Origin of the sequence: Helicobacter pylori (genome assembly GCF_014498195.1) — a bacterium.
GTDB lineage: Bacteria > Campylobacterota > Campylobacteria > Campylobacterales > Helicobacteraceae > Helicobacter > Helicobacter pylori_DO.
In genome coordinates this window covers 1-57,671 of sequence record NZ_JACTGH010000006.1, presented here as the reverse complement: position 1 = coordinate 57,671, position 57,671 = coordinate 1, and the positions used below count along the sequence as shown (strand labels likewise).

51 protein-coding genes and 1 pseudogene (1 of these 52 running past the window's edge) are annotated in these 57,671 nt (G+C 39.6%); 47 read left to right on the top strand and 5 right to left on the bottom strand.

What is annotated here, in order from left to right; genetic code table 11:
- The 15 genes in view from H7N67_RS03965 to H7N67_RS03895 are tightly spaced (at most 60 nt apart) and all read left to right on the top strand, a layout consistent with a single transcriptional unit that may run on beyond the window.
- Nucleotides 1–543, top strand: the 3' portion of a protein-coding gene (locus tag H7N67_RS03965; RefSeq protein ID WP_187939125.1) for an amidohydrolase family protein. The gene continues 594 nt to the left of window position 1, outside the view; the window shows 543 of its 1,137 coding nt (coding positions 595–1,137); the start codon falls outside the window, past its left edge; its stop codon occupies nucleotides 541–543.
- Entirely contained in the window at nucleotides 528–1,757 is a 1,230-nt protein-coding gene (mqnF, locus tag H7N67_RS03960; protein WP_187939124.1) for an aminofutalosine deaminase family hydrolase, read from the top strand. Before H7N67_RS03965 ends, mqnF begins: the two co-directional genes overlap by 16 nt.
- A gap of 60 nt (nucleotides 1,758–1,817) precedes the next feature.
- The gene (locus tag H7N67_RS03955; RefSeq protein ID WP_000780044.1) at nucleotides 1,818–2,060 is read left to right on the top strand and encodes a nuclease; all 243 of its coding nucleotides are present in this window, start codon (nucleotides 1,818–1,820) and stop codon (nucleotides 2,058–2,060) included.
- Between the two features lie 9 nt (nucleotides 2,061–2,069).
- A complete protein-coding gene (gene miaB, locus H7N67_RS03950; RefSeq protein ID WP_187939123.1) occupies nucleotides 2,070–3,383 on the top strand; it encodes a tRNA (N6-isopentenyl adenosine(37)-C2)-methylthiotransferase MiaB in 1,314 nt (437 codons plus the stop codon).
- Nucleotides 3,384–3,421: 38 nt separating this feature from the next.
- Nucleotides 3,422–4,075 carry a lysophospholipid acyltransferase family protein gene (locus H7N67_RS03945; protein WP_187939122.1) on the top strand — a complete coding sequence of 218 codons (654 nt, stop codon included), beginning with the start codon at nucleotides 3,422–3,424 and terminating at the stop codon, nucleotides 4,073–4,075.
- Nucleotides 4,068–5,051, top strand: coding sequence for a hypothetical protein (locus H7N67_RS03940; RefSeq protein WP_187939121.1), 984 nt, complete (start codon nucleotides 4,068–4,070; stop codon nucleotides 5,049–5,051). Before H7N67_RS03945 ends, H7N67_RS03940 begins: the two co-directional genes overlap by 8 nt.
- Complete coding sequence (locus tag H7N67_RS03935) at nucleotides 5,041–5,574, top strand: hypothetical protein (RefSeq protein ID WP_001212813.1); 534 nt, start codon at nucleotides 5,041–5,043, stop codon at nucleotides 5,572–5,574. Before H7N67_RS03940 ends, H7N67_RS03935 begins: the two co-directional genes overlap by 11 nt.
- Nucleotides 5,571–6,110 (top strand): hypothetical protein, encoded by a 540-nt coding sequence (locus tag H7N67_RS03930; protein ID WP_147806165.1) that lies wholly within the window; start codon nucleotides 5,571–5,573, stop codon nucleotides 6,108–6,110. Before H7N67_RS03935 ends, H7N67_RS03930 begins: the two co-directional genes overlap by 4 nt.
- Nucleotides 6,111–6,125: 15 nt before the next feature.
- Entirely contained in the window at nucleotides 6,126–6,524 is a 399-nt protein-coding gene (locus tag H7N67_RS03925; RefSeq protein ID WP_127984912.1) for a YkgJ family cysteine cluster protein, read from the top strand.
- A 36-nt stretch (nucleotides 6,525–6,560) separates the two neighbouring features.
- A complete protein-coding gene (locus H7N67_RS03920) occupies nucleotides 6,561–7,856 on the top strand; it encodes a tetratricopeptide repeat protein (RefSeq protein WP_187939120.1) in 1,296 nt (431 codons plus the stop codon).
- Nucleotides 7,844–8,401, top strand: coding sequence for a beta/alpha barrel domain-containing protein (locus tag H7N67_RS03915; RefSeq protein WP_187939119.1), 558 nt, complete (start codon nucleotides 7,844–7,846; stop codon nucleotides 8,399–8,401). Before H7N67_RS03920 ends, H7N67_RS03915 begins: the two co-directional genes overlap by 13 nt.
- Nucleotides 8,402–8,457: 56 nt before the next feature.
- Nucleotides 8,458–8,712, top strand: coding sequence for a YfhL family 4Fe-4S dicluster ferredoxin (locus H7N67_RS03910; protein ID WP_000055463.1), 255 nt, complete (start codon nucleotides 8,458–8,460; stop codon nucleotides 8,710–8,712).
- 9 nt (nucleotides 8,713–8,721) lie between these two features.
- The gene (locus tag H7N67_RS03905; RefSeq protein ID WP_187939118.1) at nucleotides 8,722–10,176 is read left to right on the top strand and encodes a Ppx/GppA family phosphatase; all 1,455 of its coding nucleotides are present in this window, start codon (nucleotides 8,722–8,724) and stop codon (nucleotides 10,174–10,176) included.
- Nucleotides 10,173–11,183, top strand: coding sequence for a lipopolysaccharide heptosyltransferase I (waaC, locus tag H7N67_RS03900; RefSeq protein WP_187939117.1), 1,011 nt, complete (start codon nucleotides 10,173–10,175; stop codon nucleotides 11,181–11,183). The genes H7N67_RS03905 and waaC overlap by 4 nt, the downstream gene beginning before the upstream one ends.
- Nucleotides 11,180–12,166, top strand: a complete 987-nt coding sequence (locus tag H7N67_RS03895) for a lipid A biosynthesis lauroyl acyltransferase (protein ID WP_187939116.1) — start codon at nucleotides 11,180–11,182, stop codon at nucleotides 12,164–12,166. Before waaC ends, H7N67_RS03895 begins: the two co-directional genes overlap by 4 nt.
- A 71-nt stretch (nucleotides 12,167–12,237) precedes the next feature.
- On the opposite strand, the gene tgt is transcribed toward H7N67_RS03895, so the two are convergent.
- The gene (gene tgt, locus H7N67_RS03890; RefSeq protein WP_187939115.1) at nucleotides 12,238–13,353 is read right to left on the bottom strand and encodes a tRNA guanosine(34) transglycosylase Tgt; all 1,116 of its coding nucleotides are present in this window, start codon (nucleotides 13,351–13,353) and stop codon (nucleotides 12,238–12,240) included.
- A 56-nt stretch (nucleotides 13,354–13,409) separates the two neighbouring features.
- Here tgt and H7N67_RS03885 point away from each other — a divergent pair, with 56 nt between their 5' ends.
- The 13 genes from H7N67_RS03885 to H7N67_RS03825 all read left to right on the top strand — a co-directional run bounded on the left by H7N67_RS03885 (nucleotide 13,410) and on the right by H7N67_RS03825 (nucleotide 35,438).
- Nucleotides 13,410–14,846 carry a COG3400 family protein gene (locus H7N67_RS03885; RefSeq protein ID WP_187939153.1) on the top strand — a complete coding sequence of 479 codons (1,437 nt, stop codon included), beginning with the start codon at nucleotides 13,410–13,412 and terminating at the stop codon, nucleotides 14,844–14,846.
- A gap of 4 nt (nucleotides 14,847–14,850) precedes the next feature.
- Nucleotides 14,851–15,882: a 3-dehydroquinate synthase gene (aroB, locus tag H7N67_RS03880; protein WP_187939114.1), complete on the top strand. Its 1,032-nt coding sequence runs from the start codon at nucleotides 14,851–14,853 to the stop codon at nucleotides 15,880–15,882.
- Complete coding sequence (locus tag H7N67_RS03875) at nucleotides 15,873–17,444, top strand: mechanosensitive ion channel family protein (RefSeq protein WP_187939113.1); 1,572 nt, start codon at nucleotides 15,873–15,875, stop codon at nucleotides 17,442–17,444. The genes aroB and H7N67_RS03875 overlap by 10 nt, the downstream gene beginning before the upstream one ends.
- On the top strand, nucleotides 17,441–18,697 hold the full coding sequence (gene mtaB / locus H7N67_RS03870) for a tRNA (N(6)-L-threonylcarbamoyladenosine(37)-C(2))-methylthiotransferase MtaB (RefSeq protein ID WP_187939112.1): 1,257 nt from the start codon (nucleotides 17,441–17,443) through the stop codon (nucleotides 18,695–18,697). Before H7N67_RS03875 ends, mtaB begins: the two co-directional genes overlap by 4 nt.
- Nucleotides 18,684–20,336 (top strand): AAA family ATPase, encoded by a 1,653-nt coding sequence (locus tag H7N67_RS03865; protein WP_187939111.1) that lies wholly within the window; start codon nucleotides 18,684–18,686, stop codon nucleotides 20,334–20,336. Before mtaB ends, H7N67_RS03865 begins: the two co-directional genes overlap by 14 nt.
- Before the next feature lie 2 nt (nucleotides 20,337–20,338).
- Nucleotides 20,339–20,857 (top strand): pimelyl-ACP methyl ester esterase BioV, encoded by a 519-nt coding sequence (gene bioV, locus H7N67_RS03860; RefSeq protein ID WP_187939110.1) that lies wholly within the window; start codon nucleotides 20,339–20,341, stop codon nucleotides 20,855–20,857.
- Nucleotides 20,858–20,869: 12 nt separating this feature from the next.
- Nucleotides 20,870–21,343, top strand: coding sequence for a DUF4149 domain-containing protein (locus tag H7N67_RS03855; protein WP_187939109.1), 474 nt, complete (start codon nucleotides 20,870–20,872; stop codon nucleotides 21,341–21,343).
- A 66-nt stretch (nucleotides 21,344–21,409) separates the two neighbouring features.
- Nucleotides 21,410–30,133 (top strand): immunomodulatory autotransporter protein ImaA, encoded by an 8,724-nt coding sequence (imaA, locus tag H7N67_RS03850; RefSeq protein ID WP_187939108.1) that lies wholly within the window; start codon nucleotides 21,410–21,412, stop codon nucleotides 30,131–30,133.
- 47 nt (nucleotides 30,134–30,180) lie between these two features.
- A complete protein-coding gene (gene lysA / locus H7N67_RS03845) occupies nucleotides 30,181–31,398 on the top strand; it encodes a diaminopimelate decarboxylase (RefSeq protein WP_187939107.1) in 1,218 nt (405 codons plus the stop codon).
- Nucleotides 31,399–31,402: 4 nt separating this feature from the next.
- Entirely contained in the window at nucleotides 31,403–31,705 is a 303-nt protein-coding gene (locus H7N67_RS03840) for a chorismate mutase (RefSeq protein ID WP_187939106.1), read from the top strand.
- A 12-nt stretch (nucleotides 31,706–31,717) separates the two neighbouring features.
- Nucleotides 31,718–32,590 (top strand): DUF2156 domain-containing protein, encoded by an 873-nt coding sequence (locus tag H7N67_RS03835; protein ID WP_187939105.1) that lies wholly within the window; start codon nucleotides 31,718–31,720, stop codon nucleotides 32,588–32,590.
- Entirely contained in the window at nucleotides 32,591–34,294 is a 1,704-nt protein-coding gene (locus tag H7N67_RS03830; protein WP_187939104.1) for a bifunctional chorismate-binding protein/class IV aminotransferase, read from the top strand.
- A 124-nt stretch (nucleotides 34,295–34,418) separates the two neighbouring features.
- Entirely contained in the window at nucleotides 34,419–35,438 is a 1,020-nt protein-coding gene (locus H7N67_RS03825) for an aliphatic amidase (protein WP_001215709.1), read from the top strand.
- 84 nt (nucleotides 35,439–35,522) lie between these two features.
- Here H7N67_RS03825 and flgL read toward each other — a convergent pair whose 3' ends face one another.
- Complete coding sequence (gene flgL / locus H7N67_RS03820) at nucleotides 35,523–38,009, bottom strand: flagellar hook-associated protein FlgL (RefSeq protein WP_187939103.1); 2,487 nt, start codon at nucleotides 38,007–38,009, stop codon at nucleotides 35,523–35,525.
- Between the two features lie 241 nt (nucleotides 38,010–38,250).
- On the opposite strand from flgL, the gene rplU reads away from it, so the two are divergent.
- The 15 genes from rplU (at nucleotide 38,251) to H7N67_RS03745 (ending at nucleotide 50,936) form a co-directional block, all read left to right on the top strand.
- On the top strand, nucleotides 38,251–38,565 hold the full coding sequence (gene rplU / locus H7N67_RS03815) for a 50S ribosomal protein L21 (RefSeq protein WP_000119326.1): 315 nt from the start codon (nucleotides 38,251–38,253) through the stop codon (nucleotides 38,563–38,565).
- Between the two features lie 14 nt (nucleotides 38,566–38,579).
- Nucleotides 38,580–38,846: a 50S ribosomal protein L27 gene (gene rpmA, locus H7N67_RS03810; RefSeq protein WP_000940618.1), complete on the top strand. Its 267-nt coding sequence runs from the start codon at nucleotides 38,580–38,582 to the stop codon at nucleotides 38,844–38,846.
- 116 nt (nucleotides 38,847–38,962) lie between these two features.
- Entirely contained in the window at nucleotides 38,963–40,612 is a 1,650-nt protein-coding gene (locus H7N67_RS03805; RefSeq protein WP_187939102.1) for an ABC transporter substrate-binding protein, read from the top strand.
- A 10-nt stretch (nucleotides 40,613–40,622) separates the two neighbouring features.
- Entirely contained in the window at nucleotides 40,623–41,627 is a 1,005-nt protein-coding gene (locus H7N67_RS03800; protein ID WP_187939101.1) for an ABC transporter permease, read from the top strand.
- On the top strand, nucleotides 41,627–42,484 hold the full coding sequence (locus tag H7N67_RS03795; protein WP_000443383.1) for an ABC transporter permease: 858 nt from the start codon (nucleotides 41,627–41,629) through the stop codon (nucleotides 42,482–42,484). The genes H7N67_RS03800 and H7N67_RS03795 overlap by 1 nt, the downstream gene beginning before the upstream one ends.
- Before the next feature lie 11 nt (nucleotides 42,485–42,495).
- Nucleotides 42,496–43,359 carry an ABC transporter ATP-binding protein gene (locus H7N67_RS03790; RefSeq protein ID WP_108328432.1) on the top strand — a complete coding sequence of 288 codons (864 nt, stop codon included), beginning with the start codon at nucleotides 42,496–42,498 and terminating at the stop codon, nucleotides 43,357–43,359.
- A complete protein-coding gene (locus H7N67_RS03785) occupies nucleotides 43,356–44,162 on the top strand; it encodes an ABC transporter ATP-binding protein (RefSeq protein ID WP_000770530.1) in 807 nt (268 codons plus the stop codon). Before H7N67_RS03790 ends, H7N67_RS03785 begins: the two co-directional genes overlap by 4 nt.
- Before the next feature lie 19 nt (nucleotides 44,163–44,181).
- A complete protein-coding gene (gene obgE, locus H7N67_RS03780; protein ID WP_187939100.1) occupies nucleotides 44,182–45,264 on the top strand; it encodes a GTPase ObgE in 1,083 nt (360 codons plus the stop codon).
- 36 nt (nucleotides 45,265–45,300) lie between these two features.
- Nucleotides 45,301–46,296 (top strand): alginate lyase family protein, encoded by a 996-nt coding sequence (locus H7N67_RS03775; protein ID WP_187939099.1) that lies wholly within the window; start codon nucleotides 45,301–45,303, stop codon nucleotides 46,294–46,296.
- A gap of 238 nt (nucleotides 46,297–46,534) precedes the next feature.
- Entirely contained in the window at nucleotides 46,535–47,089 is a 555-nt protein-coding gene (locus H7N67_RS03770) for a YceI family protein (RefSeq protein ID WP_000738965.1), read from the top strand.
- A gap of 9 nt (nucleotides 47,090–47,098) precedes the next feature.
- Entirely contained in the window at nucleotides 47,099–48,391 is a 1,293-nt protein-coding gene (gene hemL, locus H7N67_RS03765) for a glutamate-1-semialdehyde 2,1-aminomutase (protein WP_187849119.1), read from the top strand.
- 5 nt (nucleotides 48,392–48,396) lie between these two features.
- The gene (locus tag H7N67_RS03760; RefSeq protein ID WP_042636549.1) at nucleotides 48,397–48,660 is read left to right on the top strand and encodes an AtpZ/AtpI family protein; all 264 of its coding nucleotides are present in this window, start codon (nucleotides 48,397–48,399) and stop codon (nucleotides 48,658–48,660) included.
- 15 nt (nucleotides 48,661–48,675) lie between these two features.
- On the top strand, nucleotides 48,676–49,080 hold the full coding sequence (locus tag H7N67_RS03755) for a hypothetical protein (protein WP_042636538.1): 405 nt from the start codon (nucleotides 48,676–48,678) through the stop codon (nucleotides 49,078–49,080).
- Between the two features lie 83 nt (nucleotides 49,081–49,163).
- Entirely contained in the window at nucleotides 49,164–50,042 is an 879-nt protein-coding gene (locus tag H7N67_RS03750; RefSeq protein WP_187939098.1) for a carbon-nitrogen hydrolase family protein, read from the top strand.
- 12 nt (nucleotides 50,043–50,054) lie between these two features.
- Entirely contained in the window at nucleotides 50,055–50,936 is an 882-nt protein-coding gene (locus tag H7N67_RS03745; RefSeq protein ID WP_187939097.1) for a polysaccharide deacetylase family protein, read from the top strand.
- Between the two features lie 53 nt (nucleotides 50,937–50,989).
- Here H7N67_RS03745 and H7N67_RS03740 read toward each other — a convergent pair whose 3' ends face one another.
- On the bottom strand, nucleotides 50,990–51,682 hold the full coding sequence (locus H7N67_RS03740; protein ID WP_187939096.1) for a restriction endonuclease: 693 nt from the start codon (nucleotides 51,680–51,682) through the stop codon (nucleotides 50,990–50,992).
- 10 nt (nucleotides 51,683–51,692) lie between these two features.
- On the bottom strand, nucleotides 51,693–52,802 hold the full coding sequence (locus H7N67_RS03735) for a DNA-methyltransferase (protein WP_187939095.1): 1,110 nt from the start codon (nucleotides 52,800–52,802) through the stop codon (nucleotides 51,693–51,695).
- 96 nt (nucleotides 52,803–52,898) lie between these two features.
- Here H7N67_RS03735 and H7N67_RS03730 point away from each other — a divergent pair, with 96 nt between their 5' ends.
- Both H7N67_RS03730 and H7N67_RS03725 read left to right on the top strand, forming a co-directional pair.
- Entirely contained in the window at nucleotides 52,899–53,267 is a 369-nt protein-coding gene (locus H7N67_RS03730) for a hypothetical protein (protein WP_187939094.1), read from the top strand.
- Nucleotides 53,267–54,229 (top strand): CobW family GTP-binding protein, encoded by a 963-nt coding sequence (locus tag H7N67_RS03725; protein WP_187939093.1) that lies wholly within the window; start codon nucleotides 53,267–53,269, stop codon nucleotides 54,227–54,229. The genes H7N67_RS03730 and H7N67_RS03725 overlap by 1 nt, the downstream gene beginning before the upstream one ends.
- Nucleotides 54,230–54,234: 5 nt before the next feature.
- On the opposite strand, the gene H7N67_RS03720 is transcribed toward H7N67_RS03725, so the two are convergent.
- The gene (locus tag H7N67_RS03720) at nucleotides 54,235–55,380 is read right to left on the bottom strand and encodes a YbfB/YjiJ family MFS transporter (RefSeq protein WP_024368944.1); all 1,146 of its coding nucleotides are present in this window, start codon (nucleotides 55,378–55,380) and stop codon (nucleotides 54,235–54,237) included.
- Nucleotides 55,381–55,714: 334 nt separating this feature from the next.
- On the opposite strand from H7N67_RS03720, the pseudogene H7N67_RS03715 reads away from it, so the two are divergent.
- Nucleotides 55,715–56,041: pseudogene (locus H7N67_RS03715) on the top strand (IS607 family transposase); the annotation flags it as partial.
- The gene (locus H7N67_RS03710; protein ID WP_187939092.1) at nucleotides 56,038–57,381 is read left to right on the top strand and encodes a zinc ribbon domain-containing protein; all 1,344 of its coding nucleotides are present in this window, start codon (nucleotides 56,038–56,040) and stop codon (nucleotides 57,379–57,381) included. The pseudogene H7N67_RS03715 and the gene H7N67_RS03710, both read left to right, overlap by 4 nt.
- Nucleotides 57,382–57,671: the final 290 nt, after the last annotated feature.

The window sequence follows — 57,671 nt, the reverse complement described above, 5'->3', positions numbered from 1 at the left end:
AAAGCCTTTAACGATTTAGGAGCGAAATTACAAGCCCAAACGCCCTTAAGCCATTTGATCTTAGATGAGAGCGTGTATGAAGATTATGAGCCACGATTTAAAATCGCCCCTCCTTTAAGGGATAAAGAAGGTCAAAACGCCCTAAAAGAAGCCCTAAAAAATAACGAAATCGCCATGCTCACAAGCCTTCATGTTTTTAAAAACTCTAACGCAGAGCTTTTTGAAGAAAGCGCTTTTGGGTGTGAGAGCATAGAGGACGCTTTTAGCGTGGCTTATACTTTTTTAGTTCAAAAAAAGGTTATCAGCTTCCAACAGCTCATTAAAGTCATGGCAACCAATCAAGCGAGATTTTTAAAACTCAATGCAGGCGAGGTTAAAGAAAACCAATTAGCCAATTTGATGATTGTAGATCTAAACGCTCAAACAAGAGTGAGTAATCAAAATTCGCCCTTTTATGGTTTGGAATTGCATGGCGAAGTGCAAAGAATGATTTTAAAAGGGCAAACCACATTTATTAAGGAGAATGCATGCAAGAAATCGTAGGAGCGTCTTTAGTTTTTTTGTGTAATGAAAAATGCGAAGTGTTAGAAGATTACGGCGTGGTCTTTGATGAAAAGATTGTTGAAATAGGCGATTATCACAATTTAACGCTTAAATACCCCCACTTAAAGGCGCAGTTTTTTGAAAATTCCGTTCTGTTGCCCGCTTTTATCAACGCGCACACCCATTTTGAATTTTCCAACAACAAGGCGAGTTTTGATTACGGGAGTTTTTCTGGCTGGTTAGGGAGCGTGTTGAACAATGGGGGGGCGATTTTAGAAAATTGCCAAGGGGCTATTCAAAACGCTATCAGCGTGCAATTAAAAAGCGGGGTGGGGAGCGTGGGGGCGATTTCTAACCACTTGATAGAAGTTAATCTGTTAAAAGAAAGCCCCTTGAGTGCTGTCGTGTTTTTAGAGTTTTTAGGGAGCAGCTATTCTTTAGAAAAATTAAAAGCGTTTGAGATAAAATTTAAAGAATTAAAAGATTTAGAAGATAAAAAACTTAAAGCGGCTTTGGCTGTGCATGCCCCTTATTCGGTCCAAAAAGACATGGCTTTAAGCGTGATCCAATTGGCCAAAGATTCACAAAGCCTGCTTTCTACGCATTTTTTAGAATCGTTTGAAGAGTTAGAATGGGTGGAAAATTCTAAAGGGTGGTTTGAAAATTTTTACCAGCATTTTTTAAAGGAGTCTCATTTCAAATCGCTCTATAAGGGCGCGAACGATTACATTGACATGTTTGAAGACACGCACACTTTATTCGTGCATAACCAGTTCGCTTCTTTAGAAGCGTTAAAAAGGATTAAATCTCAAGTCAAAAACGCTTTTTTAATCACATGCCCCTTTTCTAACCGCTTGTTGAGCGGGAAAGCGTTGGATTTAGAGAGAGCTAAAGAAGCCGGTTTGAGCGTGAGCGTGGCCACTGATGGCTTGAGTTCTAACATTTCGCTGAGCCTTTTAGACGAATTAAGGGCGTTCTTGCTCACCCATAACATGCCGTTATTAGAATTAGCCAAGATCGCTCTTTTAGGGGCGACTAGGCATGGGGCTAAAGCTTTAGCTTTGAATAATGGCGAGATAGAAGCCAACAAAAGGGCGGATTTGAGCGTGTTTGGTTTTAATGAAAAATTCACTAAAGAGCAAGCGATCTTGCAATTTTTATTGCATGCTAAAGAAGTGGAGCGCTTGTTTTTAGGGGGGAAAAGGGTGATCTAATTTGTTTTAAAGACAGAATGCGTTAAAATGGGAAATTTAAATCAATTAAGGAAAGAGTCAATGAAATTAGTTTTAGCCAAGAATACGAGAAAATCAGACGCTAAGAGCGTGGAATTGGAGGATTTGTACCACAAATTCAGTGAAGACAAGCGTTCTATTTTCTATTTTGCCCCCACAAACGCCCACAAAGACATGCTCAAAGCGGTGGATTTTTTCAAAGAAAAAGGCCATACGGCTTATTTAGATGAGGTGAGGGTCAGCACTGATGAAAAAGATTTTCTTTATGAATTGCACATTATTTAAAGGCTTGTATTGAAAGTTTATATTGAAACCATGGGTTGTGCGATGAATTCTAGGGATAGCGAGCATCTACTAAGCGAACTATCCAAACTGGATTATAAAGAGACTAGCGACCCTAAAATGGCGGATTTGATTTTAATCAACACTTGCAGCGTGCGCGAAAAGCCTGAAAGGAAATTGTTTTCAGAAATCGGGCAATTCGCTAAAATCAAAAAACCCAACGCCAAAATCGGGGTTTGCGGGTGCACTGCAAGCCACATGGGAGCGGATATTTTGAAAAAAGCCCCAAGCGTGAGCTTTGTGTTAGGGGCTAGGAATGTGTCTAAAATCTCTCAAGTGATCCATAAAGAAAAGGCCGTTGAAGTGGCGATTGATTATGATGAAAGCGCGTATGCGTTTGAATTTTTTGAAAAAAAGGCTCAAATCCGATCGCTATTAAACATCTCTATAGGTTGCGATAAGAAATGTGCTTATTGCATTGTCCCGCACACTAGGGGGAAAGAAATTTCTATCCCTATGGATTTGATTTTAAAAGAAGCTGAGAAATTGGCGAATAACGGCACTAAAGAGATCATGCTTTTAGGGCAGAATGTGAATAATTATGGCGTGCGTTTTAGCAGCGAGCATGCGAAAGTTAATTTTAGCGATTTGTTGGATAAATTGAGCGAAATTTCAGGCATTGAAAGGATACGATTCACTTCGCCTCACCCCTTGCACATGAATGATGAATTTTTAGAACGCTTTGCCAAAAACCCTAAAGTGTGCAAGAGTATCCACATGCCCTTACAGAGCGGATCTAGCGCGGTGTTAAAGATGATGCGAAGAGGTTATAGTAAAGAGTGGTTTTTAAATCGGGTGGAGAGGTTAAAAGCTTTAGTGCCTGAAGTGGGCATCAGCACGGATATTATCGTGGGCTTTCCTAATGAGAGCGATAAGGATTTTGAAGACACGATGGAGGTGCTAGAAAAAGTGCGCTTTGACACGCTCTATAGTTTCATTTATTCCCCACGCCCTTTCACTGAAGCGGGAGCTTGGAAAGAAAGAGTGCCGTTAGAAGTTTCATCTTCAAGGTTGGAGAGGTTGCAAAACAGGCACAAAGAAATTTTAGAAGAAAAAGCCAAGTTGGAAGTGGGTAAAACGCATGTGGTGTTGGTGGAAAATAGGCGTGAAATGGATAATCAAATCGTGGGTTTTGAAGGGCGCAGCGATACGGGGAAATTCATTGAAGTAACTTGTAAGGAAAAAAGAAATCCGGGCGAGCTTGTAAAAGTGGAGATTATTTCTCATTCCAAAGGGCGCTTGATAGCGGCCATTAAAGGCAACTAATCAAAATAACCAATGAAGAGCGGGTTTAAAGGCGAGAATTGAGCTTAAAATTTTTCAGGAAAAATATCGTTTTAAAGATTGTCCCTCGTTTGGCGTTTGGAGTCCTTTGGTTGTTGCATAAAACTTGTAAAAACCGCTATTTTTTAGCTCAAAATTTAAAAGAAAAACCCTTTATTGTAAGCTGTTGGCATGGGGAGCTTGGCATGATCGGATTTGCGTATTTAAGGCTTGAAAAACCTTCTGTTTATGTGATCGCAAGCCAGCATTTTGACGGATCTATTGCGGCTGGTTTGTTTGAAAGCTTTGGTTTTAAAAACATTAGAGGCTCTAGCAAAAAAGGGGGGGTTAAGGTTTTGATAGAGGGGCTTAAACGATTGAAAGAAGGTTGCGATGTCGCTATCACTCCTGATGGCCCTAAAGGCCCACGACACAGCATAGCGGATGGGGTGATCGCTTTAGCTCAAAAATCAGGCGTGGGGATTAGCGCTTGTCGGGTGGTTTGTAAAAACGCATGGCGGTTGAACACTTGGGATCAATTTGAAATCCCTAAGCCTTTTAGCGAAGTACGCTATTACATGCTAGAACCTGTGATCATCCCTAAGGAATGGGAGCTTTCAAAGGCTAAAGAATATTTAAAGACGCGCATGGATTCTGTTGGGTTTGAAGAACCTCAAAGGGGTTTGGGTGCTTAAGGGGTTAAAAAAAGCGTTTAAAGAGAGGTTTTGCTCTCAAGTGTATATCTCTTTTAATGTGGATCACAATCTTTTATCCGCTCAAATTTTAAGGGTTAAAAACCACCGCATTAAAGAGAAATTTTTTAAAACTTTTGAGACTAAAGTGGAGACTAAAAATGGTGAAGTCCCCATTCAAGCCTTAAAAATCGCCAGAACTTATAGCCAAAAATACCCCTACACTTATTTTAGCGCGATGAGTAAGGCTAAAGAGGTTTTATGCGAAAAGCAGGCGTTTGAACAAATCAAACAAGAAAATCAAGATTATCATGCTTGCGAAGTCAATCAAAAGTATTGCGTTTATGTGGAATCTAAGGATTTTTTAAAGGATTTCAAGCGTTTTAAAATCCAGGATGTGGATTTTTTGTTTTCGCCTTTTAGCCTTATTTATGATTTTGTGCGCGATAATTTAGAAAATAAGCCGTTGTTGTATTTGCTTTTGGAGCGTTCAAGATTTTATTTTTTGATTGCGGATAAAAAAGAGATTTTTTTAGCCAAATCCGTGTTTTTAGAAGAACAACCTGAACAGTTTGTAGAGAGCAAAGAAGAAGATTCTATGGGAATGGATAATGAGACTGTGAATTTGTTTTTGAGTGAAATCCAAGAAGATATTGACAGCCTTGAAGAAGCGATAGGCCTAGACAGCAGTGAGGATAATAGCGAAAAAATAACAGAGGACGCTTATAGTTTGATTGAAGGCATGACGAATATCCCCTTAATTGCAGATGTTTTGCAAGAGGGATTGCGCAGCGTCTATCATTCTAGAGAGATAGACTTTGTAGAAAAGGTGGTTGTTTTAGACAGCTGTCAAATCCACCACAAAGCGTTAATGCATTTGCAAGAAACTTTGATGATAGAAGTGGATAGGCTTGATTTTTCTTTAGTGGAGCGCTTGAACATTTTAGCGTGCATGGAGAATGAAAAGCATGCGTTTTAGCTATATTGAGCCAAGAGCGAAATACCTTATCAGCAAGCTTTCTAAAATTTGGGTTTTTTACATTTTTTTATCTTTTGTGGTAATAGGGGGGTTAGTGTGGTTTATGCATAACGCTATTAAAAGCACTCAAGACAATGCGTCCAGTTTGACGATCCAAGAAAGGCTCTACCGCCATGAAATCAGCCGCTTACAGGTTAAGACTGATGAAACCTTAAAACTCATTAAAGAAGCCAAAAAGCGTTTGAATTATAACGATGATATACGAGATGTTTTGCAAGGGCTTTTGAATATTGTGCCGGATTCCATCACTATTAATAGCATTGAAATAGACCAGCAAAGCGTGGTGGTTAGTGGTAAAACCCCTTCTAAAGAAGCCTTTTATTTTTTGTTTCAAAACAAACTAAACCCCATGTTTGATTATTCTAGGGCGGAATTTTTCCCTTTAAGCGATGGGTGGTTTAATTTTGTTTCCACCAACTTTTCTAATTCCTTACTGATAAAAAACCCGGAGTCTATTAAATGAAGCCATTGCATTTTTCACACTTAGACAGAGAACAATCAGGCGATGTAGGGTTTATCATTAAAAACCTCATTTTTTTAGGGGTTTTTTCCTTATTGGGTTGGCTCAATACCGAGTATTTTCTATGGCCTAGCATGCTGGAATTAAAAAAAATCCTTTTAGAAGAAAATCGTAAAAAAAGCGTTTTAGAATACGCGCAAAGGCATTTTGAAACAGCCCTAGCGAACTATCGCAATCAAAAAGAAACCAGCGAATCCTTATTAAAGATTTTTAATGATGAAGAGTCCAGGCGGATTTTAGAAAAGATTTTAAAAAAATGTTTTGATGCCTATAAAATCAAACCCTTGCTCTCTCAAAACCCTCTTCAAAAAACCCAGTTTTTTATCATGGCCAGAGCGAGCGAATTGGAAAAAACCTATCTTTTTTTCACCTTGCTTAACAAGTATTTACCGAGCGCTCAAAGCCAATTGCCCTTAAAAATTTCTAAAGATGATGAAGGGCTGTTGGTGCAATTTAGCGTGAGTATTGATCTCCAATAGGATAGGGGTAGTTTAATGCAAGATTTTGATTTTAGTTTTAATCCTAAGGCATGCGAGGGTTGTGGGGCAAAGTGTTGCGTGGGGGAAAGCGGGTATATTTTTTTGAATATCCAAGAAATGCAACAAATTAGTGCTTTTTTAAAATTAGAACTAAAAGAATTCAGTCAAAAATACGTTAAAAAGGTGGGGTATAAGTTTTCTTTATTAGAAAAAGACGCTAAAGAGTTGGGTTTGGCGTGCGTGTTTTTGGATTTAGAAACCAAAAAATGCCAGATTTATAGCGTGCGCCCTAAACAATGCCAAACTTTTCCTTTTTGGGAGAGCGTGAAAACTTTCTCTAAAGAGCAAAAAGAAGCTTTTTGTCAAAGCTGTCCGGGCATCACACAAAAAACCAAAGAAACTAAAGTGCGCTAAAATTCATTATAGTGACACAAAAAAGGAAATAAAATAATGGATATTCCAATAAAGAAAAGATTTTTAGCAAATTTATTGTTTTTGAGCTTGTTTTCTTGCCTTAAGGCTGAAACCCTTTCAGAAGACCATCAAATTTTATTGAGTTCAGACGCTTTCCATAGAGGGGATTTTGCAGCCGCTCAAAAAGGGTATATGAATCTTTACAAGCAAACCAATAAGGTGGTGTATGCTAAAGAAGCAGCCATTTCAGCGGCGAGTTTAGGAGATATTAAAACCGCTATGCATTTAGCCATGCTCTATCAAAAAATCACCAATAATCGTAATGATGTTTCTATCAATAAGATTTTAGTGGATGGCTATGCGCAAATGGGGCAGATTGATAAGGCGATTGAATTGCTGCACAAAATCCGTAAAGAAGAAAAGACCATAGCCACAGACAATGTGTTAGGGACTTTGTATTTGACTCAAAAGCGTTTGGATAAGGCTTTCCCGCTGTTGAATAAGTTTTATAACCAAGTGCATGATGAAGACAGCCTGGAAAAACTCATTACGATCTATTTTTTGCAAAATCGTAAAAAAGAGGGCTTGGATTTGTTGCAATCTCATATAGACAGGTATGGTTGTTCAGAGCAATTGTGCCAAAAAGCGCTCAACACTTTCACGCAATTTAATGAGTTGAATCTGGCTAAAACGACTTTCGCTCGTTTGTATGAAAAAAACCCTATTGTTCAAAACGCCCAATTTTACATAGGGGTATTAATCTTGTTAAAGGAGTTTGATAAGGCCCAGCAAATCGCAGAATTATTCCCTTTTGACAGGCGTTTGTTGTTAGACTTATACACCGCGCAAAAAAAATTCGCTCAAGCTTCCAAACAGGCTTCTTTGATCTATCAAGAAAAAAAAGACCCTAAATTCTTAGGATTAGAGGCCATTTATCATTATGAAAGCTTGAGCGCGAAAGATAAAAAACTCACCAAAGAAGAGATGCTGCCTATCATTCAAAAATTAGAAAAAGCCACCAAAGAGCGCCAGCAAATTCTCGCTAAAACTAAAGATAAAGAAGACGCACAAGACGCTTTCTTTTATAATTTTTTAGGGTATTCCTTAATAGATTATGACTTAGATATTAAAAGGGGCATGGATTTTGTGAGGAAAGCCTTAGCGTTGGATTCTGGCTCGGTGCTTTATTTGGATTCTTTAGCATGGGGTTATTACAAATTAGGGAATTGTTTGGAGGCTAAAAAAATCTTTTCTAGCATCGCTAAAGAGTTTATTCAAGCCGAACCCGAATTAAAAGAGCACAATAAAATCATTCAAGAATGCAAGAAATAGGGATTTTAGAAAATTTACAAAAAAGCTTAGCCTTAAAAGAGGGCATGCTTTCTTATGAAATGCTGGGTAAAAGCCTATCATATAACCCTTACTTGCCTAGAATTATTTCTAAAACCAAAGATTGTGTTTTTGTAACCCCTGATGAGGTTTTAGGAAAGCTTTTGGAAGAAAACGCCCGCACCGATTGCATCGTTGTCAATTTCAAAGGATTATACGAAATAGGCGCGCCAAGCGTGTTTGATTTAGAAGTTTTAGGGTTGTTGCGCCGCCATGCGAGCTCTTTGATTGTCCATCAAGATCTTTTCATCAGCCATTACCAGCTTTTAGAATCGCTTGTTCAAGGCTCTGATGGGGTCATTTTAGACGAAGAGCTTTTGAAAGAAGATTTAAAGGGCATGGTGGAATTCGCTTGGCGTTTGGGCTTAAGCGTGTTTGTAGAAACCCACAAACAAGATTACACCCATTTAAAAGATTTAGGGGTTTTAGGCGTGCTAGAAAAAGTCCCCCATTCTCAAAATCAAAAAAAAATAGTTTTTTTAGATTGAATTTTAAGCTAATTTAGAGTAAAAATCGTATTCAAACTTTTTAAAAGGAGTTAGTCATGTCATTATTGGTGAATGATGAATGCATTGCGTGCGATGCTTGCAGAGAAGAATGCCCTAGTGAGGCGATTGAAGAGGGCGATCCCATTTATAATATTGATCCAGACAGATGCACGGAGTGTTACGGGTATGATGATGATGAACCTCGTTGCGTGAGCGTATGCCCTGTAGATGCGATTTTACCGGATCCTAACAATGCAGAGAGTAAAGAGGAATTGAAATACAAATACGAAAGCTTAAAAGAGCAAGATTAAAGGCTAGCAATGGCTAAAATCACAACCGTGATTGATATAGGATCTAATTCGGTGCGTTTGGCTATCTTTAAAAAGACGAGCCAGTTTGGGTTTTACTTGCTTTTTGAAACCAAATCTAGGGTTAGGATTTCAGAGGGCTGTTATGCGTTTGATGGGGTTTTACAAGAAATCCCCATGCAAAGAGCCATTAAAGCCTTGAGCGAATTTAAAGAAATCGCCCTTAAATACAAAAGCAAAAAAATCTTATGCGTAGCGACCTCAGCGGTGCGCGATGCCCCTAATCGGCTGGAGTTTGTGGCGAGGGTGAAAAAGGCTTGCGGTTTGCAAATCAAAATCATTGACGGGCAAAAAGAAGCGCTCTATGGCGGGATCGCGTGCGCGAATTTGTTGCATAAAAATTCAGGGATCACGATAGATATTGGAGGGGGTAGCACGGAGTGCGCGTTGATTGAAAAAGGCAAGATTAAGGATCTCATCTCGCTTGATGTTGGCACGATTCGCATTAAAGAAATGTTTTTAGACAAAGACTTAGAGGTCAAAACCGCTAAAGCCTTTATCCAAAAAGAGGTTTCTAAACTGCCCTTTAAGCATAAAAACGCCTTTGGGGTTGGGGGGACGATTAGGGCGTTGAGTAAGGTATTGATGAAACGCTTTGATTACCCCATTGATTCTTTGCATGGTTATGAAATAGATGCGCATAAAAATTTAGCGTTCATTGAAAAGATTGTTACGCTCAAAGAAGATCAATTGCGGCTTTTGGGGGTGAATGAAGAGCGTTTGGATAGCATCAGGAGCGGGGCGTTGATTTTATTAGTCGTTTTGGAGCATTTAAAAACTTCTTTGATGATCACCAGCGGCGTAGGGGTGAGAGAAGGCGTGTTTTTAAGCGATTTATTGCGCCACCATTACCATAAATTTCCCCCCAATATCAACCCCTCTCTAATCTCTTTAAAAGATCGCTTTTTGCCCCATGAAAAGCACAGCCAAAAGGTCAAAAAAGAATGCGTGAAATTGTTTGAAGCCTTATCGCCTTTGCATAAAATAGATGAAAAATACCTTTTCCATTTAAAGATTGCGGGGGAATTAGCGAGCATGGGTAAGATTTTAAGCGTCTATTTAGCCCACAAGCACAGCGCGTATTTTATTTTAAACGCTTTGAGTTATGGCTTTAGCCACCAGGATAGAGCGATCATTTGCTTATTGGCGCAATTCAGCCATAAAAAAATCCCTAAAGACAACGCTATCGCCCACATGAGCGCGATGATGCCAAGCCTTTTAACCTTACAATGGCTGAGTTTCATCCTTTCTTTAGCCGAAAATCTGTGCCTGACAGACAGCCATCATCTAAAATACACGCTAGAAAAAAACAAGCTTGTGATCCATTCTAATGATGCGCTTTACTTGGCTAAAGAGATGCTCCCTAAACTCGTTAAGCCCATTGCTTTGATGATAGAGTTTGCTTGAAGATAGCGATTGTCAGGCTTTCAGCGCTTGGGGATATTATCGTGAGTGCGGTGTTTTTGGCGCTGATTAAAGAGCGTTTTACTGACGCTCAAATAGAATGGTTCGTGGATGAAAGATTTGGCGCGATTTTAGAGCATTCCCCTTATATTGATAAATTACACCCCATCGCTTTAAAAAGCGCGCTCACAACCTTTAACCCTTTGAAGATTTTCAAACTTTTTAAATCTTTAAGGGCTTATAAATACGATATAGTCATTGACATGCAAGGCTTGATCAAATCCGCTCTCATCACTCAAATGTTAAAAGCCCCTAAAAAAGTCGGCTTTGATTACGCTTCGGCTAGGGAGGGTTTGAGCGCGTTTTTTTACTCGAAAAAAGTTTCTATCGCTTATAATGAGCCTGTTTTAAAGCGCAATTTCACGCTCCTTTCTCATGCCCTAAACTTGCCCAAAAAAGAAATTTCAGAGGGCTTAAACTCTCGATCTAAAGTGTTTTCTTACCAAGATTCTCCAAAAATTGATGCGTTAAATTTGAATGAAAACAAGCCAAAAATCCTTTTTGTTTTAGAAACTTCTAAAATCAATAAAACTTACCCCATAGAGCGTTTTAAAGAGCTGGCGTTAGCGTTAGAAAATTTTCAAATTTGCTTGTTATGGCATGCTGATGAAGATAAGGCCACTGCGCTTTATGGCGCTTTAAAAAACCAGCGCGATGTGTTATTGCTCCCTAAACTCACTTTAAACGAAGTTAAGGCGTTGCTCTTTAAAATGGATTTGATCATTGGGGGCGATACGGGTATTACGCATTTAGCATGGGCGTTGCAAAAACCCAGCATCACCCTTTATGGCAACACGCCCATGGAGCGTTTTAAATTAGAAAGCCCGATCAATGTTTCGCTCACCGGTAATTCAAACGCCAACTACCATAAAAAGGATTTTTCTATCCAAAACATAGATCCTAAAAAAATTAAAGAATGCGTTTTAAACATTTTAAAGGAAAAAGAATGACTTATAAAGAACGACTCATACACGAAAAAATATTGAAACAAGACGACAAGGGTTTTAAAACAGAACTGCGCATTTTGAGCATTTTTATCGTGGAATCTTTAGTGAATATTTTGGGGTTTATGTTGGCTAAAATGCCTCATTTTTGGTTTTTAAGGTGCATTAAAGCTGTAGCGTGGCTGATGAGAACCTTTGATAGGCGCCGTTATTTTGACGCTAAGGCCAATTTGGATTTTGTGTTTGGGGATTCTAAAAGCGAAGAAGAGAAAAAAAGGATTATTAAAAAGGGTTATGAAAATTTTGCTTTCATCATTTTAGAAACCATCAGGGTGATTTTTATCCCTAAAGATGAATACGACGCTCGTTTCACGCTCATCAATGAAGAAAATATATGGAAGTCTTTAAACAAGGAAGGCCAAGCGATCACTTTATGCATGCATTTTGGCTATTGGGAAGCGGTAGGCACGACTTTAGCGCAATATTATGAGGATTATGGTAGGGGGTGCTTGGGGCGTTTGACTAAATTCGCCCCTATCAATCACATGATTATGAGCAGGCGAGAAGCGTTTGGGGTGCGTTTTGTCAATAAAATAGGGGCGATGAAAGAACTCATTAAAATGTACAATCAAGGCAATGGCCTTGTGGGGATTTTAGTGGATCAAAATGTCGTGCCTAAAGATGGGGTGGTGGTGAAATTTTTCAATAAAGACGCTACGCACACCACGATCGCTTCTATTTTATCGCGCCGCTACAATATAAACATCCAGCCGGTATTCATTGATTTTAATGACGACTATTCGCATTACACAGCGACCTATTACCCAAGTATCCGCTCTCAAATCACCGATAAAGCTGAAAACGATATTTTAGAATGCACGCAAGCCCAAGCGAGTTTGTGTGAAGAAGTGATTAGAAACCACCCGGAAAGTTATTTTTGGTTCCACAGGCGTTTTAAAAGCACCCACCCTGAAATTTATCAAAGATAGGGTTTTTATTTTACTGAATGTTGATCGTAAAATGTAAAAAAATGCTTTTTAGTATTTTTAAATTTCATCATTCAATGAGAGCGAGAGTTATATTTCTCCAAAAACTCTTTTTTAAAACTCAAAAACCGCTTTTCTAAAATGGCGTTTCTGGCGTTTTTAACCAGCTCTAAATAAAAATGCAGATTGTGCAAGCTGGCTAAACGGGCGTAAGTGAGTTCTTTAGCCCTAAAGAGATGGTGCAAATAGGCTTTAGAGTAGCGTTTGCAAGCATAACAAGCGCAATTTTCTTCAATAGGGGTATCATCCAATTTATAGGGCGTGTTTTTGATAGAAATTTTTCCAGAATGCGTGAAAAGGGTGGCGTTTCTGGCGTTTCTGGTGGGCATCACGCAATCAAACATATCCACCCCTAAACTGATAGCGTCTAGGATATTTTCAGGCGTGCCTACGCCCATTAGGTAGCGAGGCTTGTCTTTAGGGAGCAAAGGGGCGGTGTGCGCGATCGTTTCTAGCATTTCATCTACACTTTCCCCCACCGCTAAACCGCCTATAGCATAACCATCAAAACCACCATGCGTTAATTCCACGCTAAGGCTTCGCATTTTCAAATGCGTCCCACCCTGGATAATGGCAAAAAGGTTGTTGTTGGGGCGGTTATTTTCTTTGTGGTATTCTAGGCTGAGATTCGCCCATTTAGCGCTTCTTTTAATGGATTCTTCAAGGCGCTTTAAGGGAGCGGGCAAGCCCACTAAATCGTCTAAAACCATCATAATATCGCTATTCAAAGAATATTGAATGTCCAAAACTTTAGCGGGCGTGAAGAAATGCTTGCTCCCATCAATATGGGATTTAAAAATAATCCCGTCTTCTTGCAATTTGACATTATCGCTCAAACTGAAGGCTTGAAACCCTCCGCTATCGGTTAAAAAACTCCCATGAAATTGAGCGAAACGATGCAAGCCCCCTAATTGTTCAACCACTTTCTCACCCGGCCTTAAATACATGTGATAGGTGTTGGCTAAAATGAGCTTAGCGCCTAAAATTTCTTGCATATCCATAGCGTCTAAAGATTTGATACAGCCTTGCGTGCCTACGGGCATGAAAACGGGTGTCTCTACTTGAGAATGAGCTAAATTCAAAACGCCAGCTCGCGCGTTATCATCAACAGCTTGGAGTTGAAAATCCATCGTTTAAGCCTTAATCTTGGATATAATGGCGTAATCATTTTTTAGGAAGTTTGGAATTGAAGAAAATCGCCCTTATTTTAGATGGCATTGTAGCAAAAAATTTTTTAGACTTGGTGCTAAGGCATTATTCTAATCATAATTTTTATATAGTGGTTGTCAAAGATGAGAGCCTTATCCCTAAAAACTACCCAAGCACTTTCGCTTTTTATTGTTTTGATGCGACTTCTAGTTTCAGGCTTTTGCAAGTGTTAAACGATGAGGTGAGCGATGCGTTTTTAATCATACAAGATTTTAAAGAGCAACGCATCATCCATAAAATCATTCAAACCCATTTCAAACGCATGCGCGTGGTTTTGAGCGTGAAAAGAGATAGCGAAAAAACTTTAGAAAACAATGAAGAAAATAAAGACGAAAAGCTTATTTTGATTGATGAATTTGAAGTTTTAGCCAATAAATTCATTTCTCGTTTGCCTAATATCCCTAGCACCCCTAGAGAGTTTGGGTTAGGCAAGGGCGAGATCATGGAGATTGATGTGCCTTTTGGGAGCATTTTTGCTTATAGGCATATTGGCTCTATCAGGCAAAAAGAATACAGGATTGTAGGGCTTTATCGCAACGATGTTTTGTTGCTCTCCACTAAATCTTTGGTTATCCAACCACGAGACATTCTTTTAGTGGCGGGCAATCCGGAAATTTTAAACGCGGTGTATCATCAAGTCAAAAGCAATGTGGGGCAGTTCCCAGCCCCCTTTGGTAAGAGCATTTATTTATACATTGATATGCGCTTACAAAGCCGAAAAGCGATGATGCGCGATGTGTATCAAGCCTTGTTTTTGCACAAACATTTAAAGAGCTACAAGCTCTATATCCAGGTTTTACACCCCACTAGCCCTAAGTTTTATCATAAATTTTTAGCGCTAGAAACCGAAAGCATTGAAGTGAATTTTGATTTTTATGGGAAAAGTTTTATCCAAAAACTCCATGAAGACCACCAAAAAAAAATGGGCCTAATCGTGGTAGGCAAAGAGCTTTTTTTATCTAAAAAACACCGAAAGGCCTTGTATAAAACAGCCACCCCGGTTTATAAAACCAACACTTCCGGCTTGTTTAAAACCTCTCAAAGCGTGGTGGTTTTGAATGAAAGCTTGGATATTAATGAGGACATGTCTTCAGTGATTTTTGATGTGTCTATGCAAATGGATTTGGGCTTGTTGCTCTATGATTTTGACCCTAACAAGCGCTATAAAAACGAGATTGTCAATCATTATGAAAATTTAGCCAACACGCTCAACCGCAAGATTGAGATTTTCCAAACCGATATTAGAAATCCTATCATGTATCTCAATTCTTTAAGAAATCCCATTTTGCATTTCATGCCTTTTGAAGAGTGCATCACGCACACGCGTTTTTGGTGGTTTTTATCCACTAAAGTGGAAAAATTAGCGTTTTTAAACGATGATAACCCTCAAATTTTTATCCCTGTAGCGGAGTGAAAGAATGCAAGAAATTGTAATCCCTTTAAAAGAAAAAAGCTATAAAGTGTTTTTGGGGGAACTGCCTGAAATAAAATTGAAACAAAAAGCGCTCATCATTAGCGATAGCATCGTGGCCGGGTTGCATTTGCCCTATTTATTAGAGCGCTTGAAAGCCTTAGAAGTCAGAGTGTGCGTGATAGAGTCCGGGGAAAAATACAAGAATTTTCATTCATTAGAGCGCATCTTAAACAACGCCTTTGAAATGCAATTAAACCGCCATTCTTTAATGATAGCCCTTGGTGGGGGAGTCATAAGCGATATGGTGGGGTTTGCGAGCAGTATTTATTTTAGGGGGATTGATTTTATTAATATCCCTACGACTTTACTCGCTCAAGTGGATGCGAGCGTGGGGGGGAAAACAGGGATCAATACGCCTTATGGCAAGAACTTAATCGGATCGTTCCACCAGCCTAAAGCGGTTTATATTGATTTAGCTTTTTTAAAAACCCTTGAAAAAAGGGAATTTCAAGCAGGGGTGGCTGAAATCATTAAAATGGCGGTGTGTTTTGATAAAAACCTGGTAGAAACATTGGAAACAAAGGATTTAAAAGATTGTTTAGAAGAAGTAATCTTTCAAAGCGTTAATATCAAAGCTCAAGTTATTATGCAAGATGAAAAAGAGCAAAACATCAGGGCCGGGTTGAACTATGGGCATACCTTTGGGCATGCGATAGAAAAAGAGACTGATTATGAGCGATTTTTGCATGGCGAAGCGATCGCTATTGGCATGCGCATGGCTAATGATTTAGCCCTTTCTTTAGGCATGCTCACTCTAAAAGAATACGAACGCATAGAAAATTTATTGGAAAAATTTGATTTGATATTCCATTACAAAATCACCGATATTCAAAAATTTTACGAACGCTTGTTTTTAGACAAAAAAAGCGAAAATAAGACAATCAAATTCATTCTGCCCAAAGGCGTTGGAGCGTTTGAAGTTGCCTCTCATATCCCTAAAGAAACGATTTTAAAGGTGTTAGAAAAATGGCATTAAGGGTATTGTTATTCTTTTGTTTTTTGTTTTTACAAGCAGAAGATAAAAGCCAAGAGCTATTGTCCATACAAAAGCAAATGGCTTTGGTGGATAAAAAACTCGCCAAAGACGATAATGTGTGGTTGAAAAAATTTGAAAACTATAAGATCTACAATCAAATTTATACCGAAAAAGAGAGCGTGAGGCAGGAATTAAGGCGTTTAAAAAACAAAAAAAGCAAGGATTTATTAAAGATTAGCACCTTAGAGCACACCCTAAAGGCTTTAGAATCCCAGCAAAAAATGTTTGAAAGCTATGGGGTCAATCCTTTTAAGGATTTGATAGAGCGCCCCAATATCCCCAATATCCCTAATATCGCTAACCCTATTGCAATCATTGATGGCATTTCTTTCATTAAAAGCATGCATTTAAAGCATGAAAGTCTTAAAAATAACCAAACTGCTTTAGAAGAAGTTTTAAAGCTTTTAGATCAAAAACACCAGCTTTTAAATCAGTGGCACGCTTTGGATAAAAACGCGAAACTAAGCGATGAAATTTATCAAACTCAAGCCAAACGCCTGGAATTGCAAGGGGCTCAAAACATTCTAAAAACCACGATCGGGATTTTCCAAAAAGACAGCGATGAGGCTATAAGCATTGTCAAATCTCAAGTTAAAAACCAACTTTTTAAATTGGTTTATGTGTTTTTAGCAGCCCTTTTGAGCGTGGTGTTTGCTTGGATTTTAAAAATCATTTCCAGTAAATACATTGAAAATAATGAGCGCGTCTATACCGTGAATAAAGCCATTAACTTCGTGAATGTGAGCGTGATCATTTTAATCTTTCTTTTTTCTTATTTAGAAAATGTTACTTACTTGGTAACGGTTTTAGGCTTTGCGAGCGCGGGCTTAGCGATTGCGATGAAAGATTTGTTCATGAGCTTGCTTGGGTGGTTTATTATTTTGATTGGGGGGAGCGTGCATGTGGGCGATAGGGTGCGTATCGCTAAGGGGACGGATATTTTTATTGGCGATGTGTTGGATATTTCTATGTTGCACATTACGATTTTAGAAGATGTAACCTTTACCACTTACACGAACAACAGGAGAGCGGGCCGGATTATCTTTGTGCCTAATAATTATATTTTCACCACCATGTTCGCTAATTACAGCCATTTTGGGATGAAAACGGTTTGGGATGGCGTGGATTTTTGCGTTACATTTGATTCTGATTTTAAAAAAGCTTCTAAAATTGCGCTCAACATCGCTACAGAATTGTCTAAAGAATACACGGATATTACCTATAAACAGCTCAATAAAATGCGCGACCGGTATTCTTTAAGGAGTTTGAGTGTGAAGCCTCGATGCTTTTTGATGCCTGAAAATAACGGGATAAAAATCTCGGTGTGGTATCAAACCAATTCGTATGCGACCATGTCTTTAAGGAGCAAGATTGTGGCTGAAATCGTTGAAGCTTTTTTGAAAGAAGAAAATATCCATATCGCTTATACCACTAGCAAATTGCTTAAAGTGGATGCTGATGCTCTAGGCGATGGTTTTGGGAATAAAAGGGAACAAAAATGAAAAAAGTCTATTTCAAAACTTTTGGGTGCAGGACGAATCTTTTTGACACGCAAGTGATGGGCGAGAATTTGAAAGACTTTAGTGCGACTTTAGAAGAACAAGAAGCCGATATTATTGTGATCAATTCTTGCACCGTGACTAATGGGGCCGATAGTGCAGTAAGGAGTTACGCTAAAAAAATGGCGCGATTGGATAAGGAAGTGTTATTTACCGGCTGTGGGGTGAAAACTCAAGGCAAAGAGCTTTTTGAAAAAGGGTTTTTAAAGGGCGTTTTTGGGCATGACAATAAAGAAAAGATTAACGCACTTTTACAAGAAAAAAAGCGTTTTTTTATAGATGACAATTTAGAAAACAAGCACCTAGACACCACGATGGTGAGCGAGTTTGTGGGAAAAACTAGGGCGTTTATCAAGATCCAAGAAGGCTGTGATTTTGATTGCAATTATTGCATTATCCCAAGCGTGAGAGGGAGGGCTAGGAGCTTTGAAGAGAGGAAAATTTTAGAGCAAGTGGGTCTTTTATGCTCTAAAGGCGTTCAAGAAGTGGTTTTAACCGGCACCAATGTGGGGAGCTATGGGAAGGATAGAGGAAGCAATATCGCACGATTGATTAAAAAATTAAGCCAGATTGCTGGATTAAAACGCATAAGGATTGGGAGCTTAGAACCTAATCAAATCAACGATGAATTTTTAGAGCTTTTAGAAGAGGATTTTTTAGAAAAACATTTGCATATCGCTTTACAGCATAGCCATGATTTCATGCTAGAGAGAATGAATCGAAGGAACCGCACTAAAAGCGATAGGGAATTATTAGAGATAATCGCTTCTAAGAATTTTGCTATCGGCACGGATTTTATTGTGGGGCATCCGGGCGAGAGCGGAAGCGTTTTTGAAAAGGCGTTTAAAAATTTAGAGGGCTTGCCTTTAACGCACATCCACCCTTTTATTTACAGCAAACGAAAAGACACCCCCTCTAGCTTGATGCACGATAGCGTGAGTTTGGAAGTTTCTAAAAAGCGTTTGAATGCGATTAAAGATTTGATTTTTCATAAAAATAAGGCGTTCAGGCTATTGCAACTCAAGCTCAACACGCCCCTAAAAGCCCTAGTGGAAGCGCAAAAAGACGGCGAATTTAAAGCCTTAGATCAATTTTTCAACCCCATTAAAATCAAAAGCGATAAGCCCTTAAGGGCTAGTTTTTTAGAAATCAAAGAGTATGAAATTAAGGAGAGGGAAAATCATGCCGTTTTCTAAATTTTTAGAAAACCTCACCTCTCCCTTCAAACGCATCAAAAACCGCTCGCTTGTTTTGGCGTTAGGGTTTTTGATCCTTACTTTTTGCTTGCTTCTTTTTTTAATTTTAAGCGATGTTTCTAGGCTCATATCGGGTAAGGACTTTTTTTATGTGATCCAATCCCACCCTAAGCAAACTCTAATTGAAGATGAAAATTATTTTTATGCTAACAAGGGTCTTTATAAAACCAACAAAGAAGCCTTTTTAAGAGCCTATAAAATCCCAGAAAGCATACCCATAGAAAGACGAGAAAATTTAAGCAAGGTTTCTAAAATCTTTTTAGCGTTGCTTTTTTTCATTTCTAGCATGCTTTTTGGGATCTTTTGGCGTTTGCCTAAACGATTGGATACTAAAATGAGTTTAGAAAGCGCATCTAAAAACGAATTAGAAAATACATTCCAGCGATACGATGCGCTAGGGGTGCGTTTTGAAGATATTGCAGGGGTGGATGAAGTTAAAGAAGAATTATTAGAAGTGATAGACTATTTAAAAAACCCTAAAAAATACCAGGATTTAGGGATTTTCCTCCCTAAAGGCGTGCTTTTAATCGGGCCTCCTGGAGTGGGGAAAACCATGATCGCTAAAGCCTTAGCGAGTGAAGCCAGAGTGCCGTTTTTTTATGAAAGCGGGAGCGCGTTTTCTCAAATTTATGTGGGGGCTGGGGCTAAAAAAGTGCATGAACTTTTCATGCATGCTAAAAGGCATGCCCCCTCTATTATTTTTATTGATGAAATTGACGCTTTGGGTAAGGCTAGGGGAGGGCATAGGAGCGATGAAAGAGAGGCCACGCTCAACCAGCTTTTAACCGAAATGGATGGGTTTTTGCAAAACGATGAGGTGGTGGTGATAGGAGCGACTAACCAAATGGAGGTGATGGATGAAGCGCTATTAAGGAGCAAACGATTTGATCGGCGTATTTTCATTTCTTTACCGGATTTACTAGAAAGGCAGAGCATTTTAGAAAAGCTTTTAGAAAACAAAAAGCACACGCTCAATTATCTTAAGATCGCTAAAATTTGCGTGGGTTTTAGCGGGGCGATGTTAGCGACTTTAATCAATGAAAGCGCTCTAAACGCCCTAAAACACCAACGAAACGAAATCACTGAGAGCGACATTTTAGAAGTGAAAGACAAGATCGCTTACGGCAAGAAAAAGCCCCAAACCCTAGATGAAAACCAAAAGGAATTAGTCGCTTTGTATCAAAGCGCGAAAGCCTTGAGCGCGTATTGGCTAGAAATTGAATTTGATAAAGCGCCAATATTAGGGGAATTTATCGCTTTTAATGAAAATAAAATCCATAGCGAGAGCGAGATTAAAAATTATATTAAAGTGTATTTGAGCGGGACGATTGTTTTAGAGTTGCTCTATAAAGAGCGTTATAGTCTGTCTAAACAGGACTTGCAAAAAGCGAAATTTTTGAATGAATTTATGGCTAGCGAGCTTCTTTTAACCCCTACAAAAGAGTCTTTAAGCGTTCTTTATGAAGAGCAACTGGAGTTTTTAAAGCCGCAAATTGCAGCTTGCAAGCGATTAAGCGCTCTACTATTAGAGCAAGAATATTTAGAACATTCTCATTTGTATGATTTGTTGAACGGATGAAAATGCGTTTTTTTAGTGGTTTTGGGTTCATTAATGAAAGCGTTTTGTTTGAAGAGTGGCTTTTAAAAGGGGCTTATGATGTGTCAGGCTTTTCTATGGGGGCGATTAAGGCGATAGAATACGCTTATAATGAAATCTCACAACAGCGGCGCATCAATTCCTTGTTATTGTTTTCGCCTTGCATGCTAGCGCATAAGAGTTTAGCGTTCAAACGCTTACAACTTTCTTCGTTTCAAAAAGATCCGCAAAGCTACATGGATAACTTTTACCAAGAAGTGGGCTTGAGCGCCAAATTGGAGCGTTTTAAAAAAATGGGTTCTTTAGAAGAATTGGAATTTTTATTGGATTACAAGTATAGTGATTCTATAATTAGATTTTTATTAGAAAAAGGCGTGAAGATTGAAGTGTTTATCGGTTTAAAAGATAAAATCACTGACATTCAAGCTTTGTTGGAATTTTTTACGCCCTTAGTTCAAGTGTGGCAGTTTAAGGATTGCAACCATTTGTTGCAAAAATCTTAAAAAAGGTGGAAGATGAAAAAATTTGGTTTAGGGGTGTATTTGCTTCTTTTGGGTATTTTGGGTGGCTCTTTGATCATTCTAGGAGCGATAGTCGCGCCCATTGTTTTCAAAGCTTCAAGCATTTTACCCGAATTGAATCTAACTCCCTTTGAGAGCGGGAAACTCATGGCGCAAATCTTTGTGCGTTTCAATTATCTTTTAGGTGCGATCGGTTTTGTGGTGTTACTTTATGAAATCATTTCGTTTATTTATTATAAAGGATCGTTAGTGTATTTGATCCTTGGCGTGGCGATAGGGGCGTTGTGTTTGCTCTTTGTTTTTTATTACACGCCTTATATTTTAAACGCTCAAAAAGCGGGCGAAGCCGTGCTTCAAAGTGCTGAATTTGCCCGCTCGCACGCTCAAAGCGAATGGCTGTTTAAGGAATTGTTTGTGCTGGTGTGCGCTTTGTTTTTTTGGCGTTTGCTTGGAAAAAATGCGCTTTAGTCCCTTTGATTTAATCAAATGAGGGAGTTTTTGGCTACTATCTAGGAAATGAGAAAGTAGCATTTAATGAAAAAGTTTAAAAAGAAACCAAAAAAGATAGCACGCAAGCAAAAAGCAATTTTAAAGCGTCCTTTATGGCTTGTGCCTTTACTCATCGGTGGGTTTGCTAGTGGGGTGTATGCTGATGGAACAGACATTTTGGGGCTTAGTTGGGGGGAAAAAAGCCAAAAGGTATGCGTGCATCATCCATGGTATGCTGTATGGCGTTGCGACAAATGGGAGGAAAAAACACAACAATACACAGGAAACCAACTCATCACAAAAACTTGGGCAGGGGGTAATGCGGCTAATTACTACCACACTCAAAACAACCAAAATATTACAGCCAATTTAAAAAATGATAACGGCACTTATTTTTTAAGCGGTCTGTATAACTACACCGGAGGGGAATATAATGGGGGGAATTTAAATATTGAATTAGGCAGTAACGCTACTTTTAATCTAGGTGCGAGTAGTGGGAATAGCTTCACTTCTTGGTATCCTAATGGGCATACTAATGTTACTTTTAGCGCTGGGACTATCAATGTGAATAACAGCGTAGAAGTGGGCAATCGTGTGGGATCGGGAGCGGGCACGCACACCGGCACAGCCACTTTAAACTTGAACGCTAATAATGTTACTATCAATTCCAATATCAGTGCGTATAAAACTTCGCAAGTGAATATAGGCAATGCTAACAGCGCCATTACCATTAATTCGGTTTCTTTAAGTGGGGATACTTGCAGTTCTTCAGTTAGCGTTGGGATAGGGGCTAATTGCTCCACTTCAGGACCTAGCTATTCTTTTAAAGGCACGACTAACGCTACTAATACGACCTTTAGCAATGCAAGCGGCAGTTTCACTTTTGAAGAGAACGCCACTTTTAGCGGGGCGAAATTAAATGAGGGGGCATTCACTTTCAATAAAGAGTTTAGCACTACTAATAATACCGCTTTTAATAGCGGTAGTTTCACTTTCAAAGGCACAAGCTCTTTTAATGGTGCTTCGTTTAGTAACGCTTCCTATACTTTTGAGAATCAAGCCACTTTCCAAAACAGCTCCTTTAATGGGGGGACTTTTACTTTTAACAACCAAAGTAATCCAACTAATCAAACTAATCCAACTAATAGCACTCAGCACCCCCAAATTCAAAACAGCTCTTTTAGTGGTAACGCTACCACTCTTAAGGGTTCTGTGAATTTCCAGCAAGCCTTTAACAATTCAAACCACCAACTAACGATCCAAAACGCTTCCTTTAATAACGCCACTTTTAACAATACCGGTAAAATCACCATTAATGAGGGTGCGAGTTTTAACGACACGACATTCAACACTTCTATTAATACAAACAACATGAGTGTTACCGGTGGCGTTACTTTAAGCGGTAAGAATGACTTTAAAAATAGTGCAACCCTTGATTTTGGGAGTTCTCAAGTTACTCTCACTCAAGGGACGACTTTCAACCTCACAAGTTTAGGCAGTGAGAAGAGTGTAACGATTTTAAATTCTAGCGGTGGGATCACTTATAATCATCTTTTAAACCATGCAATCAACAGCTTAACAAACGCCCTAAAAACGAACGAAAGCTCTTCATTACCGCAAAGTTTCGCTCAAGGTTTGTGGGATATGATCACTTACAATGGGGTTACCGGACAGCTTTTGAATGAAAACGCTACAACCTCTAAACCCGCTGACTCTTCGCCCTCTAAATCCTCTACAAACTCTACGCAAGTCTATCAAGTGGGCTATAAAATAGGGGATACTATCTACAAACTGCAAGAAACTTTTGGCCCTAATTCCATTATTATCCAGGCTTTAGAGAGCGGGACTTACACGCCACCCCCTGTCATTAACGGCTCCAAATTTGACTTATCTGCTTCAAATTATATTAATGCTGACATGCCTTGGTATGATCATAAATATTACATCCCCAAATCCCAAAATTTTACAGAGAGCGGGACTTATTACTTGCCGAGCGTTCAAATATGGGGGAGCTACACTAACTCGTTTAAACAAACCTTTAGCACGAATGGTAGTAATCTGGTGATCGGGTATAACGCAACATGGACTGGAAATAGCGTTTCTTCTAGCGACACGGTGTCTTTTGGGGACACTTCAGGGAGCGCTCTTAATGGGCATTGCGGGCCTTGGCCCTATTACCAATGCACAGGCACGACTAATGGCACTTATAGCGCCTATCATGTGTATATCACAGCGAATCTGCGTTCTGGCAATCGTATAGGCACCGGTGGGGCAGCTAATCTGGTCTTTAATGGGGTAGATAGTATCAATATCGCTAACGCTACCATCACGCAACATAACGCCGGGATTTATTCAAGCTCTATGACTTTTTCCACGCAAAACATGGACAATTCGCAGAATTTGAAGGGTCTAAATTCTAACGGCAAGCTTTTGGTGTATGGCACCAATTTCACTAACCAAGCCAAAGACGGGAAATTCATTTTCAATGCGGGGCAAGCGACTTTTGAAAACACCAACTTTAATGGAGGGGGTTACCAATTCAGCGGCGATAGCTTGAATTTTTCAAACAACAACCAGTTCAATAGCGGTTCGTTTGAGATTAGCGCAAAAAACGCTTCGTTCAATAACGCTAACTTTAACAATAGCGCTTCTTTTAATTTCAATAATTCTAACGCAACCACTTCGTTTGTGGGGGATTTCACTAACGCTAATTCAAATTTGCAAATCGCTGGGAACGCTGTTTTTGGGAACTCTGCTAATGACTCTCAAAATAACGCTAATTTCAACAATACCGGCTCTGTGAATATTGCAGGGAATGCAACCTTTGATAATGTGGTTTTTAATAGCCCTACGAATACGAGCGTGAAAGGGAAAGTTACTTTAAATAACATCACTTTAAAAAACTTGAACGCTCCTTTGTCTTTTGGCGATGGGACAATCACTTTTGGCGCTCATTCGGTTATCAATATTGGTGAAGCTATCACAAATGGCAACCCTATCACCCTTGTAAGCTCTTCTAAAGAAATTGAATACAACAACGCTAAAAATCTATGGCAGCTCATCAACTACCAAGGGCATGGGGCAAGCAGTGAAAAACTCGTCTCTAGCACGGGTAATGGCGTCTATGATGTGGTGTATTCTTTCAATAACCAAACCTACAATTTTCAAGAGATTTTTTCACCCAACAGCATTTCTATCCGGCGTTTGGGCGTTAACATGGTGTTTGATTATGTGGATATGGAAAAATCGGATCACTTATATTATCAAAACGCTCTCGGTTTTATGACCTACATGCCCAATAGCTATAACAATAATTTAGGGAATTCAAACAATACCATTTACTATTACGACAACAGCATTGATTTTTATGTGAGCGGGAAAACTCTATTCACTAAAGCGGAATTTTCTCAAACATTCACCGGGCAAAACAGCGCGATCGTTTTTGGGGCTAAAAGCATATGGACGAATGCGAGCGATGTACCGCAATCTAATGCAATCATTCGCTTTGGGGACAATAAGGGAGTAGGGAGTAATGATGCGAGCGGGCATTGCTGGAACTTGCAATGCATAGGCTTTATCACAGGGCATTATGAAGCGCAAAAGATTTACATCACCGGTAGCATTGAAAGCGGGAATCGCATTTCTAGCGGTGGGGGCGCGAGTCTTAATTTTAACGGGCTTCAAGGCATTCTTTTAACGAACGCAACTCTGTATAACCGCGCCGCTGGCACGCAAAGCTCGTCTATGAATTTTGTTTCTAATGGTGCGAACATTCAGGCTCAAAACTCCTATTTTATAGACGATACCGCGCAAAATGGCGGCAACCCTAATTTCAGTTTCAACGCTTTGAATCTGGATTTTTCTAACAGCTCTTTTAGAGGCTATGTGGGGGCAACGCAATCTGTTTTTAAATTCAATGCCACTAATGCGATCAGTTTCACCAACAGCACGAATTTAAGCTCTGGTTTGTATCAAATTTCAGCTAAAAGCGTGTCGTTTGACAATTCCAATTTAAGCGTTTCAGTGGGGACAAGCAGTATTAAAGCCAATGCGATCAATCTTTCTCAAAACGCTTCTATCAATGCGAGCAACCATTCAACCTTAGAGCTTCAAGGCGGTTTGAATCTGAACGACACCAGCTCGCTCAACCTCAACCAAAGCACGATTAATGTTTCCAATAACGCCACGATCAACGATTATGCGAGCTTGATTGCGAGTAATGGCTCTCACCTTAATTTTAATGGAGCGGTCAATTTCAATTCAGCGAATATTACTGCGAGTTTGAATGATTCTTCTATCGTGTTTAAGGGAGCGGTCTCTTTAGGAGGGCAGTTTAATTTAAGCAATCATTCTTCTTTAGATTTTCAAGGCTCTAGCGCTATCACTTCTAACACGGCGTTTAATTTCTATGATAACGCTTTTTCTCAAAGCCCCATCACTTTCCATCAAGCCCTTGACATTAAAGCGCCCTTAAGTTTGGGAGGCAACCTCTTAAACCCTAACAATAACAGCGTGCTGGATTTAAAAAACAGCCAGCTTGTTTTTAGCGATCAAGGGAGTTTGAATATCGCTAACATTGATTTACTAAGCGATCTAAACGACAATAAAAATCGTGTGTATAACATCATTCAAGCGGGTATGAATAGTAATTGGTATGAGCGTATCAACTTCTTTGGCATGCACATCAGTGATGGGATCTATGATGCTAAAAACCAAACTTATAGTTTCACTAACCCCCTTAATAACGCCCTAAAAATCACCGAGAGCTTTAAAGACAACCAACTAAGCGTTACGCTCTCTCAAATCCCGGGTATTAAAAACACGCTCTATAACATTGGCTCTGAAATCTTTAACTACCAAAAAGTTTATAACAACGCTAATGGCGTGTATTCTTATAGCGATGATGCACAAGGCGTGTTTTATCTCACGAGCAGCGTGAAAGGCTATTACAACCCCAATCAATCCTATCAAGCTAACGGCAGTAACAACACTACGAAAAATAACAATCTAAGCTCTGAGTCTTCTGTCATCTCGCAAACCTATAACGCGCAAGGCAACCCTATTAGCGCGTTACACATCTATAACAAGGGCTATAATTTCAGTAATATCAAAGCGTTAGGGCAAATGGCGCTCAAACTCTACCCTGAAATCAAAAAGATATTAGGGAATGATTTTTCGCTTTCAAGTTTGAGCGATCTAAACTCTAATGCGCTAAACCAGCTTACCAAACTCATCACCCCTAGCGATTGGAAAAACATTAACGAGTTGATTGATAACGCAAACAATTCGGTGGTGCAAAATTTCAATAACGGCACTTTGATTATAGGAGCGACTAAAATAGGGCAAACAGACACCAATAGCGCGGTGGTTTTTGGGGGCTTGGGCTATCAAACACCTTGCGATTATACTGATATTGTGTGCCAAAAATTCAGAGGCACTTATTTGGGGCAGCTTTTGGAGTCTAGCTCGGCTGATTTGGGCTATATTGACACGACTTTTAACGCTAAAGAAATTTATCTTACCGGCACTTTAGGGAGTGGGAACGCATGGGGGACTGGGGGGAGCGCTAGCGTAACTTTTAACAGCCAAACTTCGCTCATTCTCAACCAGGCTAATATCGTAAGCTCGCAAACCGATGGGATTTTTAGCATGCTAGGCCAAGAGGGCATCAATAAGGTTTTCAATCAAGCCGGGCTCGCTAATATTTTGGGCGAAGTGGCGGTGCAATCCATCAATAAAGCCGGGGGATTAGGGAATTTGATAGTAAATACGCTAGGGAGTGGTAGTGTGATTGGGGGGTATTTAACGCCTGAACAAAAAAATCAAACCCTAAGCCAGCTTTTAGGGCAGAATAATTTTGATAACCTCATGAATGATAGCGGTTTGAATGCAGCGATTAAGGATTTGATCAGACAAAAATTAGGCTTTTGGACCGGGCTAGTGGGGGGATTAGCCGGACTAGGGGGCATTGATTTGCAAAACCCTGAAAAGCTCATAGGGAGCATGTCCATCAATGATTTATTGGGTAAAAAAGGGTTGTTCAATCAGATCACTGGCTTTATTTCCGCTAACGATATAGGGCAAGTCATAAGCGTGATGCTGCAAGATATTGTCAAGCCGAGCGAGGCTTTAAAAAATGATGTAGTCGCTTTAGGCAAGCAAATGATTGGCGAATTTTTAGGGCAAGACACGCTCAATTCTTTAGAAAGCTTGTTGCAAAACCAGCAGATTAAAAGCGTTTTAGACAAAGTCCTAGCGGCTAAAGGCTTAGGGCCTATTTATGAACAAGGCTTGGGGGATTTGATCCCTAATCTTGGTAACAAGGGGCTTTTCGCTCCCTATGGCTTGAGTCAAGCGTGGCAAAAAGGGGATTTCAGTTTCAACGCGCAAGGCAATGTTTTTGTGCAAAATTCCACTTTCTCTAACGCCAATGGAGGCACGCTTTCTTTTAACGCAGGGAATTCGCTCATTTTTGCCGGAAACAATCATATCGCTTTCACTAACCATTTTGGAACGCTTCAATTATTGTCCGATCAAGTTTCTAACATTAACATCACCACGCTTGATGCAAGCAACGGCCTTAAGATTAACGCCGCTAATAACAATGTTTCTGTGTCTCAAGGCAATCTGTTTGTCAACGCTAGCTGCGCGCAACAAAGCGATCCAACTACAACTAACGCTACAAACCCTTGCACGCTTAGCGCCCAAAGCACGAATGGCGCTTCTTCTAATAACGCGTCAAATAACGCGCCAATCGCCTTGAACAATAACGATGAGAGCTTGATAATTACGGCGAATGATTTCAATTTTTCAGGCAATATTTACGCTAACGGGGTGGTTGATTTTTCAAAAGTTAAAGGCTCTGCAAACATTAAAAACCTGTATCTTTACAATAACGCTCAATTCCAAGCCAACAACCTCATTATTTCCAATCAGGCGGTGTTAGAGAAAAACGCTAGCTTTGTAACGAATAACTTAAACATTCAAGGGGCGTTTAACAACAACGCCACGCAAAAAATAGAGGTGCTTCAAAATTTAGTGATCGCTTCAAACGCTTCTTTAAGCACTGGGATTTATGGGTTAGAAGTAGGGGGGGCTTTGAATAATTTTGGAACGATCTATTTTAATTTAGAAAATATCCAAACGCCAACGCCGCTCATTCAAGCAGAGGGGATCATCAATCTCAACACCACCCAAACGCCTTTTATCAATGTCAATAACAGCATGGCCAATAATACGACTTACACTTTATTAAAAAGCAGCCGTTACATTGATTACAATATCAACCCCAACAGCTTGCAATCGTATTTGAAGCTCTATACCTTAATCAATATCAACGGAAACCACATAGAGGAAAAAAACGGCGTATTGACTTATTTGGGTCAACGGGTTTTATTACAAGATAAGGGGTTATTATTAAGCGTAGCGTTGCCTAACTCAAACAACGCCCATCAAAACAACATTTTAAGCCTTTCTATCCTTTATGACCAGATTAAAATGTCTTATGGCGATAGGATCATGGACTTTACCCCCCCTACTTTACAGGATTACATTGTGGGCATTCAAGGGCAAAGCGCGCTCAATCAAATTGAAGCGATAGGGGGGAATAGCGCTATCAATTGGCTTTCAACATTGATGATAAAAACCAAAGAAAACCCGCTTTTTGCGCCGATTTATTTAGAAAACCACTCTTTGAATGAAATCTTAGACGCAACAAAAGATCTTCAAAACACCGCAAGCTTGATTTCTAACCCTAATTTTAGAGACAACGCTACCAACCTTTTAGAATTGGCGAGTTACACCCAACAAACCAGCCGTTTGACAAAACTCTCTGATTTTAGGGCTAGAGAGGGAGAGTCTGATTTTTCTTTGTTAGAGCTTAAAAATAAGCGTTTTAGCGATCCTAACCCTAGTGAGGTTTTTATCAAATATTCTCAACTCAGCAAACACCCAAATAACCTTTGGGTTCAAGGGATTGGGGGAGCGAGCTTTATTTCTGGGGGCAATGGCACGCTTTATGGCTTGAATGTGGGTTATGACCGATTGGTTAAAAATGTGATCCTTGGGGGTTATGTGGCTTATGGGTATAGCGGTTTTAACGGGAACATCATGCATTCTTTGGCTAATAATGTGGATGTGGGGATGTATGCGAGGGCTTTTTTAAAAAGAAACGAATTCACTTTGAGCGCGAATGAAACTTATGGAGGCAATGCGAGCAATATCAATTCTTCTAATCCTTTGCTCTCTGTGTTGAACCAACGCTACAACTACAACACCTGGACGACGAGCGTGAATGGGAATTACGGCTATGATTTCATGTTCAAACAAAAAAGCGTGGTGCTAAAACCTCAAGTGGGCTTGAGCTATCATTTTATAGGCTTGAGCGGGATGAAAGGCAAAATGAATGATGCCGCTTACAAACAATTTCTCATGCATTCAAACCCCTCTAACGAATCGGTTTTAACGCTCAACATGGGGTTGGAGAGCCGTAAGTATTTTAGTCAAAATTCCTATTATTTTGTAACGGCGAGACTGGGTAGGGATCTTTTGATCAAATCTAAAGGCGATAATATGGTGCGTTTTGTGGGCGAAAACACTTTATTGTATCGCAAGGGGGAAATTTTCAACACTTTTGCGAGCGTGATCACAGGAGGCGAAATGCATTTGTGGCGTTTGGTGTATGTGAATGCGGGGGTGGGGCTTAAAATGGGCTTACAATACCAAGACATTAATATAACCGGGAATGTGGGCATGCGAGTGGCGTTTTAGCTTTTTTGCTATAATGCTTCGTTCAAATTTTATGGCTAGGTTTTTCTATGTTTAATTATGAAGAGCTGTTTCAAACTTATAAAACCCCTTTTTACCTCTATGATTTTGACAAGATCAAACAGGCTTTTTTGAATTATAAAGAAGCGTTTAAGGGGCGTAAATCTTTGATTTGCTACGCTTTAAAGGCGAATTCCAATTTGAGTATCCTCTCTTTATTAGCCCATTTAGGGAGCGGGGCGGATTGCGTTTCCATAGGCGAGATACAAAGGGCCTTAAAAGCTGGGATCAAGCCTTATAAAATCGTGTTTAGCGGGGTGGGTAAGAGCGCATTTGAAATAGAGCAAGCCCTAAAACTCAACATTTTATTTTTGAATGTGGAAAGTTTTATGGAATTAAAAACGATTGAAACAATCGCTCAATCTTTAGGGATAAAGGCTAGGATTTCCATTAGAATCAACCCTAACATTGACGCTAAAACGCACCCCTATATTTCTACCGGTTTGAAAGAAAATAAGTTTGGCGTAGGAGAAAAAGAAGCTTTGGAAATGTTTCTTTGGGCTAAAAAAAGCGCGTTTTTAGAGCCTGTTAGCGTGCATTTTCATATCGGATCGCAGCTCTTAGATTTAGATCCGATTATAGAAGCGAGTCAAAAGGTGGCTAAAATCGCTAAATCTTTGATAGCTTTAGGGATTGATTTGCGTTTTTTTGATGCGGGTGGAGGCATTGGCGTGAGCTATGAAAATGAAGAGACTATCAAGCTTTATGATTACGCGCAAGGGATTTTAAACGCACTTCAAGGCTTGGATTTGACCATTATTTGTGAGCCGGGCCGATCCATCGTGGCTGAGAGTGGGGAATTGATCATGCAGGTTTTGTATGAAAAAAAGGCTCAAAACAAGCGCTTTGTAATCGTGGATGCGGGCATGAATGATTTTTTACGCCCCAGTTTGTATCATGCTAAGCATGCCATAAGGGTCATAACGCCTTGTAGGGGGCGTGAGATTTCGCCTTGCGATGTGGTAGGGCCTGTGTGCGAGAGCAGCGACACTTTTTTAAAAGACGCCCATTTGCCAGAATTAGAGCCAGGCGATAAATTAGCCATAGAAAAGGTTGGGGCTTATGGCTCTAGCATGGCCAGTCAATACAATTCGCGCCCCAAACTCTTAGAATTAGCCCTAGAAGATCACAAAATCAGAGTGATAAGAAAAAGAGAAGCTTTAGAAGATTTATGGCGGTTAGAAGAAGAAGGCTTAAAGGGGGTTTGATTAGATGCAAAAGAATTTGGATAGTCTTTTAGAAAATTTAAGGGCTGAAATTGATTTATTGGATAATGAATTGAGCGATCTTTTAGACAAACGCTTAGGAATCGCTTTAAAAATCGCTCTTATCAAACAAGAAAGCCCCCAAAAAAGCCCCATTTATTGCCCTAAAAGAGAGCAAGAGATTTTAAAACGACTCAGCCAAAGGGATTTCAAGCATTTGAATGGAGGAATCCTTGCAAGTTTTTATGCAGAGGTTTTTAAGATTTCTAGAAAATTTCAAGAAAACGCCCTAAAAGAGTTAAAAAAATAAAAGAGAGTTGCCATGTTTGAAAAAATTACCCTAGAACATAAGGACCTGTTTTCAAGGTTTTTACAAACTCAAAAAATCGTTTTATCGGACGTGAGCTTTACCAATTGCTTCTTATGGCAGCACGCAAGGCTCATTCAAGTGGCGGTGATTAAGGATTGTTTGGTCATTCAAACCACTTATAAAAACCAAAAACCCTTTTATTTCTATCCTATCGGTAAGAATGCGTTTGAATGCGTAAAAGAGCTTTTGAAATTAGAAAAAAACTTAAGATTCCACTCCCTGACTTTAGAGCAAAAAGACGATTTGAAAGACAATTTTGTAGGGGTGTTTGATTTCACTTACAACCGAGACAGGAGCGATTACGTTTATTCTATTGAAGAATTGATCGTGCTCAAAGGGAAAAAATACCATAAGAAAAAAAACCACTTAAACCAGTTTTTAACCAATTACGCGAATTTTGTTTATGAAAAAATTTCTCCTCAAAATAAAAAGGAAGTTTTAGAAGCTTCTCAAGCGTGGTTTTTAGAAAGCCAAACCGATGATATAGGGCTAATCAATGAAAATAAGGGCATTCAAAGCGTTTTAGAAAATTATGAAAGCTTGGATTTAAAGGGGGGGCTTATTAGGGTTAATGGGGAAATAGCCTCGTTTAGTTTTGGGGAAGTTTTAAACGAAGAGACCGCGCTCATTCACATTGAAAAAGCCCGCACAGATATTGCAGGCGCATATCAAATCATCAACCAGCAATTGCTTTTGAATGAATTTAGCCATCTAACTTACGCTAACAGAGAAGAAGATCTAGGATTAGAGGGTTTGAGAAGGTCTAAAATGAGCTATAACCCGGTGTTTTTGATAGACAAATACGAAGCCGTTGCTAGAAATTAAATGATTTTTGGGGATTTTAAATATCAAAAAAGCGTTAAAAAACTCACAGCCACTAATCTTAATGAGCTTAAAAACGCCCTGGATTTCATCTCTCAAAATAGGGGGAAGGGGTATTTTGTGGGGTATCTTTTGTATGAAGCGCGTTTAGCGTTTTTAGATGAAACTTTTCAAAGCCAAACCCCTTTTTTGTATTTTGAACAATTTTTAGAAAGAAAAAAATATTCTTTAGAGCCTTTAAAAGAGCATGCGTTTTACCCTAAAATCCATAGTTCTTTAGATCAAAAAACTTATTTCAAGCAGTTTAAAGCCGTTAAAGAGCATCTCAAAAACGGCGATACCTATCAAGTGAATCTCACGATGGACTTATTTTTAGACACTAAAGCCAAGCCAAAGCGCGTTTTTAAGGAAGTGATACACAACCAAAACACGCCTTTTAAGGCTTTGATAGAAAATGAGTTTGGGAGCGTTTTAAGCTTTTCGCCGGAATTGTTTTTTGAATTAGAGTTTTTAGACACAGCGATTAAGATTATCACAAAACCCATGAAAGGCACGATCGCTCGCTCAAACAACCCCTTGATAGATGAAAAAAACCGATTGTTTTTGCAAAATGACGACAAAAATAGAAGCGAAAATGTGATGATTGTGGATTTATTGCGTAACGATTTGAGCCGTTTGGCCTTAAAAAATAGCGTGAAAGTCAATCAATTGTTTGAAATCATCAGCTTGCCGAGCGTGTATCAAATGATAAGCGAGATTGAAGCTCAATTGCCCCTAAAAACAAGCTTGTTTGAGATTTTTAAGGCGTTGTTCCCTTGCGGATCGGTTACCGGATGTCCTAAAATCAAAACCATGCAAATCATTGAAGATTTAGAAAAACGCCCTAGGGGGGTGTATTGCGGGGCGATAGGCATGGTTGAAGAAAAAAAAGCCCTTTTTAGCGTGCCTATCCGCACTTTAGAAAAAAGAGCGCGCGAAGATTTTTTGCATTTAGGGGTAGGGAGTGGGGTAACTTATAAAAGTAAAGCTTCAAAGGAATATGAAGAGAGCTTTTTAAAATCCTTTTTTGTGATGCCTAAAATAGAATTTGAGATTATAGAGACGATGAAAGTTATCAAAAGGGATCAAAAATTAGAGATTAACAATAAAAACGCCCATAAAGAACGCTTAATGCATAGCGCCCAATATTTTAACTTCAAATACGATGACAATCTTTTGGACTTTGAATTAGAAAAAGAAGGGGTTTTAAGGGTTTTACTCAATAAAAAGGGCAAGCTCATTAAAGAATACAGAACCTTAGAGCCTTTAAAAAGCCTAGAAATCCGTTTGAGTGAAGCCCCCATTGATAAACACAATGATTTTTTATACCACAAGACCACTTATGCCCCTTTTTATCAAAAGGCTCGAGCGCTCATTAAAAAAGGCGTTATGTTTGATGAAATCTTTTATAACCAGGATTTGGAACTCACTGAGGGCGCTAGGAGCAACCTTATTTTAGAAATCCACAACAGGCTTTTAACCCCTTATTTCAGCGCGGGCGCATTAAACGGGACGGGTGTTGTGGGATTGTTAAAAAAGGGTCTTGTTGAGCATGCCCCTTTAAAATTGCAAGACTTGCAAAGAGCGGCTAAAATCTATTGCATTAATGCACTATACGGCTTAGTGGAGGTGGGAATAACAGGTTACCCAATGGAGCAAAAAAGTTAAAACTCACCCATAATAATTATAATGATTAAAGTTTTCACATTCATTATAAATCCATTTACACAATTATTTTATAAATTCACTAGAGGGTTTTTAGGAACTCTCATCAAAAAACAAGGAACATAACATGAGACATGGAGATATTAGTAGCAGCCCCGATACTGTGGGTGTAGCGGTAGTTAATTATAAGATGCCTAGACTCCACACTAAAGAACAGGTGTTGGAAAATTGTCGCAATATCGCTAAGGTGATTGGTGGGGTCAAACAAGGTTTGCCCGGATTGGATCTGATTATCTTCCCCGAATACAGCACGCATGGGATTATGTATGACAGACAAGAAATGTTTGACACAGCCGCAAGCGTTCCTGGAGAAGAAACCGCAATCTTTGCTGAGGCTTGTAAGAAAAACAAGGTTTGGGGAGTGTTCTCTTTGACGGGGGAAAAACACGAGCAAGCTAAAAAGAATCCCTATAACACTTTGATTCTTGTCAATGATAAGGGTGAGATCGTGCAAAAATACCGCAAAATCTTGCCTTGGTGCCCTATTGAATGCTGGTATCCTGGGGATAAAACCTATGTGGTTGATGGGCCTAAGGGCTTGAAAGTTTCTTTGATTATTTGCGATGATGGTAACTACCCTGAAATTTGGCGCGATTGCGCGATGCGTGGGGCAGAACTCATTGTGCGCTGTCAAGGTTACATGTATCCGGCTAAGGAGCAACAAATTGCGATCGTGAAAGCTATGGCGTGGGCTAATCAATGTTATGTAGCGGTAGCGAATGCGACCGGCTTTGATGGGGTGTATTCCTATTTTGGGCATTCTAGCATTATTGGTTTTGACGGGCATACTCTGGGCGAATGTGGGGAAGAAGAAAATGGTCTTCAATACGCTCAACTTTCCGTGCAACAAATCCGTGATGCGAGGAAATACGACCAAAGCCAAAACCAACTCTTCAAACTCTTACACAGAGGTTATAGTGGGGTTTTTGCTAGTGGCGATGGGGATAAGGGTGTGGCGGAATGCCCTTTTGAGTTCTATAAAACTTGGGTTAATGACCCCAAAAAAGCTCAAGAAAATGTAGAAAAATTCACTCGCCCAAGCGTGGGTGTGGCCGCTTGTCCTGTGGGCGATTTGCCCACGAAATAAGGGGCAAAAGGAGGGGGGGGCTTCATAGAAGCTTAAAAGCATTTTTAATACCTCTTTTTAGAACGCTTAAAAACCATCAAAAGACTACAAATATTTCGTTAAAGACAAATTATTGATTTTGTTCGTGGAAGCCAGAACGGCGTTATAGTTGTTAGTGAGATTGGAAAATTTATTATAAGTTTCTGCCATATCCGTGCCGGTCGTTTCCCCACGAATGCTTTGAACTTGCGTTTTTAAAACTTCATTACGCCTGATAATGTTCTCAAACGCTTTACCATGAGAGCCGTTTTTAGCGATCATTTTTTCTATGTGATCGCTCAAGTGATCTATAAGGGTGATGCCGTTTTGAATGCCTAAATTACGCATATCGCTAGAGTAAGTATCTCCTAAAGCGTCCGGGCGATAAATCCCTTTTCTTACAGAAGTGATGGTATTTTCTAATTGATCAAAAAAATTCACGCTGGGCTTGTCAATAATGAGAGCGTTATTAGCGTTTAATTTAAGGCTTGGTTTGTCGCTGTGCAAGGCGTTTTGAGAAAAATCATTCGAGTCCTTATCAAAAAGCATGAACTGCATTTTGGTGTTTGAATGCATGTTGTCTTGGATAATGACTTTTCCCTCTTCGTTCAAATTAACAGAAAGGTTGTCTTTAGCTTGTTTTAACAATTCAATAAAGCGCTCCTTGCTTTCTTTTGAAGTGGGGTTATCGCTGATTTGTTGGTAGATGGCTGGGTCAGTATTGCTGTAATTGAGCGCGATACTCATCGCATCCATAAGCTGCCTGTAAGTTACTTCATTGGGTTTAGAAGCTTGAATATCAGCGCTTGTGGGGTCATAAAGTGGGATTTTAATGCCATTAGGCAAACTCAAAAAAGCCCCATTATTATCCAAGTTTATTTGCGCTTCTAAAAATAAGCCATTCACATCGTTTAATTTCATGTTAAAAACGCTATTTTCTAAACTCCCCTTAGCGGCTTCACTCAGTTTGGTAGAGCCATTAGCCACGCCACTTTGAGCGATTTGAGCGACATTGCTTTCTAATTTTGCCCCTTCTTTATTGAAATAGGTTTTTTGGTATTCGCTCGCATTATTAGTGGGGATACCGGCCACTTCTAGCCCTTTTTGATTTAGGGTGCTTAAAGCCAAAGAAATAGGCGATTCTTTAGAAGAATTGTCAATAATCCTCAAACGCCCGTTTGTTTCAATTTCCACATCCACTTCATTATTGAAGCGTTCTTTAATCGCATCTTTCAAATCTTTAATCGTAGAATTTTTCACGTCTAAAAGAATGGGAATGTCCAAATAAACAGGGAGGTTTGGGATTTTAATAGCGCTTGTTTCGTCCAAACGGCTGGCGTTGATTTTTAAAGTTTCCACGCTATCGCCAAAAATCTCGCTCAATTTAGTGTTTTTGTTGGCTAAAACATTGTCTTTAGTTACAAACACGCTAGGGATTTCAAGCGCTTTAGGATTATACATGTTAGGCACCGCTTTAACTTGACTCAAACTCCTATCCGTTACAAACGCGCTTTTGACGTATTCAGTAACCCTTTTACCGCTCGATCGCAAGGCGTCTAAATCATCAAAATCCCCATCGCTAGAAATCAAATGAAAATCCAAATTTTCACTGCCAGGCGTTAGGTTTTTGATCTCAATTTGCCCCCAATTATTCAAGCTCACATCCACGACTTTATTTTGCGAAGTGTTCCCGTAAGCGTGAGCGATTTTATCCAACAAATCGCTCACTTTAGTCGCACTTTCTTGGTTTTGATAGGCTTTAGAGAGCGCGAATTTTTCTTTAAAACTAGAGCCATCAGGCCTAACGCCTTGCAAATAAAAAAACTCTTTAGGGTCGTTGGTGGGATCTTTGTCGTTATCGCCGATGAGTTCTCGCAAGGTATCATCGGGTTTAATAAAAACTTCCTCAGGCAATGAAGAATGCTCTAAAGCGTCCATCACATCAGGGTGGAGCTTGTTTTGATTGAATAATTTAATGTTGGTGGTAATGAGTTTGTGTTTGTCTTTATCGGTGCCTAAAAACAAATCTTGCCCGCTGATATTATAAGGCACAAGGTTATCAGAGCTAATAAGTGCGTTTAAATCTTCGCCATTGCCATGGTATTTTCCCTCGCTATCAATGGGAGGTCTATCCACCTTACTGCCCCCAAATAAAAATTCCCCCCCTATAGAGGTGTTAGCGACATTCATCATATGCTCCCTCAAGCGTTCTAAATCGTTAGCGATAGCGGCGCGAGAAGTCTCCGAATGCACATCGTTAGCGGATTGGATGAGTTTGGTTTTAAACGCCTCCATCGTTTTAGAAAATTCTTGCAAGGCTTTGTCGGTATTGAGCGTTGAAGTGTAAGCGTTTTGGGCCACATCAATGCCTTGATCTAAGGTGTTTTCTTCGTATTGGAATTTTAAATTCTGGTTGTTAATGTCGCTGTTTTGATAACCATAACGGATTTTTAGCCCTGAAGCGATCTGCGTGTTAGCGTCGTTGATTTTATTTTGTAAAGCATTTTGGTAGTGATTCATTTGGTTGTATTTTGAGCCAAAGGTAACGCGCATGATCAAATCCTTATTGGTTTTTTAACAAGCAAGCTAAAAGTATTCCAAAACAAGTTAATAATAATCATGAATGGTTTGAGTGGGGCAATGCGGGTTAATAATGGCGGGTTAAATGGGGTGTTTTTGAGTAAAAAAATTCTTTTAATATGAATTTAAACTAAATTTAAAGTTAAATTTTAGCAAATACTCACTATAATAGGCGTTTATTTTAAAAAGAGCGTTCAATTTTTAAGGAATAGAAATGTCATACGCAATATTCAAGCATGGCGGTAAGCAATATAAGGTCGTTGAAGGCGATATTGTTTTACTGGATAAAATGAATAAAGAGCCTAAGGCTTTAGTGGAATTAGTGGAAGTGTTAGCCGTATCCAAAGAGGGCAAACTCTCTTGCGGGAAACCCTTTGTGAATGGGGCTAAAATTGAAGCGGAAGTGATCAATGAAGGGCGCGGCAAAAAAGTCATCACTTTCAAAAAACGCCGCCGAAAAGACAGCAAAACCAAGCGTGGTTTTAGAAGAGATTTCACTCGTGTGAGAATCACTAAAATTGTAGCATAAAGGAGTATTAAACAATGGCACACAAGAAAGGTCAAGGGAGCACGCAGAATAACAGAGATTCTGCAGGAAGACGCTTAGGCGTGAAAAAATTTGGCTCAGAATTTGTGAGAGCAGGGAATATTATCGTGCGCCAAAGAGGCACTAAAATGCATCCTGGTAATAATGTGGGCATGGGGAAAGACCATACCTTATACGCGCTCATAGATGGCGTTGTGAAGTTTGAGCATAAAGACAGAAACCGCAAGAAGGTTTCTGTGGTTAGTCAAAATTTTGGGGAATAGGGTAACCTTTAAAGGTCAATTAAACCTTTGGGTGTTTGTTAAACGCCTATAAACACCATAAAATATTTATAATTTAGATCTCTATCCTTTATAGAATTTGTTGTGGAGACTGGCTTATGAATAATGTTTTTGTTAAGGGTTTGTTTTTTTTTCTTTTGTTGTTTGGGTTCTTTTTGAAAGCCTCAGAAAGCCCAAACGCTGCTCTTAATCCATCTAAAGAAAATGTTTCTGTTGAAGAGCAAAAGCGTTTTGGAGGCGTTTTGGTTTTTGCAAGAGGCGCTGATGGATCGAGCATGGATCCTGCTTTAGTAACTGATGGCGAAAGCTATGTGGCGACGGGCAATATTTATGACACGCTCGTGCAATTCAAATACGGCACCACAGAAATTGAACCCGCCTTAGCGACAAGCTGGGAAATATCCCCAGATGGTCTTGTATATACCTTTCATTTACGCAAAGGGGTTTATTTCCACCAGACGAAGTATTGGAATAAAAAAGTGGAGTTTAGCGCTAAAGACGTGCTGTTTTCTTTTGAGCGCCAGATGGATAAGGCTAAACGATACTACAGCCCAGGGGCTAAAAGCTATAAGTATTGGGAAGGCATGGGCATGTCTCATATTATTAAGAGCATTGAAGCTTTAGATGATTACACGATCAAATTCACGCTTAATGGGCCAGAAGCTCCGTTTTTAGCCAATTTGGGCATGGACTTTTTGAGCATTTTGAGTAAGGATTACGCTGATTATTTAGAACAAAATAATAAAAAAGACGAGTTGGCTAAAAAACCTGTTGGGACAGGGCCTTTCAAATTCTTTTTGTGGAATAAAGATGAGAAAATCATTTTGGTTAAAAACCAGGATTATTGGGGGCCTAAAGCGTATTTGGATAAGGTGGTGGTGCGCACCATTCCTAACTCTTCCACTCGCGCTTTGGCGTTGCGCACCGGCGAAATCATGCTCATGACCGGGCCTAACCTCAATGAAGTGGAGCAATTAGAAAAACTTCCTAATATCGTTGTGGATAAAAGCGCTGGGTTGTTGGCGAGTTGGCTTTCATTGAACACGCAAAAAAAGTATTTTAATAACCCTTTGGTGCGTTTGGCTATCAATCATGCGATTAATGTGGATGATTACATTAAGGTGATTTATGAAGGCTTTGCCCAAAAAATGGTCAATCCTTTCCCGCCCACCATATGGGGTTATAACTACAACATCAAACCCTATGAATACGATTTGAAAAAGGCTAAAGAGTTATTGAAAGAAGCGGGCTATCCTAATGGCTTTAAAACCACCATTTTTACCACTTCCACTCGTAATCCAAAAGGAGCGGTGTTCATACAAGCGAGCCTGGCTAAAATTGGCATTGATGTGAAAATTGAAGTGTATGAGTGGGGGGCTTATTTGAAAAGAACGGGCTTAGGCGAGCATGAAATGGCGTTTGCAGGCTGGATGGCAGACATTGCGGATCCGGATAATTTCTTATACACCTTATGGAGCAAGCAAGCTGCTTCAGCTATACCCACTCAAAATGGTTCCTTTTATAAGAGCGACGCCTTTTCCGATCTTCTTGTAAAGGCTAAACGGGTTTCGGATCAAAAGGAGAGGGAAGCCCTTTATTTAAAGGCACAAGAAATTATCCATAAAGACGCACCTTATGTGCCTTTAGCTTATCCTTATTCAGTGGTGCCGCATTTGTCTAAAGTCAAAGGCTATAAAACGACCGGAGTGAGCGTGAATCGCTTCTTTAAGGTGTATTTAGAAAAATAAAAGGGGTTGCATGCTGAGTTTTATCATCAAGCGTATTTTGTGGGCGATCCCCACGCTGTTTGGAGTGAGCATTATCGTGTTTATGATGGTGCATTTAGTGCCAGGAGATCCGGCATTAGTGATTTTAGGCGAAAAGGCCAATCAAGCCGCTATTGACGCTTTAAGAGAGCAATTTGGATTGAATAAGCCCTTGATAGAGCAGTATTTTTTCTTTATCAATAATGTGTTGCATGGCAATTTTGGCACTTCTATCATGACTGGTGAGCCTGTGATGCATGAGTTTTGGCAACGCTTCCCGGCTACGGTGGAATTAGCCTTGATCGCTTTGTTTATGGCTCTTGTTTTGGGTATTAGCGTTGGCGTGTTAGCTGCGATCAAACGCTATAGCGTGTTTGATTATTCCAGCATGACTTTCGCTTTAGCCGGGATTTCTATGCCGGTGTTTTGGCTAGGGCTTATGCTGATTTATATTTTCAGCGTGCAATTGGGGTGGTTGCCTGTTTTTGGGCGTTTGAGCGATGTGTATTATTTAGATGGCCCCACAGGTTTTTATTTGATAGACAGCTTGATTACAAGGGATTATGGGGCGTTTGTGGATACGATTAAGCACTTGATTTTGCCTAGCATTGTGTTAGCCACGGTTTCTACCGCTGTTATTGCGAGGATGACTCGCGCGAGCATGGCAGAAGTGTCTAAAGAAGATTACGTACGCACCGCTAAAGCTAAGGGGTGTAGCTCCTTTAGGGTGATTTTTGTGCACACTTTGCGTAACGCTTTAATCCCTGTAACGACTATCGCAGGCTTGATGCTGGCCGGGCTTTTAGGGGGGAGCATGATAACTGAAACGGTTTTCTCATGGCCTGGGATTGGCAAGTGGATCGTTAATGCACTCAACCAGCGCGATTTCCCGATTATCCAGTCTATGTCTTTGATTATTGCCATGATGTACATTGGGGCTAATCTCTTAGTGGATATTTTATACGCTTTTATTGATCCTAGGATAAGGTTGTCATAATGGAGTCTTTTAGAGAATTTATCCAACAATTCAAAAAAAATAAGGCGGCGGTCGTTGGGGCATGGATTGTGCTTTTATTGGTGGTTTGCGCTGTTTTTGCGCCCCTTTTAGCTCCGCATGATCCTTATGTCCAAAACGCGCAAGATCGCCTTTTAAAGCCTATATGGGAGCATGGGGGGAATGCTAAATACCTTTTAGGCACCGATGATTTGGGGCGCGATATTTTGAGTCGCTTGATCTATGGGGCTAGGATTTCTTTAACCATAGGGATTGTTTCTATGGGGATTGCGGTGTTTTTTGGCACGATACTAGGGCTAATAGCGGGGTATTTTGGGGGGAAAACAGATGCAATTATCATGCGTATCATGGACATCATGTTCGCTTTGCCCTCTATTTTATTGATCGTGATTGTGGTTGCGGTGTTAGGGCCTTCACTCACTAACGCCATGCTCGCTATTGGGTTTGTGGGGATTCCTGGATTTGCACGATTGGTGCGCAGTTCTGTGCTAGGCGAAAAAGAAAAAGAATACGTGATCGCTTCTAAAATCAATGGCTCTTCGCATCTTCGTTTGATGTGTAAGGTGATCTTCCCTAATTGCATCATCCCTTTGATCGTGCAAACGACAATGGGTTTTGCTTCCACGGTTTTAGAAGCGGCCGCGCTGAGCTTCTTAGGTCTTGGGGCCCAACCTCCCAAACCTGAATGGGGAGCGATGCTGATGAACTCCATGCAATACATCGCTACCGCTCCTTGGATGCTTGTTTTCCCTGGGGTGATGATTTTTTTAACGGTCATGAGTTTTAATCTGGTAGGCGATGGCATCATGGACGCTTTAGATCCTAAACGAGCCTCTTAAAAGGAGCTTGCATGATTTTAGAAGTTAAAGATTTAAAAACTTATTTTTTCACCGATAAGGGCGTGAATAAAGCAGTAGATGGCGTGAGTTTTGGCTTAAAAAAGTCTCAAACGCTTTGCATTGTAGGGGAGAGCGGGAGCGGGAAAAGCATCACTTCGCTTTCTATTTTGGGGTTGATTGAAAAACCGGGTCAAATTGTGGGGGGGAGCATTCAATTTTTAGGGCAGGATTTGTTACAGCTCAAAGAAAAACAAATGCAAAAAGAAATCAGAGGTAAAAAAATTGGCATGATCTTTCAAGAGCCTATGACGAGCCTAAACCCTTCCTACACGGTGGGGTTTCAAATCAATGAAGTGTTGAAGATCCACCACCCTAACCTTAACAAAAAAGAACGCTTAGAAAGGGTGGTCTATGAGTTAGAGCGCGTAGGCATTCCCCATGCAGGGGACAAATACCATGAATACCCTTTCAACCTTAGTGGAGGGCAGCGCCAAAGGGTGATGATCGCTATGGCTATGGTGTGTGAGCCTGAAATCTTGATCGCTGATGAGCCTACGACAGCGTTAGATGTAACCATTCAAGCGCAAATCTTGGAATTGATGAAAGAATTGCAACAAAAAAAAGGCACTTCTATTTTGTTTATCACCCATGATTTAGGCGTGGTGGCACAGATCGCTGATGAAGTGGTGGTGATGTATAAAGGGCATGTGGTGGAGCAAGCGAGCGCCAAAGAGCTTTTTGCTGACCCAAGACACCCCTATACCAAGGCTCTTTTAAACGCCATCCCTAAACCGGGCAAAGAATACCGCAAAAAACGCTTAGAAACCGTGGATGAAAATGTAGATTATTTGAGTTTTCAAAAGGAGTTACGATGAAGCTCTTAGAAGTTAAAGAATTGAAAAAATCCTATGCGATAGACAGGGGGTTATTCAAGCCTAAAAGAGTGATCCATGCGCTCAATGGGATCAGTTTTGAAGTGGAGCAAAATGAAGTTTTAAGCATCGTGGGGGAGAGCGGTTGCGGGAAAAGCACGACAGCCAAAATTTTAGCTGGGATTGAAAGGCAAGATAGCGGGGCGATTTATTTCAATGGCAAGCGTCATTTGCATTTTAGCAAACAGGATTGGTTTGATTACCGCAAAAAGGTGCAAATGATTTTTCAAGACCCTTATTCTAGCCTAAACCCAAGGTGGAAAGTGGGCGAAATCATCGCTGAACCCTTGCTGTTAAATTCTCATTTTTCAAAAAAAGAAATCAAAACAAAAGTGCTAGAGATCATGCAAAAAGTGGGCTTGAAATTAGAATGGATCGATCGTTACCCCCACCAATTTTCAGGCGGTCAAAGGCAACGAATCGGCATTGCTAGGGCGCTCATTTTGCATCCTAGCGTGGTGATTTGCGATGAGCCTGTGTCTGCGTTAGATGTGTCCATTCAAGCGCAAGTGCTGAATTTGCTCTTGGATTTGCAAAAAGAAATGGGGCTGACTTATATTTTTATCAGCCATGATTTAGGGGTGGTGGAGCATATTAGCGATAAAATCATCGTGATGAATCAAGGGCAAATTGTAGAAACGGGGGATGTGGATAGCGTGATAAGCGCTCCAAAGCACCCCTATACGCAGAAATTACTCAATGCGGTGCCGCATTTGGAAAAATCCATGCAAAGATTTGCTGAATAAAAGAAAGGATCTTTAAGCTGTGTTTGTAGATAGCGTGGAAATCATCATCGCTTCGGGTAAGGGGGGGCCTGGAATGGTGAGTTTTAGGCGAGAAAAGTTTGTCATCAAAGGAGGCCCTGACGGAGGCGATGGAGGCGATGGAGGCGATGTGTATTTTGAAGTGGATAACAATACCGACACTCTAGCGAGTTTTAGAGGCACCAAACACCATAAGGCTAAAAACGGGGCTCCAGGAGGCACACGAAATTGCGCGGGCAAAAAGGGCGAAGATAAGATCATTGTCGTGCCACCAGGAACGCAAGTTTTTGTAGATGATAAGTTGTGGCTTGATTTGGTAGAACCTAAAGAAAGGGTGTTAGCCTTAAAAGGAGGCAAGGGAGGGTTAGGGAATGCACATTTTAAAAGCGCGACTAAACAACAACCCACTTACGCGCAAAAAGGCTTGGAGGGGGTTGAAAAATGCGTGCGCTTGGAATTAAAGCTCATCGCTGATATAGGGTTAGTGGGCTTCCCTAATGCGGGTAAATCCACGCTCATTTCCACCATCTCTAACGCTAAGCCTAAAATCGCTAATTATGAATTCACGACTCTAGTGCCTAATTTAGGGGTTGTGAGCGTAGATGAAAAAAGCGAATTTCTAATGGCGGATATTCCTGGCATTATTGAAGGGGCTAGTCAAGGAAAAGGCTTAGGGATTAGCTTTTTAAAGCATATTGAACGCACCAAAGTTCTAGCTTTTGTTTTAGACGCTTCTAGGCTGGATTTGGGTATTAAAGAGCAATACCAACGCTTGAGATTGGAGTTGGAAAAATTTTCACCCGCTTTGGCCAATAAGCCTTTTGGGGTGTTGCTCAATAAATGCGATGTTGTAGAAAACATTGATGAGATGGCTAAGGATTTTTGCACCTTTTTAAACTTAGAAGCGCAAAAATTAAACGCGTTTGATTTAGAGCCGTATTTGGGGTTTTTGCACCCCAATTTAACCAGCGATTTTGAAAATAACCCTAATGAAAAATCAGCGCTCTTTGTCTTACCCCTTTCAGCGGTTAGCGCTCTTAATACGCATGCGCTTAAATTTGTGTTGTTAAAAGCGTTACCCTAAAACGCTATTTTTAAACCATTCAAATAAAGGCGTGGAATGAAAAGATTTGTTTTGTTTTTATCACTCATGGGTGTTTGCGTTTGCGTTCAAGCTTACGCTGATCAAGATTACTTTTTTAGGGATTTTAAATCTAGAGATTTGCCCCAAAAACTCCATCTTGATAAAAAGCTCTCCCAAACAATACAGCCATGCATGCAACTTAACGCATCAAAACACTACACTTCTACTGGGGTTAGAGAGCCTGATGTCTGCACAAAGAGTTTTAAAAAATCCGCTCTCATGTCTTATGACTTAGCGCTAGGCTATTGGGTGAGCAACAACAAACAATACGGCTTAAAAGCTATAGAAATTTTAAACGCTTGGGCTAAAGAGCTTCAAAGCGTAGATACTTATCAGAGCGAGGATAATATCAATTTTTACATGCCTTATATGAACATGGCTTATTGGTTTGTCAAAAAGGCGTTTCCTAGCCCAGAATACGAAGACTTCGTTAAGCGGATGCACCAGTATTCTCAATCAGCTCTTAACACTAACCATGGGGCGTGGGGCATTCTTTTTGATGTGAGTTCTGCGCTAGCGTTAGACGATCACGCCCTTTTGCAAAATAACGCTAATCGGTGGCAGGATTGGATATTTAAAGCCATAGATGAGAATGGGGTTATTGCTAGCGCGATCACTAGGAGCGATACGAGCGATTATCATGGCGGCCCTACAAAGGGCATTAAGGGGATAGCTTATACCAATTTCGCGCTTCTTGCGCTAACCATATCAGGCGAATTGCTTTTTGAGAACGGGTATGATTTGTGGGGTAGTGAAGCCGGAAAAAGGCTCTCTGTGGCGTATAACAAAGTTGCAACATGGATTTTAAACCCTGAAACTTTCCCTTATTTCCAGCCTAACCTTATTGGGGTGCATAACAACGCCTATTTTATTATTTTAGCCAAGCATTATTCTAGCCCTAGTGCGGATGAGCTTTTAGAGCAAGGCGATTTGCATGAAGATGGTTTCAGGCTGAAACTCCGATCGCCATGAATTGTTTTGTATTCAAGATGATAGCGATAGCCATGCGCTTTAATCTTTTTATGAATGATTCAGAAAGTTTGGTTCAGTCAGCATTATTTACAAAAAGAGTTTAAAATAAACGCAATTGTATCTCTAGGCTGTATTTAGAGTGCAAATGATTATCAAAATGAATCGTTTTAGTTGTAAGCGTGCTTGTTTACACTAAAATAATAAGCGTTATTGATAAGACCACATTAAAGGATAATGAATGAAAAAAATGGTTTTGGTATCGGTTTTACTAGCAGGGTTTTTGCAAGCGGTGAATTTGGATTTATCTTCGGCTAAGCTAACATGGACAGCCTTTAAAACTAAGGCTAAAACACCAGTAAATGGGAGCTTTGAAAGCATCACCTATAAATTGGGTAAATCTCAAGATAGTTTAAAAACCCTTTTAGAGGGAGCGAGCGCGAGCATGGATAGCTTGAAAGTCAATTTAGGCGATGAATTGAAAAATAAAAATGTTAAAGAAGCTTTTTTCGCTCTTTTTAAAAACACTAACATCAAAGTAACTTTCAGGAATGTGATAGAAGGCGATCATGCAGGTTCTCTTACGGCTTATGTGAGGATGAATGAAAAGCTGGTAAAAGTGCCTATGCAATACACGATTGCTGAGGATAAGCTCGTGGTTAAAGGGGTCTTGGATTTATTGAATTTTGGCTTGAAAAACGAATTGGCGAGCTTGGCCAAACGATGCGAGAGTTTTCATGAGGGCTTGACTTGGTCGCAAGTGGAAATCCAATTTGAAAGCATGATTAAGGGATAATTTAAAATCATGGAGTTGTTGCACAGCATTAATGATTTTAATGAAGCTAAGCAGGTGATCGCTGGGGGGGTCAATTCGCCTGTGAGAGCGTTTAAGAGCGTTAAAGGCACTCCCCCCTTTATTTTAAAGGGTAAGGGGGCGTATCTTTATGATGTGGATAACAACCATTATATAGATTTTGTGCAAAGCTGGGGGCCTTTGATTTTTGGGCATGCTGATGAAGAAATTGAAGAAAATATTATTAATGCATTAAAAAAAGGCACTTCTTTTGGAGCTCCCACAGAATTAGAAACCACTTTAGCTAAGGAAATCATTTCTTGTTATGAAGGCTTAGATAAGGTGCGTTTAGTCAATAGCGGCACGGAAGCGACCATGAGCGCGATACGACTCGCTAGAGCTTATAGCCAAAAAGACGATTTGATCAAGTTTGAGGGGTGCTATCATGGGCATAGCGACTCCTTATTGGTGAAAGCGGGTAGCGGGTGCGCTACTTTTGGCTCTCCTTCTTCTTTAGGCGTGCCGAACGATTTTAGCAAACACACTCTAGTGGCTCGTTATAACGACTTGAACTCCACAGAAGAATGCTTTAAAAAAGGCGATGTGGGTTGCGTCATCATTGAACCCATTGCTGGGAATATGGGGTTAGTGCCGGCTCAAAAAGAGTTTTTACTAGGCTTAAAGGCTTTGTGTGAAAAATACCAAGCGGTGCTGATTTTAGATGAAGTGATGAGCGGGTTTAGAGCGAGTTTGAGCGGTTCGCAAGAATTTTATGGCGTGGTGCCGGATTTGGTAACCTTTGGTAAGGTGATAGGCGCGGGGCTTCCTTTGGCGTGTTTTGGGGGGCGTGCGGAAATTATGGACTTGCTTTCGCCCATTGGAGGCGTGTATCAAGCAGGCACATTAAGCGGTAACCCTCTAGCGGTGTGCGCGGGGTTGAGTGCATTGTATAAAATCAAAAGAGACAAAACCCTTTATACCCGCTTAAACGCTTTAGCCGTTCGTTTGACTCAAGGTTTAAAAAAGAGCGCTCAAAGCTATAACATCGCTTTAGAGACGCTCAACAGAGGAAGCATGTTTGGTTTTTTCTTTAACGAAAATGCGGTGCGTGATTTTGATGACGCTTTAAAAAGCGATACAGAGATGTTTGCAAAATTCCACCAAAAAATGCTTTTTAAGGGCGTGTATTTGGCATGTTCAAGCTTTGAAACCGGCTTTATTTGTGAGCCTATGACTGAAGAGATGATTGATTTAGCGGTTGCAAAAGCCGATGAAAGTTTTGATGAAATCATAAAAGGTGTGTGAATTTTTTGAAAAAGCCAAAGTATCATAAATTCATAGAGGGGGCGAATTATTTGAGCTTGGGGCTTTCTATGGTCATAGCGATCCTTATGGGCGTGGCTATAGGCTATGGGCTTAAAAAGCTCACTCATGTTTCGTGGCTTTTTTGGCTTGGGGTTATTTGGGGCGTGTTAGCGAGCTTTCTCAATGTCTATAAAGCTTATAAAAACATGCAAAAAGACTATGAAGAACTAGCCAAAGACCCCAAATACACACAAAACAAAACAAAATAAATACCATAAAAGCCCATGTGCCAAATCCAATGCTTGCTTATTTTACTTTTTATCAATATAGTTAGCGCGATTATCGTTTATTTTTTCCAAGCATTTCAAGGGGTTTTGAATTTTGAAGGGGGGTTTTTAGGGTTTTTTATCGTGGCGTTGTCTTCGTATTACGGCGTTAAAAAGCGTTTGGATTTAAGGAAACAAAATTCAATAGAAAAAGAAGAAAAGCAAAAATTCCAAAAATTCGCCCTGGGTTTGGAAATGTCTTTCAATGTGTGGCGTTTGGGGGGGTATGGGGTTTTACTAGGCATTTTAGGAGCGCTTTTATTCTTGCATCTTTTTAACGGGTTAATCTTTCTTATCGGCGTGTTTGTGAGCTCGCTCTCTAGCGCGTTATTACGATTTTTGAATAATAATGGTAAGTTTTGACACAAACGCATGTGGATTTTAACCCCTTTAACCCTCTTTTAATTTCTAATCTTATACAATAGAAACAAAAATGGGAGTGGATCTTGAAAACAAAAAATCCCGCTAAAAGAATCCTAAAAACCGCCGTGATTCAAATGCAATCCAAACCCTACGCCTTAAATGAAAACCTGCAATTAGCGCTCAACCTAGCCAAAGAAGCCCACGACAAAGGCGCGAATCTCATTGTTTTACCGGAATTGTTTGATAGCGGTTATTTCGTGAATGATAAAGACGTGGATTTTGGGTTGGATTTTAAAGCGATAGAGCATAGCGAGCTAAAAAGCGAGACTTTGAGAGCGTTAAGCGATTTTGCGAAATCTAGCGATACGCATATTGTGGCATGCAGCATTGAAAAAACGGATAAAAAACTCTACGATAGTGCTTATATCATTCCACCAAAAGTCGGGATCGTTGGCAAGCATCGTAAAATCTATTTGTGGGGCGATGAAAAATCGCGCTTCAAAAGGGGCAAAAAATACGAGGTTTTTACGCTGGATTTTGGGGATTTTAGCGCGAAAGTGGGTTTGCAAATTTGCTATGAAATCGGCTTTGGCGTGGGCGCGAATCTTTTAGCGTTACAAGGGGCTGAGATTTTAATCTATCCTAGTGCGTTTGGCAAGGCTAGGGCTTATAATTGGGATTTATTGAGCAGGGCTAGAGCGTTAGAAAATGGCTGTTTTGTGTGTGCATGCAATCATAGTGGGGAAGAAACTAACGCTCAATTAAAACAAACGCTAGAGTTTGCCGGCGATTCAAGAATCATCGCGCCCAATGGGAAAATCATCGCGCAAGCCACCAAGCTTAATGAAGTCATTATCGCTGAAATAGATTTAAACGAAGTGGCGTTGCAACGCCAAAAAATCCCTTATTTACAAGATTTTGACACCAAACTCACCAAAAAGGGGTTTGGAAAATTCACTTAAAAAGGAGCGATTATGGCAAAAGAAATTTTAGTGGCTTATGGCGTGGATATTGATGCGGTGGCTGGTTGGTTAGGGAGCTATGGTGGGGAGGATTCGCCTGATGATATTTCGCGCGGGCTTTTTGCGGGTGAAGTGGGGATCCCACGGCTTTTGAAATTGTTTAAAAAATACCATCTCCCTGCGACTTGGTTTGCGCCGGGGCATTCTATTGAAACTTTTCCTGAACAAATGAAAATGATCGTGGATGCAGGGCATGAAGTGGGCGCGCATGGGTATTCGCATGAAAACCCTATCGCTATGACGGCCAAGCAAGAAGAAGATGTTTTGTTAAAAAGCGTTGAGTTGATTAAAGATTTCACCGGCAAAGCCCCCACAGGCTATGTGGCGCCGTGGTGGGAGTTTTCTAATATCACTAATGAATTGCTTTTAAAACACGGCTTCAAATACGACCACTCGCTCATGCACAATGATTTCACGCCCTATTATGTGCGCGTGGGGGATAGTTGGAGCAAGATTGATTATAGTTTGGAAGCTAAGGATTGGATGAAGCCTTTAATCCGTGGGGTGGAAACAAATTTAGTGGAAATCCCTGCGAATTGGTATTTGGACGATTTACCGCCGATGATGTTTATCAAAAAATCCCCCAATAGCTTTGGTTTTGTAAGCCCGCACGATATAGGGCAAATGTGGATCGATCAATTTGATTGGGTTTATCGTGAGATGGATTATGCGGTATTTAGCATGACAATCCACCCTGATGTGAGTGCCCGTCCGCAAGTGTTGCTCATGCATGAAAGAATCATTGAGCATATCAACAAGCACGAGGGCGTGCGTTGGGTAACATTCAATGAAATCGCTGATGATTTCTTAAAACGAAACTCCAGAAAAAAATAGCGGTTAAAATTGCATCTAAGTTAGTGTGAATTTAGCGGGATTCACACCAACTGCTACAAATAAACTTTCAATTCATTCTCCATTAGTTTGATTGTTTTCTTTAGATTTTCTTCTTCTAAAGGTTTGAAATTTTTGTGTATGGGTTGGTTTATGTCTCTTTCGCCTTTGAGTAAGGTTACTATATTTAGATTCACGCTTTCAAAGTAGCTCATTATAGAATGCGTGGGTTTTGATCCCAATAGGGTTTCTGGCAAAGCTGAATAATCCCCTCCTAATTGACTTTCTAGCTGAAATAAATAACAAGATATATTTGGATATAAAGTCTTAAGGAGATGAAAATCTACTAATATTCGCTTTAGCATAGCGTTTTCCGTATAGGCTTTACATTCTATCCCCATAACCAATTGATTATCCACAAATATATGTTTATCCACGCTCAATCCGTAATAATAATCTTTCTTACGCTCTAATATATATGCCCTTACTTGTTTGTTAGCTATACTTTCTATATAGCTATCTTTGATAGGAATTTTTATTTTATTAGAATTTATTTCAAGCCTATTAGCTTTAGCACCAATATTTTGCCATGCTATTTTTACAATCTCTTCGCTGATGTGTTCTAGTAATTTGCCTTTAGCACTTCTTATAACTCCGCCATACGCCCTGTCATGTTGCTCCAGAGCATCTTTATCAATATCTTTAACCACGCTATTATAAACTTGTATAATATCTTCTATAGAACTCAAATCATACCTCTCAATTAAATAAATTTGTTACTTCTTTTAGTCTTGCTCTTGCTACTTCACAATATTTTTCGCTAATGTCTATGCCTATGAAACGGCGTCCTAGTTGTTTGGCGACTTTTGTCGTTGTCCCTGCACCATTAAATGGGTCTAATACAATATCATTTTGATAGGAAAATAGTTTTAAACACCGCTTTACTAATTCTTCTGGGAACATTGCATCATGCCCGTATTGTTTCATGTTGCGTTCTGGGGCAAAGTTCCACTTGCCATAAACCCATTTTTTAAACTCATCATCGGTTATGTCAATGCTGTCTTTATCGCCCTCTTTTTTAAGGTTATTTTTGCAAAAAATTTCAATAAACTCCCACGAATATTTTAAATAGGGTGCAGCAGGGCTTTTCCAGCTTCCCCAAGTGCAGTATTTGCAGTTGTAGTTATTCTTTTCCCATAAAATCTCGCCTTTCCAAATAAGCCCTTCATCAACGAAAAATTTGCTGATAAAATGGTGTGTAGGGATATAATCGCTAAACATAGGCTGGATATTGACAATGATTCGCCCTCCGCTTTTTAATACACGAATACACTCTTTAAAAATGGCAAAAAGCGTGTTGAAATACTCTTGCCAAAGATTTGTATCCTGCGTTGCGTTGTAATTGATGCCAAAGTTGTAAGGTGGCGAAGTTAGCACTATATCTATGCAATTATTTGGGAGCTTTTTTAAAAACTCCAAGCTATCTTCGCAGTAAATTTGATTAAGACAGCTTTGAATCTCATTTGTCTCCTTGCTAAACTCTTTTTTGTAAGATTCGTAAGCCAATCTTGCCTTTGCGTTTTGCTTTTTGTTGGCGACTTTTTTGGCTTTGTTGAAGCTCTTAAACACGATTTTGCCATTTTGACTAGAAAATGAACGAATTTTATACAACTCCTCTAATGTCTTTTGAACCAGCGTATTTTGTGTAGTAGATTCAAGCATTTTTAAATCCACAATGTCAAAATTAAGCGTGATATTTAAAGGATTAACAATCGATTCAATACCGCAAGATTGTAACAATGAAAGCGCATCTGTTATCTCATCTGGTGCATAAATATTTTCTAGCGTAAGGGTTCTATAATCCTGCATTAAATTTCCTAATCAACAAACAATTAAACAGCACAAGATTTATTCTTGTTTTTTTCAGTAAAATTGTAGCATGATTTAGTTTTAAAAGGTTGGAAGATGTGCGTTTTATGCAGGGAGCTTATCAGTTCTTTCCATTGGACCGATAGGACCGATAGTTATGAGATTAATGAGAATTTGAAAGGGCAAAATGCGCTTATTAGTGCCAATGAAAACGCCAGAGAACGCAAAAGAGCGCGACTCAAACGAGTGGGATTGCTCAATCAAATCCTAGCGTTTTATGGGCTAAAAATTAATGATTGGCAAGGTGCGAAGTTTGTGCTGTGCGATAAAAAAGGGCAGAGCGTGATCGTGAATGATTTAGGCGATTTGTGGGATAAGGCGCAAAACTTAGCCAAAAAAGAGATGGACGCGCTAGATTCTAATTTATTAGCGTTTTTAAACCAACAGACACACGCCACTCACTGATGCCCAAAATCCCTATCACGCTCATCACCGGTTTTTTAGGCAGCGGTAAAACGAGTTTTTTAAGCGAATATTTAAACCAAATAGATCACCAAGGCGTCGCGCTTATCATCAATGAAATCGGTCAAGCCGCCTTGGATCAACGCATCTTAAGCGTTCAGTATTGCGGTGAAAAAATGCTCTATCTTAACGCAGGGTGCGTGTGTTGCAACAAACGCTTAGATTTAGTGGAGTCTCTAAAAGCCACGCTCAACAACTATGAATGGCGCAGCGAAATTTTAAAGCGCATCATCATTGAAACCACCGGTTTAGCCAACCCGGCACCGATTTTATGGACGATTTTGAGCGACACTTTTTTAGGGGCGCATTTTGAGATTCAAAGCGTGGTGGCTTGCGTGGATGTTTTGAACGCTAAAACGCATTTAACCAACAATGAAGCTAGAGAGCAAATCGTTTTTGCTGATAGCGTTTTATTGACCAAAACGGATTTGCAAAACGACAGCAGGGCTTTAATAAAATTAAAAGAGCGCTTGTGGGCCCTTAACCCCAGTGCAGAAATTTTTGACAAGAGAAGTATAGATTACGAAAGCTTTTTTTCACGCAACAATAGAGTGCATCGTGCGATCTTGCCAGCAAAAGATTCGCACTCGCAAGGCTTTGAGACTTTAAGCATCAGGTTTGAAGGCACGATGGAGTGGAGCGCGTTTGGGATTTGGCTGAGTTTGTTATTGCATCAATACGGCACACAGATTTTACGCATCAAGGGGATTATTGACACTGGAAGCGGCTTTTTGGTGAGTGTTAACGGCGTGATGCATGTCATTTACCCGCCCAAGCACATTTTAAAGGATAAAAACAGCTCTAACCTCGTTTTTATCATGCGCCATTTAGAGCGTGAAAAAATCTTAAATTCATTAGAGGGTTTTAAGAGTTTTCTCGGCATTAAGGGTTTTGAAACCCAATAATTTTTCTATTTATTGATGGCTGTTTGCATTTTAATAGGGAAAAGAACGATGAAGCTTAAAACCAAACACACCCCACAAATGACAAAAATCAAAACATAGCCCAAATCCCCTAAAAAGATCGTAAAAAGATATGAAAAAAGCGCTTGAAAAATACCAAAAGAAAACACCACCCACGAAGACGCTTGAGCGAAATGCTTCGCGCCTGCAATTTTTAAAGCCATCATGCTGAATAAATTGATATTGGCGGTCGTGGCCGCTCCCATTATAAAGATGCTCAAATTGAGTAAAGAGATTTGGTGGAAAAAAATGGGTAAAAAGCATGCGATAGATTTTAAAATAAGGATAAAGATGTTGGCGTTTTTAGCCCCTAGCTTTTGAGCCATGGGGCCGCTGATTAAAGAGCCAAGCGTAGCGCCAAAACCAAAAAACGCCCATGAAGTTCCAGCGATAGTGGGGGAGATATTTAAATGACGGATCAAATAATCCACCCAAAAAAGCGTGTGCGGTAAAAAACCAATCGCATTGAGCGCGCAAGAAATGAGCAATAACCACAAATGAAAGGGGATTTTAAACGCGCTTTCTTCTTTTTTAACGGATTTTTTCCTTAAAGAACGGGTTTTTAACCCCACTAAGGAAAGGATAAAGGCTATCAAACAACTGCCCCCTAAAAAAATCCATGCCCATTTGATATTATAAGAGCTGATCCAAGGCAGAACAAACCCGCTAAAGACAGATCCAATGCCTACAGCGCTAAAAATAAGCCCCCCCACTAAGGCTTTTTTATGTTCTTTGACATATGGCAAAGAGAGAGGGGCGACTAAAATCATTAACGCGCTGCTAGCCACACCGGCGATAAAACGCCAGATCCAAAGCCAAAAGAAAGGGATACTATCAAAATAACAGACTAAAAAACTCAAAGCGATTAAGCCAAAACTGATTTTAGCGATGCTTTCTAATGACATTAATGGGCTTAAGAATTGGATTAAAAAACTCCCAAAAACATAGCCCATTAACACCGCAATACCCAGTTGGAAGCTTTGGTGTGGGGTTAAACTCCCTGATAAAATGAGTAGGGGGATTAAAACCACATAGCCAAAACGAGCCAAGCCGTTAGACACAAAAACCCCTAAAAAGCAAACAAACACGCGCATTTTAATCCTTAACAAACGACAAGTTATAAAAAAACAAGATCTTATATTATATTGAAACTTGTTAATTGATAGTGCATAATGGGAGCGAGATGAGAATAAATTTAAGGATTATCCTTTATCAATACCCGTATTATTAAAGAGGCCCCACGATTGAATGAAAAAGAGTTGGTTATTAGCGTTATAGGGCTTGTTTCAAAAGCGCTTCATAAAAACAAGGCTTCTATTTAAAACAAGGCTTCTATTAAAATAAAGCTTCTTTGCGGTATCATTGCTGAAACAGATGCTAATAACTATGGGCTAGGCTTAAAGGAGAGCATCACTGAGAAAAAGTAGAGTCAGTGAATGGTGTAATGAAATAGGGAGTGGGTTAAACTATAAGAGAAAGATTTTTAACCGCATTTTGGAAGAAATTGAAATAGGAAAAATCTCTAAATTGGTTATCGCTCATAAAGATAGGTTTGTGCGTTTTGGTTTTGAATATTTTGAAAGCTTTGCTCAAACTCATGGCTGTGAAATTATGATAATGAATCAGTTCTCTTTAAGCCCTGAAGCTGAGATGACACAAGATTTATTGAGCATTATCCATTGTTTTAGTTCTAGGCTTTATGGCTTAAGAAAATACAACAAAGAAATTAAAGAACATCTTAAAAGTCAAGAATGATGCTAGTTACAAGAATACTCTATGCCAAAAATATCAATAAAGGTAAGTTAAAAGCGTTAAACGAACAAGCCCAAATTTTAGGAAAATTGTGTTCTCAAATATGGCAAGAATATGGAGCTTTAAAATGTTTGGATACGAGCGATAGAAAAATTAGAGATTTATGGGTTAAGGAAAAAAGGGAATTTAAAGTTTTAGCTAACGCTTGGAAAGAAACTTTAAGAGATAGCTTCAATAATATCAAGCTCTATTTGGAAGCGGCTAAAAACTCTATTAAAAAAGACATCTTCAAACACTATAAAACCAAAGAAGAGCAAAAAGAAGCCTTTATCCAATTAAAAAAAGATGAATGGCTAAAAGATCATTTTTTACACAGAAAAATGAGAAAAGCTTTCAAGCATGGTAAAAATTCTGTTTTCAATCAAATCATTGTCCGCAGCGATGACTACAAAGTTTTTGAATTGAACAATCAATGTTGGATCTCTATACCCTCTTTAATCAAAAACAAAAGGATTAAAATCCCTTTAAATACCACAATGGAATACAAACCTAGTGGCACTTTAAGACTGATTATAAAAAACAAGGTAGTGGAAGTTCATAGTTCTTATGAAAAAACAGATAATCGCGCTTGTGGGAATGAAATAATAGGCATTGATAAGGGTTATAGTGAAGTCTTTGTAACAAGCACTAACGAATTTTTAGGGAAGGATTTAGGTAAAATCCTCACCCAATACAGCGACAAACTAAAAGTCAAATACCAACGAAGAAACAAATTATTGGCACTGATGAAAAAAGCTCAAAAAAACAATCAACTTGAAAAAGCTAATCGTATTTTTAAAAACAATCTAGGCAAAATTAAGCAAAACAAAGAAAATCATAAAGTCAAACAAAGATTAAAAACCATTATTTACAACGCTTGCCATCAAGTAGTGGATAAGGCAAAGGTGGTTGTGTGTGAAGATTTAAAAGAAAACTTTTCAAAAAACACAAGTTATGGCAAAAACACTAATAGAAGACTTAATTCTTGGGTTAAAGGTTTAATAGCAGACGCTTTAAAAAATGTAATAGCGTGCAGAGGTTCTGCATTGCATTTAGTCAATCCTGCATACACTTCGCAATGCGATAGCTTTTGTAACAACCTTTTATTAGGGCGTCGTAAAGGCAATACTTTTTACCTATTTAATGGGGGAACTATTCAGGCTGACTATAATGCTGCTAGAAACATTTTAGCGAGATACTTTGACAAAGACATTAAAAGGAATACACCTTTTAATGCGGTCAAAGAAATCTTACTAAAACGGACTGATAGCTATCGCTTGACTACTGTGCAAGCAAGGCTTTAGTTGCAAATGAAAAACTTCATTTATCAACAAAGTGCGAATTACTTTAATACATATGGGCATTTGTCTATGTTTTAAGGAACAGTTGAACGCTTAAGTTATTTTTTTATAGTGGTTTAGAAGGTTAGCATGCGATTGTTGCGTTCTTTTTAAGCGTTATGGGTAGTTTACAAAACAACTCGCTATGACTGCCTAAGCCATAAAAAAGCGTTGCTTTTCACTCTATAAGTGCCAAGAATTTTAAAAATTTGGCTAAACGCTAGGATTTCACAATCTCAGTAAAATTGCTAAAG

Coding starts and splice junctions, on each gene's coding strand:
- mqnF (WP_187939124.1), top strand. CDS start 528: ATGCAAGAAATCGTAGGAGCGTCTTTAGTTTTTTTGTGTAATGAAAAA.
- H7N67_RS03955 (WP_000780044.1), top strand. CDS start 1,818: ATGAAATTAGTTTTAGCCAAGAATACGAGAAAATCAGACGCTAAGAGC.
- H7N67_RS03935 (WP_001212813.1), top strand. CDS start 5,041: ATGCGTTTTAGCTATATTGAGCCAAGAGCGAAATACCTTATCAGCAAG.
- H7N67_RS03930 (WP_147806165.1), top strand. CDS start 5,571: ATGAAGCCATTGCATTTTTCACACTTAGACAGAGAACAATCAGGCGAT.
- H7N67_RS03925 (WP_127984912.1), top strand. CDS start 6,126: ATGCAAGATTTTGATTTTAGTTTTAATCCTAAGGCATGCGAGGGTTGT.
- H7N67_RS03920 (WP_187939120.1), top strand. CDS start 6,561: ATGGATATTCCAATAAAGAAAAGATTTTTAGCAAATTTATTGTTTTTG.
- H7N67_RS03915 (WP_187939119.1), top strand. CDS start 7,844: ATGCAAGAAATAGGGATTTTAGAAAATTTACAAAAAAGCTTAGCCTTA.
- H7N67_RS03910 (WP_000055463.1), top strand. CDS start 8,458: ATGTCATTATTGGTGAATGATGAATGCATTGCGTGCGATGCTTGCAGA.
- H7N67_RS03905 (WP_187939118.1), top strand. CDS start 8,722: ATGGCTAAAATCACAACCGTGATTGATATAGGATCTAATTCGGTGCGT.
- H7N67_RS03895 (WP_187939116.1), top strand. CDS start 11,180: ATGACTTATAAAGAACGACTCATACACGAAAAAATATTGAAACAAGAC.
- tgt (WP_187939115.1), bottom strand. CDS start 13,353: ATGGATTTTCAACTCCAAGCTGTTGATGATAACGCGCGAGCTGGCGTT.
- aroB (WP_187939114.1), top strand. CDS start 14,851: ATGCAAGAAATTGTAATCCCTTTAAAAGAAAAAAGCTATAAAGTGTTT.
- H7N67_RS03875 (WP_187939113.1), top strand. CDS start 15,873: ATGGCATTAAGGGTATTGTTATTCTTTTGTTTTTTGTTTTTACAAGCA.
- mtaB (WP_187939112.1), top strand. CDS start 17,441: ATGAAAAAAGTCTATTTCAAAACTTTTGGGTGCAGGACGAATCTTTTT.
- H7N67_RS03865 (WP_187939111.1), top strand. CDS start 18,684: ATGCCGTTTTCTAAATTTTTAGAAAACCTCACCTCTCCCTTCAAACGC.
- bioV (WP_187939110.1), top strand. CDS start 20,339: ATGCGTTTTTTTAGTGGTTTTGGGTTCATTAATGAAAGCGTTTTGTTT.
- H7N67_RS03855 (WP_187939109.1), top strand. CDS start 20,870: ATGAAAAAATTTGGTTTAGGGGTGTATTTGCTTCTTTTGGGTATTTTG.
- imaA (WP_187939108.1), top strand. CDS start 21,410: ATGAAAAAGTTTAAAAAGAAACCAAAAAAGATAGCACGCAAGCAAAAA.
- lysA (WP_187939107.1), top strand. CDS start 30,181: ATGTTTAATTATGAAGAGCTGTTTCAAACTTATAAAACCCCTTTTTAC.
- H7N67_RS03840 (WP_187939106.1), top strand. CDS start 31,403: ATGCAAAAGAATTTGGATAGTCTTTTAGAAAATTTAAGGGCTGAAATT.
- H7N67_RS03835 (WP_187939105.1), top strand. CDS start 31,718: ATGTTTGAAAAAATTACCCTAGAACATAAGGACCTGTTTTCAAGGTTT.
- H7N67_RS03830 (WP_187939104.1), top strand. CDS start 32,591: ATGATTTTTGGGGATTTTAAATATCAAAAAAGCGTTAAAAAACTCACA.
- H7N67_RS03825 (WP_001215709.1), top strand. CDS start 34,419: ATGAGACATGGAGATATTAGTAGCAGCCCCGATACTGTGGGTGTAGCG.
- flgL (WP_187939103.1), bottom strand. CDS start 38,009: ATGCGCGTTACCTTTGGCTCAAAATACAACCAAATGAATCACTACCAA.
- rplU (WP_000119326.1), top strand. CDS start 38,251: ATGTCATACGCAATATTCAAGCATGGCGGTAAGCAATATAAGGTCGTT.
- rpmA (WP_000940618.1), top strand. CDS start 38,580: ATGGCACACAAGAAAGGTCAAGGGAGCACGCAGAATAACAGAGATTCT.
- H7N67_RS03805 (WP_187939102.1), top strand. CDS start 38,963: ATGAATAATGTTTTTGTTAAGGGTTTGTTTTTTTTTCTTTTGTTGTTT.
- H7N67_RS03800 (WP_187939101.1), top strand. CDS start 40,623: ATGCTGAGTTTTATCATCAAGCGTATTTTGTGGGCGATCCCCACGCTG.
- H7N67_RS03795 (WP_000443383.1), top strand. CDS start 41,627: ATGGAGTCTTTTAGAGAATTTATCCAACAATTCAAAAAAAATAAGGCG.
- H7N67_RS03790 (WP_108328432.1), top strand. CDS start 42,496: ATGATTTTAGAAGTTAAAGATTTAAAAACTTATTTTTTCACCGATAAG.
- H7N67_RS03785 (WP_000770530.1), top strand. CDS start 43,356: ATGAAGCTCTTAGAAGTTAAAGAATTGAAAAAATCCTATGCGATAGAC.
- H7N67_RS03775 (WP_187939099.1), top strand. CDS start 45,301: ATGAAAAGATTTGTTTTGTTTTTATCACTCATGGGTGTTTGCGTTTGC.
- H7N67_RS03770 (WP_000738965.1), top strand. CDS start 46,535: ATGAAAAAAATGGTTTTGGTATCGGTTTTACTAGCAGGGTTTTTGCAA.
- hemL (WP_187849119.1), top strand. CDS start 47,099: ATGGAGTTGTTGCACAGCATTAATGATTTTAATGAAGCTAAGCAGGTG.
- H7N67_RS03755 (WP_042636538.1), top strand. CDS start 48,676: ATGTGCCAAATCCAATGCTTGCTTATTTTACTTTTTATCAATATAGTT.
- H7N67_RS03745 (WP_187939097.1), top strand. CDS start 50,055: ATGGCAAAAGAAATTTTAGTGGCTTATGGCGTGGATATTGATGCGGTG.
- H7N67_RS03735 (WP_187939095.1), bottom strand. CDS start 52,802: ATGCAGGATTATAGAACCCTTACGCTAGAAAATATTTATGCACCAGAT.
- H7N67_RS03730 (WP_187939094.1), top strand. CDS start 52,899: ATGTGCGTTTTATGCAGGGAGCTTATCAGTTCTTTCCATTGGACCGAT.
- H7N67_RS03725 (WP_187939093.1), top strand. CDS start 53,267: ATGCCCAAAATCCCTATCACGCTCATCACCGGTTTTTTAGGCAGCGGT.
- H7N67_RS03720 (WP_024368944.1), bottom strand. CDS start 55,380: ATGCGCGTGTTTGTTTGCTTTTTAGGGGTTTTTGTGTCTAACGGCTTG.
- H7N67_RS03710 (WP_187939092.1), top strand. CDS start 56,038: ATGATGCTAGTTACAAGAATACTCTATGCCAAAAATATCAATAAAGGT.